Below are 57,671 nucleotides of genomic sequence, written 5' to 3'. Positions count from 1 at the left end.
GTTGGTCGCGACCAATAGGTCGGTTGAACAAGGCTTCCGCCAGTGGCCGATTCACCCGGATTACCAACCGTAGGCTGTCCTCTATTCCGAGGGCGAAAGATTGCGCAAGATCCGGCTCAAGCGAACTGTCACCAAAACTCAAGCGAGCTTCGGCCTTGGTGATTCTGTGCAGGGGTAAGAGCTGGATACTCTCGTCCATATTCGGTGCGCTGGGGTATTCGGCCAGGAGATAGAGTATCTCTTCCTGGAGTAACAGTCGGAGGGGGAGGAGACCTTCGAGCCTGGTTTTCCCGTCCAGTGTTGCGATGGTCAGGTCGAGCGCATCCGAGCTGGCAAGGGCTTCTTCAATGGTGTTTTGCACATCTCCGTCAATGGGCGGAGATTCCGGCCGCATAGGGTCCGGGAGGTATTGGATGAGCTGCATCCATTGTTGCGCTCTTTTGTCGGTCTCTGCCGTTGTGGTGGCTTGCTGCCAGAGCGAATCCAGCCGTTTTACGACGCTGCTCGGCAGGCGATTGTAGGCCTGCTGTTTTAGCATGGTGAGTGCCAGGGCGGCATCGTTGTCGTTCAGCAGAGTTTCCGGCAGCAGGCCTTTCAGGGAAGTGAGGTGCCAGTAATTGGTTCGGCCGTTGGTACCCTGTTTGCTCTCCTTGTGGACAGACATGGGGAACACTTCCAGCAGGTTTTCCAGGTCGCGCTCTATGGTGCGCTTGGAAGAAGCGTGGCCCCTTTCTTTTAGCTCTTTGTGAATATCCCCGGTTGATTTGGCCAGCCCGGGGCGGGGCAGCAACTTCAGGATTTCGATTTGCCGTCTCAGCTGATCGCTCATGGGAAATTCAGCCTTCCGAGTTGGCGATTGCACCGGGAGTCAAGTCAATCAGACTCCGGGCCAGTTGTTCTATGCGGTCTTTTTCCACCAGCACATTCAGCCAGTCTGCCGGTATGGCGTTGAGCCCGTAATGGCAACCGGCCAACTGCCCGGTGATGGCAGCGACGGTGTCGCAATCATCCCCAAGATTCGCAGCGGCGAGAAGCGCAGCTTCAAGCGAGTCTGTTGTACCGAAACACCATAGCGCTGCCTCCAGAGTATCAACCACATAACTTTTGGCTTTGATCAGCGCATCGGCCATTTGGAGGTAATCCCCCTGGGCCAGCGCTGCGATTTTTTTGCTCTTCCAGACTTCGGTTTTTCCAGCTTCAAGGGCGTGAATCTTTGGTTCTCCAAGCAGCAGATGATGAATAATCACTGCCAGTAACTCACTGGCCTCCAGACACTCTTCGGCACCGTGGGTGGTCCTGGTGGATTCTCTTGCCCAAAGGCGGATAAGTTCCAGGTCCGGATGCGCGGCGAGCACTGCTGGAAGCAGACGCATCAAGCCACCATTTCCCGCAGCTAACGGATGCGTGGATCCCGCGAAGGGTTCATCGGTGTATTTGAATTTTTTTAGGGCCGCACCGAGTGTGTTACCGGGCGCCAGCGCCAGTTCACAGGGCCAGCCTTGCTGGCGGTCGTAAAAGCCCTCGTAGCGGCGCATTTGATCGGCCGCATTAAAACCTTTCTTGGCAACCAGGCTTTCTCCCAGACATAACGCCAACCCCGTGTCGTCCGACCACTGGCCCACTGGCAAGTATCTCCGGGTGCTGTTCATGTCTTTAACGTCGGCGCTGCCACGGGGGCTGAATTCCACACCGTTGGCCAGTGCATCACCGCAAGCCAGTGCCAGAAAGCCGCCGATAGCGCGTTCGTTGAGAGTCATGGAATATCCGGTTGCCTGTGAGATTGTAAACGTTGTTAAGTTCGCCAGTTTACGGATATCTGCCCATATCGGCTAGCAACGCCAGGTCGTGAGCTTCGTTACGCCGCATGTTCATTCAGATGAATGACGTCGCCCCATTGTGTCGGGCTTCGGCCATCACTGGGCAAGACCCAGAGTGTCGGGTAGGCGGGCGGCGTTTCCGGGGCTAGCGCGCACCCGTCGGTCAGAACGATCAGTGCTTGCGGCGACTGTTCACTGCACGCCTCAAAGACGGGCCGAAAATCTGTTCCGCCACCACCGGTGATTTCCATTTTGTTCAGTCGATACAAATCCTGTTCCGTGAGGACCTCGTCGCTTTGTACTCTTGTGTCAAAGACGATCAAACGGAGGCTCACCCGGTTGAAGGACGACAGAATGCCTTTGAGCTCGGCCAGAAAGTCCGGAATGTCATTGATGCAGCTGCCGGAGTTGTCCAAGGCCACCGTGAGTTCCAGGAAGCTTCCTTTTCGACTGGGGAGGTATAGCCCCCGATGAATGTGTCGGCGAGAGGGCGGTAACCATTGCCTGTCGCCGCCTTGCTGTTTTTGCAGGAAGCGGGCGAGTAGTTGTTGCCAGGGAACCTGTGGTTCGCGGATCCGATCAACGATCCGTCGCAGGTGTCCCGGAAAGTTCCCGGGCAAGCGGTCCCGCTGCTGCGCCACGGCGATCAGACGTTGACGCCAAGCCTCACCCAATGACTGTTGGTCTTGCGCAGTGGCTGGCGTTTCAGGATGGAAGTCCGGATCCATAACCAACTCTCCGGAATGTTCATTCAGGGCAGCATCGAGGTCATGGGTATCCAGAACCGTCTGACCCCGCCTTGGTTGCTCTGTCCCGTGGTTGAGGCGGGCGTAGATTTCTTCTGCAGACAGATCCCGAAAGCGCTTGTCCCAGAGTGCGTCGGTCGGGCAGTGGCCGAATTCGGCGCTGAGGATGTGATTAACCTCATAATCGCAGGCCTGGTTCCAAAGCTTTGAATCCCGGCCCAGTTGGCGCCGGAAGTGGCCCATGGCGCAATGCCAGACTTCGTGGGCGATAATAAAGCGACGGTCCGCCTCGCTGCGTCTGGCCATAAACCGGGCGTTGAAGAAGATGTTCTTACCATCGGTTCCCGCCGTGGGCAGGCGGCTGTCGACCAAGGGAATCAGGTTCAGCTGCATGGCCAACATGGCGGTAAAGGGCTGGGCCGTCATCATCAGCGCACGATCCTGTTCGCACGCTTTGCGCATGGCCTTTTTGAGAGCCTGGTCCTCCTCTGACGGCAGCAGGGTGGCGTTCTCTTTCAGCGCACTCATGCCACTTTCTCCATGTGCTGGTTGAAGACCTTGCCATGGGTCTTGCTCCAGCTCTCGAAAGCTGGATGGCAAAACACATCCACTGCCCGCTGCTCCTGTTTTGAATCGCCTTCAGCGGCGGTGGCATCCAACAGCGCCAGAGTGGCGAAATCGGATGTTAGTTCACCGCTGATTGCGAAGAAGCGCTCCAGGCGCTCCTGCAACCGATTTTCGGGGCCTTTCCATAGGTGATGGGCGAGGCTGCTGCAGAAAGCAAAACGCTGATCAGCGCGCTCTGGAATGCTTACAGGGCACTCCCCCCGTAACATGGCGGGTACGTCTGGCAATTCCTTGCTCCAGCGGCGGAATGCCAGGAACTCGGTCGCTGCTGCGCTGCCAACCAATCCCTGAATCATCAGGCTCAGCGTATCCTCATTCAAGCTGTCGCCCGCGTGTTCGAGAATGCTGGCGACACGGGTCCAGCTGCGTGGGCTCGGCCACCCCTGTTCGATGTTTCCGTTCATGTTAAAGAAGCATTCGGGCCGGAAGCGGACAAAACCGATGACGTCCGGATGCAGCTGTCTGGCCGCTGCCCATTGGCACCAGCTGTCCAGATCCGCCTCGACATCCAGATGGCAGAAACGGTTGGCCAGGGCGCTGGAAAACGTCTGCGCTACAGCGCGGTCCTCGGCGCGGTTGCCGGCCGCGACCACGAGCCATCCATCGGGCAGGCTGTAAAGGTTGCCCAGGCGGCGATCGAGAATCAGCTCGTAGGCAGCAACCTGCAAAGACCGGTCTGCGGCGGTGATTTCGTCGAACAGGATAATGCCGCGGCTCTCCGGATCCCGAGGCCATTCGCCGGAGATCAGCCAGTTCACGGAATCCCCATCCGGAACTGGCAGGCCGCGAAGGTCGACCGGTTCCCGCTGTGACAGCCGGATATCAATGAATCCGACGCCAGCTTTTTCGCATACGTCCCGGATGACAGAGCTTTTGCCAACGCCAGGCGGGCCCCAGAGCATTACGGGCGGCAGTTGTTGGGCCATGTCCGGCTGTTCACCCAGCAGCTGCAGTTGATGCTGGAGAATGCCGTAGATCTGGCTGGGAGTGGCGTAGCGGGTTGTTGGGTTACGTTCGCTCATATCAGTCTTCTCCTTGGAATAGTGGGTAGTTGGTGTCGGTCTCGATCGATTCCTCCTCTTCATCTTCGCGGGTGCAGGGCGCGAGGGCGATTTGCATCAGCTGTTGCCGGTATTCGCTGACCTTGTCGTCCTGTCTGAAGAACGGAAGACGTCCCATTCGGGCTGCGAACCAGCCATCCGGCTTTCGGGCGAGGCTCATCAATTGGCTCCGAAACAGGCCCGGGCTCAGATGGACAATCGGTGGAACCGATTTCACCAGCGTTTCGAGCGGCAGAATGTCACACAGGAATCCGATCACGGTGCGTTTGTCCTCCTGAGAGGCTCGCGATCCGATCATCAGTCGGACGATCCGCAGGGTTGGGTCCCGTTGCTGGCTTCGGTTGCGGCTGAGAAGAAAGTCATCATCGCGGCTGACGTATTCCTTCATGCAGCGAATGGCCAGGCGGAATAATGCGTTGTCCCGGTGGTCATCAGCCGCCATGCGAAGAAGCGTTTCGAGCGCGACGTCGTCACTGCAGGTAAGGGCGATGTTGTCACCATAGTCCGCTGCGGCGCGTACGGTCGACTGACAGTGGTGCCATATTGCAAGATCGGCTTCCCAGCCCTGGGGCGCCAGGTCTTCCGGGAATTTCCAGTGCCAGTACAGGTCTGCCTTGGCGACGGCAGCTTCATTGAACGGACGCTTCGCTCCCTTGTTTTTGCCTCTGTTGTTACGGTGCCTCGCGGCCAGTTCCCGACGGGTCTGCCAGACAAGTTCCGGGGCAACGCCCAAGTCACATAGCTCCCGGATTTTTTGGAGACTCAGCACTACCTGCTCTCGTTCATGGGCGTTCGCCAGAATAGTGAGTATTCCGGCAAGCTGGGCACCCTCGCCATTCTTGAAGCGATCCATACATGTGTTCAGTGAGGATTCGTCAAAGAAGAACCGCGCTTTAGCCATCAACGGCGTTGGGAGAGCGCCAAAACACTCCACATCCATACCCAGCGCGAGGTTAACCTTTGCTAAGGCATTACAGTGGTGCAGGGCTAGGGTGGTTCCGTTCTGAAAGTTCAGGGTTTCCAGCGTTTTGCTGTGAATGCGCGCATGTTGCCAGTCGTCTGCAATGGTTAGCTCCCCGGCGGACTGCTTTTGGTAGAGCACGAACCGATTACCGGCACCGGCGAGACGCTTCAGAGAGGGCGCATCGTAAACATCCAACGTCAGTCCGTGGCCCGAACTATTGGCTGTGCGCAGGTTCGGTACCTGCTGCAGCATCACCTTTCCGGAGGTGTTGATTTGAACGTGTCGCAGCCCGGCGGTGTTGGCTATAAGCCAGTCGTTATGCGCTCCCAGAGTTAGTTGATCGCTGGTAGCAGGCATGTTCCCGGTAATAATCACCAGCCCCTGGCCCGCTGGCTCTGTAATTTCGTTGTCAGGCGTACAGATAACAAGCCGACTCCAATGTTGCCGTTGCGGAGTTGCCTCAAACCGTGTCTGAACGTTTTCCCATGCGCCATCGAATTCACTGATAGCACCGGAGATGACAAAAGGCTCTGGTTGCTTTTCACAATGGAAGTGGACGATTGCGCCGGGATGGCCGGAGGGAAGCGCCATTTGGGTAAGCTTTGGAAGATTGCTCAACACCAAGTGTGGGCGCTTGAGAGATTTCAATCGTTTTAGGTGAATGCTTTCCAGGTTTGGCGCATCCAGAATGTCCAGCGCAAATACATCGGGTTCATCGATTTCCAGGACGGTGCCCGGGAAGTTGGCGATGCTGGCACCGCCTGCGGTATCTCTGGTGATGTAGTTTTGATAGCTGGTCATTCAATCCCCCTTGGTTACCAACGTGAAACCAGTATGGGGGATTGATGCGACAATCTATGACGCTGCGGAATTGCCTCGTTTAGCTTTCCGTTTTAGCAAAGGTCTGAAGCCCAACAGTTGCGCGTGTTGCGCCTACGTACCAGAGATCCTCGCGGGAAGCGAAATCGCCACTGTCCATATCGACCAAGAAAACGAACGGCGATTGAAGGCCCTTGTAACTGCTGATCGTGCTGAATACGAAATCTTCGTCCGGGAACTGTTGTTGTATTGCCCGGATACCTCCGCTCTTTTCAGGGCGATAGGGACTTAGGATGGCCAGTTGTTCAGCTTTTACGCCGCGCTCTTTGAGCTCCAGCCAGGCAGTCTGAAGGTGCTCGGTTTGTTCCTCGATTTTCTTCCAGGTGTGTTCGCGAACTCGTTCATTGGCTGCAGGCAGGTGGGGCGCAGGTAAGCTGGCGTAGTCGAACCGGTGGTTGAGCCACTGGGCGATTTCCAGCGAGTTGCGGCAGTTGTGCATAAGCTGAAACGGATAGGGCAGCATACCGGTGAAGACATCGCTGGGTATCTCGAAATCCCGCCCGTAAAGGTTTTGTGACGGATCGGCGAATAAGACGACCTGTGCCTCCGGTTTCAGAACAGAATCCAGAGCCATCCACCAGAGCGGGTGAAAGTCCTGAGCTTCATCGACTAATAGCGCGTCATAACTTTGCTCCAGGGAACCTGCGGCATCAGACAGAAGTGTTGGAACAGTCTCCTCGTAGAAGGCAGGTTTCTCCTCAGCCGCTTCAGGCGGATTCCAGGGCAACCCGGCTTGCTCAATCAGCTCCCTGGCAAAGTCATGAAAGCTGCACGCGGTAATGGCGCCTTCCAGGCTCGCATCGGCGCCTTCGAGGGCATCGTGAATATGAGTCGCCAATGCCCGGTTGAAACATAGTGCCAGCACCTGCTTTCCCTGAGCTGCCAAATCGCGGGCTTTCTGTCGTGCCAGTAGTGTCTTGCCGGTACCCGCGCCGCCGGTAATCGTCAGTCGAGGGACGAAGCGAAGCAGTTCCAATGCCCAGACCTGTTGGTTCGTAAGTTGAACCAGGCTTGATTCGATGTGGTCCAGTTGGGCTTCAATTGCGGGAGCCAGGTGGAACGTCGGATTTAGTACCTTGTCCCGAACGAACGTCGCATCGGCTTTGCTAATCGGCAATTTGTCTTGGTGCGGCCAGCGCTTGAAGAGCTTGATAAGCGCTTCTTTGTCGAGATCTCGCAGATTCTCATGGTCGATGATGTCCTCGCGAACCACACCAAGAGGAAGAATCATATCTCTCGCAATAGTGTCTGGAAAAACGAGGTTGCGACCTATCGGAAGCATCAAGCCGTCCCGCACGGTTCGTTTGATCCGATGCAGAATATCGCCGATAGCGTTGTCCGACTGCTTTACCGGATCCTTAATAGGATGGAGTCCGGATTTATTCTGGGAAAACCATTGGCAATTTCTGTAAGAGATTCCTCCACCTTTGACCTCCCAAACCAATATGCCATGGGCCGGATGAAAAAGGATGAAATCAGCCTCGCTGCGAAAAGTACCCGCCTTTTTTTCTCTAACCAATGGCAGGCTGAAATAGACCTCAAGGCCAGGGAATTCAAGTTCGCTCAGGTGTCGGAGAACCCGGCGTTCGCTGTTTGGAAGGGCGTCTTGTTCTATTGATTCAAATGGAGGGATCAGCTTAGCCAAAACAAAATCCTTTTAAGTTTGCTCTGGCAAAGCAGACTAGCAGAGGCTGGCCCTCGCTCGAATATTCTTTAGGTAACAAAGTGTTTGCGAGCAAGTGGCTGGCCCGTGGTATGGCGATAGGCAATGAGCTTTCCACCATAGGCCGCGGAATAGTCGACACCCGCAACATTAATGCCTAGCGTGTCTGGCTCTCCTATCATTGCGTAGTGGCCAAAGAACACAGGCGCGCTATCTGGTTTGGGTCCTAGAATCTGGACCGGCACTAGGTTGCTTTCTATCGGGTTTATCTCAGCACGATCTTCGGGCCACCACTGGATCCGGAAGCGTTTGCTCCGGAACCCTGGATTATGGGCGAGGCTGGAAGGGAATTGGTGCGCGCAGCCTGCAACGACCCTGTCCAGTGCAAGATGTGAATCCGAATAGGTATCCCGATAGGCCGCCAGACCTTTATGGTCCAGGCGGGTGATGCCGGCTTTTTTCAAACACGCAATCGCCTCCTCATCCCAGCAGGCGTGAACAACCCGCAGCTCGGGCTCGTCGATGTAAATGGGTTGGTCGCGGAGCCACTCAAACAGGTTGATCAGTCGGTTCGGGTCATACTTGAACGCTTCAGTCAGCTGGACACGGCTGTGATGCTTTTCTGTGGCGTCCAGGAACGCAATTACGTCCCCGGTATGGTCGGCCGCATCGTGAATCCAGTTCAACTCGTGGTTGCCTACAACCAACATGGCTGAGCCTGCGTCGACCATTTTTCTTACGGTGGTGAGAACGGCAGCGGCATTCGGACCCTTATCAATCAGATCGCCGACGAACACCACCAGGTGATTGGACTTTTGCCAAACCCCTTCCTGCTTTTCATATCCCAGTTTTTTCAGCAGCGATATGAGTTTGTCGTAATGCCCGTGTACGTCTCCGACTATGTCGTAGGTAGTTGCAGGTGTTTGTGCATTCGTCATAGGTATCTCCTCAGCTGGCAATCAGTATGGCGCAGCGATGCGTCAATTTGAGTCGCATTCATTGAGTTTCTCGATGCGACTTATTCTGACGCGCCGGGGCATTAATCTGGTTTCAGCGAATGAGGAGACGCAGATGGCTAAAAGAAAAGATTTTCATAAAGGAGCATTGCTCGGGCTCGCAGTCGGTGATGCTTTGGGCACAACCGTTGAATTCCGGCGGCGTGACAGCTTTCCGCTACACACTGAAATGACCGGAGGTGGAGCGTTCAGGGTAAGGCCTGGCGAATGGACCGACGACACAGCCATGGCGCTGTGCCTGGCCAAGAGTCTGATCGAGTGTGAGGGATTCGATTCTAGAGATCAGTTGGAACGTTACGTGCGCTGGATGAACGACGGCTACATGGCCTGTCAGGGAAGCTGCTTTGATATCGGGAATACCACCCGCGAAGCCCTGCGCCGGTTCTCCCGCACTAAAATCAGTTACGCCGGAACAGACAACCCGTTCGCTAGCGGCAATGGTGGAATCATGCGATTGACTCCTGCAGTGATCGCTGCTTGCGACCGTGAGACCGCGGTGAGGTATTCGATTGACAGCTCCCGGACCACCCATGCGAGTGCCGATTGCTTGGACGGTGCAGAATTGCTGGGGGCGATTTTATGGGAACTGCGTGAAGGGGCAGATCTGAAGGAGCTATTGGAGAGCCTGCCCGACACCGATGAACGAGGTATGGCCATAGGGCGAATCAAGCGTGGATTCTTCCGTCATTTTACCCGCGATGAAATTTCGTCTAGTGGGTACGTCATCGACACCTTGGAAGCGGCGCTGTGGAGTTGTTATCACTCGGAGTGTTTTGAGGATGCACTGGTCACCGCGGTAAACCTGGGTGATGATGCGGACACTGTTGGTGCGGTGACCGGCCAGATCGCTGGCGCGGCTTGGGGAATGAAATCAGTGCCAGCTCGATGGTTAGATCAGCTCGTTTGGAGGGAGCAGATCTCTGGATTAGCATCCGAGCTTGCAGGAGCAACTCTTCTTTGAGATCGGCATTGATCCTAGTGACCCTGACCCCGTATTCGGCCCATCCCCCGGTCAAGAGTGTTGGGGGATGGGGCAACTCACTTAGTGGACAGCTTTGCCCACACCAACTTGGAGATGTTGGCTGGCAGAGTAGTCAACGGTCGCGTAGAACTTATTCGGCTCCTCGGAATTCTGGAAGAGATCGAGCGTAATCCAGTCATCTCCCCGTCGCATCTGGACGGTGAGATTGATCTCCTCGCAATTGAATTCGTTGGTGAGCGTTGCGGCCAGGTTCTGGGTCTTTTTCATGAAATCCATCTTGACTTCCTCCGATCAGAACCAGACGTTCTTTTTGATAGTGCCCAGCTGATCCGCCGCGCTGGCGGTCGCGGGTGTCAGCTGAAACAAAGAGCTTTCACCGGTAGTGCCATCGCTGTAGTTCTGGAGATTGTCGCCGATCACCAGGCTGGTGCCGTTCGTGCACGATACCTTGACTTCGGCTGTGCTCATCTCGAAGTTGTCGAGAGTCTCGGCCAGTGCATTGGCCTGTTTGAGCAGGTCGGTAATCTGGTCAATCAAGTGTTTCATCATTTTGGAATATCCTCTGCTTGCTCGTTGAATTGGTCACCACATTCGAGACCTATTTCGACGGTACCCCATTTCGTCGTTCTAGCAAGCAGATAGATTTTGGTCGGACCGTGTGCTTGAATACCGGCCAAAACAGAGAGATATCGCTCCTATTAGAAAATAGCGGTCGCAAGTCCTAGAAATTATGTGGTTAGGGAGCGAAAGGTTGTGGCTAAAAATTGATCGTTTTTGGGTTGAGGGGTAGGTTGGTGGGTCAGTCGGATTTTCGATGCTAACTATTTGATTTTAATGCTGGAATGGTACCCCCGGCAGGACTCGAACCTGCTACCTTCCCCTTAGGAGGGGGACGCTCTATCCGGATGAGCTACGGGGGCATTATCGCGAGAAGGGCGGTATGATAGCGGGCTGCGCCCTTAGGCTCAAGGTGCAGCCTTGATTCGGTGAATTTTACGGAGTGCGTTTTGCCTGAACCTTTCTCGTTGAGCGTGATTGTCCCGGTCTGGATGGAGGCTGCGAGCGTTACGGATACGCTCCGGGCTTTGCAGCCAATTCGCGCTCGGGGGCATGAGGTTATTGTGGTGGATGCTGGCAGCAGTGATCGCACCGCCGAACTGGCCAGGCCTCTGTGTGACCGGTTGGTGGTTTCCGGGAAGGGCCGGGCGGTGCAGATGAATGCCGGTGCGGCTGTTGCCAAGGGGGACGTGTTTCTTTTCCTGCATGCGGACACCCGCCTTCCGGACAATGCCCTGGGTCATCTCGTGGAATTTGCCCGCTCGCACCGTGCCTGGGGCCGGTTTAGTGTGCGCCTGAGTGGCCAGCGGCCGACGTTCCGGGTGATTGCCTGGTTTATGAATCAGCGCTCTCGCCTGACCGGTATCTGCACCGGCGATCAGGCGATCTTTGTACGCCGGGATGCATTCGAGGCGCTGGCGGGTTTTCATCCCATGCCTTTGATGGAAGATGTGGAGTTTTCACGCCGTCTTTGCCTGGTGTCCCGTCCCTTCTGTATAAAGGAACCTGTCGTTACCGATAGCCGCCAGTGGGAAGCGCACGGTGCCTGGCGGACGATTTTCCTGATGTGGTGGTTGCGCTGGCGGTATTGGCGCGGTGAATCGCCGGAGTCGCTGGCCCAAGTCTACCGGTCGGATGTCCGTGATGGCTCAAAGTAACCCTCCCTCGGCGGTATTTCTCCAGTTTGCCAGGTGGCCGGAAGCCGGTCGGGTCAAGACCCGGTTGATGCCGGAATTGGGCGCGATAGGTGCGCTCGAAGCCCATATAAGGCTCACACTGGCGGTTCTGGATAACCTTTGCACCACCGGTTACCCGGTGGAATTCTGGTGGGATCGGCCGGTGGATGACCGGCCTGGGGAAGCCGCCACCATTCTTGAAGAAGTGAACGGTGCGGGGCTGGTTCAGGGGGTGCAGCAGGGCAGTACGCTCGGGGAAAGAATGTACGCGGCGCTCAGCCAATCCCTTCGCGACTATGACAGGGCCCTGGTGGTTGGCAGTGACTGCCCCTCAGTAGATCCGGATTACGCCCGCAAGGCGGTGGCCAGTCTGGCGGATTACGATGTTGTGCTGGGGCCGTCTGATGATGGCGGTTATGTCCTGATTGGCGCTTCACGGGTAGCCGAGGGAATGCTGGATAACATTGCCTGGGGTTCGCCGGATGTTCTGACCCAGACCTGTGAACGGCTTGATGCTGCAGGGCTCAGCTATGTCTTGCTGGAGCCCCGCTGGGATGTCGACGAGCCCGGAGACTGGGCCCGTTTTCTCCGTACCTGCTGAGGCTGTCAGCTGGTGGGCACTGGCGGCAGTTCAGCCAACCTGCCCAGGGCCTGGTCCGCTTGCAGGCCGTTGCCACCGGTGACCACACGAAGTGACTGTTCCCGCTTAAGTGCGGCTTTCCGGAAGCTGTCCAGGAGCTCCTGCAGACGGACATTCTTCACCGCCTCGGCCAGTTGTTCCCGGGAGTTGAAGCTTTCCGCACCACGATCAATTTCGCGCCAGTAACGGCTGGAGATCTCGCCCAGTTGCCGGTCCTGTTCCAGCAGTTCGCTGATCACGGCCTGTTTTTCCTGGTTCAGCCGCTCATCGGTCAGCCCGGCCAGCGTGTTTGCGAATTCTTTGGAGAATTCCGTTACCGCCTGGTCAATCTCGGTTTGTGAGGCGGACGGTGACTGCACCACAAAGCCCAGTGCGGGGGTTTCCAGCATTTCATAGGGAGTGGCGTAAACGATGTAGCCGAGCTGGCGGCGGGTTCGGATCTCCTCGTAGAAGGGGCTGCTGATAATCTGCGCCAGCAGGCGGAAGCGGGCCCGCTCCCGGAAACTGGTGTTGTCTCCCTGCATGTAGAGCGTGTAGCCGGTGTCCGGGTGGTCTACGGTCAGTGAAACAGCGGTTTCCCGCTTCGGCAGTTGGCGCACCTGGCTGCGTGTTACCCGCACGTTTTCGGTGTTTCTCAGGACCATGGCGTCGATCTGTCGGGCCAGATTGAGGGCCGAAGCCTCTGTGAGATTACCGTGGGCCAGCATCACCGGGTCTACCTGGGAGAATGCTGCCTCAGAGAACGAGAGCAGTTCATCAAACGTCACTTCCCGGGCCGCTCTGAGTTTGTCGTGCGCACTCCAGGCGCCTTCGATCAGGGAGGTCTGGACAAATTCAGAGGTCTGCTCAACCGGCCGGTCTTTCGCCTTGTTCTGCAGGCTGTCGATCAGGTTCTGCCGGGCAATGTCGAAACGCTGCCTGGTCAGCTCCGGTGCCGCTACCTGAAGCAGGATCCGGTTCATCAGGGTGTGCAGCTTGTCGTTGTAACCGCCCACACGAACCGTGATGCCGCGCAGGTGCGGATAAACGCTGTAATCCAGGCCGGCCAGGCTGGCGGAGTAGGCCCAGGCATTGAGGTTGGTGTTGATGGAGTCCACCAGCAGCTGGGTCAGTACATTGCTGCGGGCAGAGGCCCGTGCGGCCGGTGTTCGCAGGCTGATGAACACGTTGGCCCTGGGCGTATCAAACCGGGTATCCCGGGCGAACCAGATCTCCATACCCCGGAGTGAGCCCAGTGATTTCGGCTTTGCCATGGTGCGGCCCGGCACCATCTCCAGGTCTTCTGGTATAAAGGGATTGGCCGACGGCAATTGCAGTTGGGCGGCAAGCTCCGGCAGTTGCGGAGTTGCCAACGCCTTCGGGTCCAGTGGTTCGCGGCTCCAGGCCACCTCGTACCAATCGGTGCGGTTCGGGTTTTCCAGCCCGGGGTTTGGCGCCAGAACAAATACGAGGACATTATCCGGCGTCAGCCGGTTCAGAATGCTCCGGTACTGCTCCGGCGCATAACGTTCAACCAGCCAGGGCGCACGAAGCAGGTCCTCCGGCGGATAATCCATGAGCTGGCTGGACAGTCGCATGGCCTCATGCAGTGGGCTGCCCTGTTCACGGAACCGGAAGTCAATGCGGGCCAGGTTCTGCATCTCCAGGAAGCGTTGCTCACTGATGCCGTTCTGGCGGATTTTTTCGATGTAATCAAACACCAGTGGCAGGATTTCCTGGTGTCGGCCCAGCCCTTCCGGAGTCAGGGAGATGCTGATTTCCAGAGTGGCGTTTTCGCCCGTGTCCATTCCCACGCCGGCAGACAGGCTTTCGGCAAGGCCTGCCCGTTTGAGGACATCAAACAGGCTGCCAGGCCCCTCATGGCCGAGCAGGTTGGCCACGTAACTGGCGGGCTTGGTTCGGTAGTTGTCCTCTTGCGAGGGGATAGGGAAGGTCAGCGAAAGGCTTCGCACATCCTTGAGTGCTTCTGCTGTTACCTTGGCCGGGAGCGTATCCTGCTCAAAGAGGCTGGCCATGTGGCGTTTGGGTTTCAGATTGCGGTTTTCGATGGTGTCAAAACGCCCACGCACCATGGTTTCCAGCTCGTCCAGGGTTTGCGGCCCGTAAACCGACAGAGACATAAGGTTGGCGGAATAGTGCTGTTTCCAGAATTCGATGAGGTCCGGGCGCAGTGGGTTGTCGTTGGTGTTTTCAAGCGTGCTCAAATTGCCAACGGCAAACTGGCTGAAGGCGTGGTTCGGATTGCTGACCGCCTTTTTAACGGAATAGAACCTGCGGCCATCTTCTTTCTGTTTGGCGCTGAACTCCGAATGGACGGCATTGCGTTCACGGTCCACCAGTTCGGCAGTGAACAGCGGTGCCGCAAACTGCTGGGCGAACCGGTCCAGTGCCGGTTCTAGAAATTCAGCCTGGATATCAAAGAAATAGTTGGTGTCCTGGAATGCGGTAAAGGCGTTGTGCTGGCCGCCATGGCTCTTGATAAACTGCTGGTATTCACCCGGCGCCGGGTATTTTTCGGTGCCAAGAAACAGCATGTGTTCCAGGAAGTGGGAGAGCCCCTCGCGATTTTCCGGATCGTCTCCACTGCCAACGGCCACATTCATTGAGGCCGCTGCCTTGTCTGCCTCCTTGTCCGAAACCAGGATGACCTTCAGGCCATTCTCCAGTTCGATGAACCGGTACTGGTTGTCATCATTGGGGCTTTTTTCCGGAATCTGGGTGGCAAGCGTAAAGGTGCTGAACAGCAGGAGTGTGAGCAGGGCAAACAGGCGTATCATCTGGCTTTGCATTGGGTGTTTCCTGGCGATGCGGGTGCTCATAGGCTCTCTGTTATCCTGTGGCTGTGTTCTGGGTTCAGTGCATCAGCGCTTTGCGGGTACTTTCCGGCTGCTGGTCGAGGGTCTTACGAGCCAGATCAGCGGCCTTCTCACCATCGAGCTGACCGGAGGCAATGCGCTCAAGGACGGTTGCCATAATGACAAGGGACTGGCGGTAACCGGAAAACTCGGCCCGAAAGGCGCTGTCGATGGCTTCGTAAACCGCCTGAATTTTCTGCTCGCGGGCCCCGGCGTTTCCGGCGGTATCGTTAATGGCCTTCAGGCAGGCTCGGGCAATGGAAATGTAGCGTTCCGCGTTGGGGTTGTCTTTTTGCATGATCGGGATTCCGGCGGTCGGTTTTTCTGTGAAATGGGAAGATGCCAAAAGGCGCGATAAGTTCCCGATTATGTCATTGCTGGCGGGGTGTTTCATTGCTTTGTGGTAATCCCGCAATTGGGCAGGCAGGCGGCCATTCCTGTGCTAGTCTCAAAAGCATTGTGTCGGTGAACCGTACACGCCTTTTAAAGGCTCTGGTAAAGGCTCTGGCGCGAAAAGTTAGAGTAATGGCTCTATTAAAAACAAAGGCTTGCAGAGTAAAAGCTCTAAAAAAGTTCGGTACATGAAGGTTGCAATTAAGTACAATGCCGGCGTTTCCGGATTAACCTAAGACTTTAGTCGTATGGGGGCCGGCATGGATAGACAACAACTGAGCAACAAGCAGGGTGGACGATTGATGAATTATTTCCTGACCGGTGGCACCGGATTTATTGGCCGATTTCTCGTAGAGAAGCTGCTGGCACGCGGGGGCACTGTGCATGTGCTGGTGCGTGAGCAGTCCCGGGGTAAACTCGAGCAGCTGCGTGAGCGCTGGGGCGCTGACGAAACCCAGGTAAAGGCTGTTATTGGCGACCTGACCCGTAAAAATCTGGGTATCGATGCCAAGGCGCTCAATGCCCTTAAAGGGCAGGTTGATCATTTCTTCCACCTGGCGGCGGTGTACGACATGGGTGCCGGTGAAGAGGCCCAGCGGGCAACCAACATTGAGGGCACCCGGGCTGCGGTCAATGCTGCTGAAGCCATGGGTGCGAAGCATTTCCATCATGTATCCTCCATCGCGGCGGCCGGTCTGTTCAAGGGCATTTTCCGTGAGGACATGTTCGAGGAAGCGGAGAAACTGGACCATCCGTACCTGCGCACCAAGCACGAGTCTGAGAAGGTCGTGCGCGAAGAGTGCAGGGTGCCGTTCCGCATCTACCGTCCGGGCATGGTCATCGGTCATTCCGCCACCGGCGAAATGGACAAAGTGGACGGCCCCTATTACTTTTTCAAGATGATCCAGAAAATCCGCCACGCACTGCCCCAGTGGGTTCCCACCATTGGCATTGAAGGCGGCCGGCTGAACATCGTGCCGGTGGATTTCGTGGTCAAGGCCATGGACCATATCGCCCACCTTGAGGGTGAAGACGGCAAGTGCTTCCACCTGGTGGATTCAGACCCGTACAAGGTGGGTGAGATTCTCAATATCTTCAGCGAGGCGGGTCACGCCCCCAAAATGGGCATGCGTATCGATTCCCGTATGTTCGGCTTTATTCCGCCATTCATCCGTCAGAGTCTGAAGAACCTGCCGCCGGTGAAAAGGCTGACAGCAGCGGTTCTGGACGATATGGGCATTCCGCCTTCAGTGATGTCCTTTATCAACTACCCGACCCGTTTTGATGCCCGCGAAACCGAGCGTGCTCTGAAAGACACCGGCATTGCAGTGCCCCGCCTGCCGGATTACGCACCGGTTATCTGGGATTACTGGGAGCGCAACCTGGATCCGGACCTGTTCAAGGACCGCACACTGCGGGGCACAGTTGAAGGCCGCGTTTGTGTGGTTACCGGTGCAACCTCCGGTATCGGTCTGGCCACGGCCCAGAAACTGGCTGACGCAGGTGCCATCCTCGTTATCGGCGCCCGCAAACTGGAGCGCCTGAATGAAGTAACGGCGGAACTGGAGTCCCGTGGTGCCAGTGTGCATGCGTATCCGTGCGATTTCTCGGATATGGAAGCCTGCGATGAGTTCGTGAAAACCGTTCTGGATAACCACGGTCATGTCGATGTGCTAATAAACAACGCCGGCCGCTCCATCCGCCGCTCACTGGACCTGTCCTTCGACCGTTTCCATGACTTTGAGCGCACCATGCAACTGAACTATTTCGGCTCTGTGCGCCTGATCATGGGCTTTGCACCCAAGATGCTGGAGCGTCGCCGCGGCCACGTGGTGAACATTTCTTCCATCGGTGTGCTGACTAACGCACCCAGGTTCTCCGCCTACGTCGCCTCAAAGTCCGCGCTGGATGCGTTCAGTCGTTGTGCCGCCTCTGAGTGGTCTGACCGCAACGTAACCTTCACCACCATTAACATGCCGCTGGTAAAAACGCCGATGATCGCACCAACAAAGATCTATGATTCGGTGCCAACGCTGTCGCCGGATGAAGCAGCGGCTATGGTGACCGATGCCATTGTTTATCGGCCGAAGCGCATTGCGACCCGTCTGGGCATCTTTGCCCAGGTGCTGCATGCTCTGGCGCCGAAGATGGGCGAGATCGTCATGAACACGGGTTACCGGATGTTCCCGGATTCACCGTCTGCCGCGGGCAGCAAATCCGGCGAGCGACCCAGGGTGTCTTCCGAGCAGGTAGCCTTTGCTGCCATCATGCGAGGCATTTACTGGTAATCGGATATGCCACGAAACAAAAAACCCGCCTCGGCGGGTTTTTTGTGGCTGTTACCCGGTCTCTTCCGGAATCAGGGGAGGCGGGAAGCCGCCCAGTTCCTTCCAGCGATTCACGATAGCGCAGAACAGGTCCGCCGTTTTTTCGGCATCGTAGGCGGCTGAGTGGGCCTCCTTGTTACTGAACGGAATACCGGCCAGCTTGCAGGCCTGGGCCAGTACGGTATGGCCGTAGGCGAGGCCCGCGAGGGTCGCTGTGTCGAAGGTTGAAAAGGGATGGAACGGATTGCGCCGGATATCGGAACGCAGTGCGGCTGCGAAGATGAAGTTGTGGTCAAAGGTGGCGTTGTGGCCAACCAGAACTGCCCGTTTGCAGTCGTGGTTTTTGACGGCCTTACGGATCGGGTTGAAGATTTCGCTCAGGCCTTCCCGCTCGGGCACCGCTTCCCGTTCCGGATTCCAGGGGTCAATACCGGTAAAGTCCAGGGCGGACTGCTCCAGGTTGGCGCCTTCAAAGGGGTCAATCTGCTGCACGTGGGTCTCGGTACGGCGCAACCAGCCGTCGTCGTCCATGGTCAGGATAACGGCCGCCACTTCCAGTAACGCGTCTCGCTCGGCGTTGAAACCGGCGGTTTCCACATCGACAACAACGGGCAGAAAGCCGCGGAAACGGCGGGACATAGGGTGCGGTGGTTTGTTTTCGTCAGTCACTCAAGCTCCGGTCTTGGCCGTGTGTGAGAAGGAATCAGCTATGTTTACGCCAGCCGCCAGTGAACAGTTTCACCCGCGTTCAGCGGCACAATGGTGCCCCCAGCCAGGGGCAGTTCACTGGGCATGGTCCAGGGTTTACGAACCAGGGTGATGGTGTCTGTGTTGCGTGGCAGGCCATAGAAATCGGCGCCGTTGAAGCTCGCGAAGGCCTCGAGTTTGTCGAGAATGCCCAATTCTTCGAAGATGCCGGCGTACAGGCCGATGGCGCCGTGAGCGGAGTAACATCCGGCACAGCCGCAGGCCGTTTCCTTGCGATCTTTGGCGTGGGGCGCGGAATCTGTTCCCAGGAAGAAGCGTTGGTCGCCGCTGGCTACGGCGTCCCGCAGGGCCTGCTGATGGCGGTTGCGCTTGAGGATTGGCAGGCAGTAAAGGTGTGGGCGAATGCCACCTACAAGCATGTGGTTACGGTTGTACATCAGATGCTGGGGCGTCAGGGTGGCGCCCAGGTTATCACCGCTGTGCTGTCTTACAAACTCTGCCGAATCGGCTGTGGTGATGTGTTCAAGTACCATTCTGAGGTTCTGGAATGCTTCCAGAGTCGGGGCCAGCACCCGCTCCAGAAAAACCTTCTCCCGGTCGAAAATGTCGATATCGGCATCGGTCACCTCGCCATGCACCAGAAGCAGCATGCCGCAGTCGGTCATGGCTTCCAGTACCGGGTAGATGTTCCGGATGTCCTTCACGCCGGAGGCCGAATTGGTGGTAGCGCCGGCCGGGTAGAGCTTTGCGGCCACGATGCCAGCGGCTTTGGCCTCCCGGATGGTTTCCGGGGTAGTGCTTTCGGTCAGGTACAGGGTCATCAGTGGTTCAAAGCCGGTGCCGCTGGCGGCCACGAGAATCCGGTCCCGGTAGGCGGTGGCATCCGCGGCGGTTGTTACCGGTGGTACCAGGTTGGGCATAATGATGGCCCGTCCGAAGCAGGCTGCGGTGGCGGGCACTACGTCCCTCAGGATATCACCGTCCCGGACATGGAGATGCCAGTCGTCGGGGCGGGTAATTGTAAGCTGGTCGGTCATGGTAGTTGTCCGCAATACCTTTGGCGAAGTCGGGGCTGAGACATTGGCAAGGCCGGGGTTGAAAAAGTTGAATAAGTTGAACAAAAGGGCCCTGAAAAAATTTGCCGCATTATATCAGAAGGTGCCGGCGATTGTTTTCGTCTGGACGCTAAAGAAACTCGGACAAGGGCCGTTAAATACTCAAAGCCTCTTAACTCCCTGAAACCGACGGCAACCGATATGGGATTCCGCCCCCGCCACAATCCGATGACTGTACTGGCCGCCTGCCTTTTCAGTGTGTTTTTGCCCACGAGTGGCCAGGCTGCGAGCTACGGTGCGGGTATTGAAAATAGCCAGTGGTACCTGGCCGAGTCGGTTTTCGAATGTCGCCTGGTGCACGAGGTGCCCGGTTATGGGCGGGCGGTTTTCTATCATCGCGCCGGCGAAAACCTGTCGTTCTTTCTGGAATCCGAAGCGCCGCTGATGCGCCCGGGGCGGGGTAGCCTGGTAGCAGAAGCGCCATCCTGGCGCCCGGGCGCAGCGCCGCGGCCCTTGGGAACCGTCGATGTCTCGGATGATCGCCGCCAGGTCACTCTGGATACCCGCCTGGCCTTTGTTCTGGCCCGCGGCCTGCTTGATGGCATGCGCCCTACGGTTACCCGGGAGTCCTGGTTTGACGGCCGGCCGGTGCGGGTGCATGTCTCCAACATCAATTTTTCCGGCGAGTATCAGCGATATCAGCGTTGTACTACCAACCTCCTGCCAGTGAATTTTGACCAGATCCGCCGCTCACGCATTCCGTTTGCCAGCGGCAGCACCCAGTTATCGGATCGGGACAGGAAATTGTTGGACAATATCGTGACCTATGTGATTGCGGATTCGACAGTGGAACGGATTTTCGTGGATGGCCATAGTGACAGTATTGGCAGCCGGATCAACAACCGGGCCCTCTCGGAAGATCGTGCCAATGTGGTGGCGGATTACCTCAAGGCCCGGGGGCTTGATGAAAACATGATTACTGTCAGGGCCCATGGTGATCAGTACCCGGTATCAAACCGCCCGGCGGACAATCGCCGAACCAACATTCGCCTGCAGCGGGCCGGTGACCAGCCGGAACTGCAACAAGCCAACGGCTACGGCGGGGATCCCCGGGGATAGCCGGGATCAGTAAACTGAATTGAGCACTTCGAGATGGGCGTTTACACTCTCTGCCAGAGCACGCAGGTGGTACCCGCCTTCCAACGTTGAAATGATCCGGTCGTTGCTGTGTTCATGGGCAACGCCCACAATTATTTCCGTCAGCCAGCGGTAGTCTTCGGTATCCAGATTCAGTTCTGCCATCGGGTCCAGCCGGTGGGCGTCAAAGCCTGCCGAAATAAGGATCAACTGGGGTTTGAAGTCGTTCAGCCGCTTCAGCCAGCCGGCTTCAACCCGCTTCCGGTACTCCTCTGGGGGACAGTTTGCCTCAATCGGAATGTTCACGATATTTTCCGCTTGCCGGTGCACGTGGGAGTGTGGGTAGAAGGGGTGCTGGAAGCTGGAGCACATCAGGATCCGTTCATCACCACTGACAACGTCCACCGTGCCGTTGCCCTGGTGCACATCAAAATCGATGATTGCGACCCGTTCGAGATGGTGGAAGGTGAGGGCGCGCATAGCCGCCAGGGCGATGTTGTTATAGAAGCAGAATCCCATGGACTTGGCTCGCTCGGCATGATGACCAGGCGGGCGGGCGCAGACAAAGGCATTGGTCACCTGGCTGCTCATCACCATATCCACGGCCTGGACATTGGCACCGGCTGCCAGGCGGGCGGCTCGAAGAGTGTCAGGCATCATGGCGGTGTCCGGGTCGGTAAACACCCGGCCCCGGGTAGGTTGCATCAGGTCAAGCTGGTGCAGGTAGTTCTCCGGGTGCACAGTCAGTAACTGGTCACGGGTAATCTCTTCAGGACGAACCCAGTCGAGCTTCTGGTCCAGGCCGGTATCGGCGAGGTAGCTGATGATAGCCGCAAGCCGCTCCGGGCTTTCCGGATGCTCGGGCCCCATGTTGTGCCTCATGAAGTCATCGTGGGAAAAGAATGCCGTGGTCATAGGTCTCGGGCTGCCTTCAATATGCTTATATTTTTTCCAAGCTTATCAGGGAAAACCGCAGGGTGCCGTGTTTCTTTGGTCTTATAGGGGAGATAGTCATTTCACATCGGCGGATCACGGCCTAAGATAAGGGCTACGCTCATAAGTAACCTGTTTTATTACATTTATTACCCGACTGGCCGCGGCCGGACAAGAAGGAGAGTCAGCTTGAGCACCCGGTATCTGGAAAACCTGTTCAACCCCGCATCCATTGCGGTGATCGGTGCGTCGGAGCGGGCGGACAACCTTGGCGGCATGGTATTAAGGAACCTGATGGGGGGCGGTTATCCCGGGCGTTTGCTGGTGGTTAACCAGAACGATTACGAGAACGTCCATGGGGTGCCGTGCGTCAAAAAAGTCTCGAGAATGGGGTTTTCGCCGGACCTGGCGATCATTTGTACTCCGCCGGACACCGTCGCCAAGACCATAAAGCGGCTGGGTGAGGCCGGGGTACGCACCGCCATCGTGATGACCGGTGGCATGTCCCGCACCCACAGCAAAACCGGTCAGCCCCTGATGTATTCCGTGCGGGAAGCAGCCCGCGAGACCGGCATCCGGGTTCTTGGCCCCAACACCATCGGCCTGATGGTTCCGGCCCGCAGTCTAAACGCTACCTATGCCCACATGGGGGTGATCCCGGGCCGGGTGGCCTTCGTCGGCCAGTCCGGCACCATTGCCAGTTCGGTCATCGACTGGGCGTTCGCCCGGGGGGTCGGGTTTTCCTATTTTCTCACCCTCGGCGACGGCATGGACATTGATCACGACGATCTGATCGATTACCTCGCACAGGACACCCTGACCCGAGCTATTCTCCTGCATATCGAAAATATTCCCAACGCCCGACGTTTCATGTCAGCCGTCCGGGTGGCTTCGCGTACCAAACCGGTGATTGCGGTGAAGTCCGGCCGGGTGCCGGAATCCGAGTGGTTCCCCCATGAATTACCGGCCGGGCTCAAACGCAGTGACCCGATCTATGATGCCATGCTGCAGCGCGCCGGTGTGCTTCGGGTGGACGGCCTCGGGCAGATGTTTGATGCGCTGGAGACGCTGACCCGTATGCGTCCTTTGCGTCGGGAAAGTCTGGCCATTATGGCCAACGGTGTTGGTCCGGGTGTATTGGCCGTGGACCGGCTGGCGGATCTGGGCGGTGAACTGGCGGAATTATCGGATTCCAGTATTGAAGCCCTGGCCAAGCTGCTACCACCTTACTGGACTCGCAAGAATCCTATCGACCTCAACTACGATGCCTCCCCGGAGTTGTACGGCAAGGCCATCAAGATCCTGGCCAAGGATCCGGAAGTGGCTAATGTGCTGGTGATGTATGCTCCCAGTCTAACCGAGGACAGTCTTCAGATCGCCGATGCGGTGGTTCAGGCGTGCAAGGGTACCCGCCTGAATGTGTTCACCTGCTGGCTGGGCCAGAGTACGGTGATGGACGCCCGGGAAGAGTTCTACCGGGCCGGGCTGCCGTCGTTCTTCAACCCGGAAAAAGCCGTAGTGGCGTTCATGCAACATGTTCGTCACCAGCGGGTTCAGCGGCTGCTGACAGAAACCCCCGAATCGTTCACCGACCATTTTGCCGACAGGACACATACCCGCAAGGTAGTCATGAATGCATTGCGTTCGGGGCGCTACCACTTGTCCAACCGCGAAGCCCGTGATCTTGTTCGGGACTATGGGATCAGCACCATTGACACCATGTACTGCGATGACATGGAGGAAGTACTGGAGGTGTTTGCGGTTGAGCGGCGCCCTATCGACATTACCATCGTTCATGAGCAGGCCTGCCACCCGTTTCTGAACCTGAGCCCTACCCAGCGTCGATACAAAGGCACGGTGCAAAAGCTTAACAGCGAAGCGGCCATCATGGATTCCTGCCGCTACCTGATGGAGGAATATCAGCGTCACTTCCCGGACAGTGGCTTTCTTGGGTTTGCGGTGCAGCGTTCCTACCAGCATGTGGGTGGTATCGAGTTCAGTGTTGGCATCACCCGGGACGCCCTTTTCGGTCCACTGGTGGTCTGTGGTGCCGCCGGTGCCCAGATCAACGTGATGACCGACCGCCAGATCGCTTTGCCGCCCCTGAACATGGTGCTGGCAAGGGAGCTCCTGCGCCGCACCTATATGTACAAACTGCTCAAGGAGCACAGCCTGAAGCCGGAGGAGGATATCCGGGCGGTCTCTGAAACCCTGGTGACACTGTCCCAGATTGTGATCGACATTCCGGAGATTCAGGGCCTGGAGATCGCGCCCTTGCTGTTTAACGAACAGGGGGCGGTAGCCGTGAATATCGCCGTCGACCTGGCGGACAAGCCCGGCCGGCCCATTATCCAGCCTTACCCCAGAGAGCTTGAAGAGTGGATTGTGCTGCCGAAATCCGGCCGGCGGGTGATTATCCGGCCGGTACTGGCCGAGGATGAGCCTGCTCACCGGGCCTTCCATGAGTTGCAGTCGCCTGAATCCATCCGCTACCGGTTCTTCCAGTACCGCAAGCACTTCTCCCGGGAAGACGTGGCCCAGATGGTGCAGATCGATTACGACCGGGAAATGGTGTTCATCGCCAACGCGCCAAAGGAAGACGGCGAGGGTGAGGAAACCCTTGGAACCGTGCGAACATGGACCGACGCCGACAACCTGCAATGCGAGTTTGCGGTGATGGTGCACGACAAAATGAAGGGTGAAGGCCTGGGCATTGCTCTGATGCAGAAAATGATCGACTACTGCCGAGCCCGGGGCACCATGGAAATGGTGGGGAACGTGCTGCCGGACAACCGCCCGATGCTGCAACTGGCGGAGCATCTGGGTTTCGAGATCAAGTTCAACACGGAAGAGGAAGTGATGGATCTGCGGCTGGTTCTGAATGAACCGGAAAAGGACTGGCAGCGGGAGCGGTTGGGAAAGAGCGCCCACTAAGAGCGCCAGAAGGTGGGGTCAGATGAAAACGGGGTCAGATGAACTTTTCATCTGACCCCGTTTTCATCTGACCCCGTTTTCAGGCTTCTACTCTTCGACAATCGCGGAGCGGTCTTCGCCGCCCAGGGCTTCCAGCAGTCCCGGAATCAGTCTGGACAGCTCCAGGGTCATCAGGGTGAAGGCTGCGTCGAACTTGGCAGCCGAGTCGTCCGCATCGACGTCTTCGAGCTGATCCTGGAGGGTTTCGCCGAATTTCAGGCGGCGGATGCCCAGTTCCTCATCCAGTACGAACGAGACGTTGTCATCCCAGGTGAGGGACAGTTTGGTAACCTGCATGCCGGCGTCCAGATGATTGCGGATTTCGTCCGCTTTCAGGTCCAGGCCTTTGCAGCGCACCACGCCGCCGTCCTCGGACGGATCTTTCAGTTCGCATTCACTGCCCAGAACCACTGTGCCGGGTAAATCAATGGATTCGTTCAGCCAGCCGGTAAAGGTGAAGGCGGGTGCCTGCTCCACGGCCGGTGGGCGCACCGGCAGCGAACCCAGGCATTTGCGCAGGGCCGAGGCCAGGTCTTCGGCCTGTTTCGCGGAGCCGGCGTCAACGACCAGCACACCGTCCTGTGGTGCGAGATAGGCAAAACAGCGGCGATTCCTGGAGAAGGCCTGCGGTAGCATCTCCAGCATCACCTGTTCCTTGATCTCGTCCTTTTCCTTGCGGCGAACTTTGCGGCCCTGCTCGAATTCAATGGCTTCTGCTTTTTCTTCAACCGCTTCCTTGACCACCGGGCCGGGCAGAATCTTCTCTTCCTTGCGCAGGGCAATCAGATGGTAGCCGTTGGCGCTGTGAACCAGCAGCTCACCATGCTTGCCCAGCGGCGGCACCCAACCCTGGCGGCTGGTTTCCTGGGGACCGCAGGGCTTGAAGGCGTCCTCCCGGAGCTTTTCTTCCAGCTCTTCGGCGGAGATATCAAACGGTTTGGTAAAACGGAATACGCGAGCGTTGCGAAACCACATCAGGGCTGGTCCTTGTCTTTCATATTTGTACGATCTCTACGAGTACGGTTTTAACGATAAAGCCCACAACACCGGCGCCCAGTACGGTAAACAGGGCAATGGTGCCGAATTTTCCGGCCTGTGATTTCTTGGCCAGATCCCAGACGATGAAACCCATCCAGACAATCAGGCCGGTCAGAAACACCAGCATGGCGATCTGGGAAAACACTGCTTCGTTCATTGTTTACTCCGATATTAACGTGGATCAGGAAGTCTCAGATTGACTCCCTATTGTTCATCCCGCAGGAAAACCCAGTTGTTCTTATCGGATTGGTCTTCGCTGAAGTGGTAGCCTTCGAGGTTGAACCCCTTGAGGTCGTCGGCGTGTGTGATTCGGTTCTGGATGGCAAACCGACACATCTGGCCGCGGGCTTTCTTGGCGTAGAAGCTGATCATCTTGTACTGACCATTCTTCCAGTCCTTGAATTGGGGGGTGATCAGCCGGCCTTCAAGATCTTTTTTCCTTATGCTTTTGAAATACTCGTTGGAGGCAAGGTTCACCAGTACGCTGTCGTCGTCTGCCAGCAGGCGGTTGAGTTCATCTGTGATCCTGCTACCCCAGAACGTATAGAGATCCTTGCCACGGCTGTTCTCGAACCGGGTACCCATTTCCAGGCGATAGGGCTGCATCAGGTCCAGAGGTTTCAGTACCCCGTACAGGCCTGAGAGTATGCGCAGGTGTTGCTGGGCGAACTCGAAATCCTGCTCACTGAAGCTTTCGGCGTTCAGGCCGGTGTACACGTCGCCCTTGAAAGCCAGTAGGGCCTGGCGGGCGTTCTCGGGCGTAAACGGCGTGTGCCAGTTCCGGTAGCGCCCGGCGTTCAGTTGGCCCAGCTTGTCGCTGATGTTCATCAGGTTGCTGATCTGGTGCGGCTCCAGTTCCTTGAGCTGGTCCACCAGCTCACAGGCGTGGTCAAGAAAATCCGGCTGGCTGACCTTGTCTGTCGCCAGTGGGCTTTCGTAATCCAATGTCTTGGCAGGGGAAATAACCATCAACATGTCAGGCAGTCCTCATTGCAGGAATGTCAGTAATTCATCCCTGGTAAACGGCCAGTTCAGTTCCTCGCCGGTGTCGTTACGGCGCAGTACCGGGATCCGGGTACCGTAGCGTTCCACCAGCTCCTCGGACTGGGCAATGTCCACCACGTCTACCGGTATGGGTTCCGGCATGGGCGTATTTACAAGCAGGGCTTCGGCCAGTTCGCACAGATGGCATTGAGATGTCGTGTAAAAAAGCAGTTCCATTATTTCGGCTGTGCGTCCAGTTTCTGGCCGTTAACGCCCTGGCTGTCCCTGCCCATGAGGTACAGGTAAGCCGGCATCAGGTCTTCCGGTGCAGGGTTCTTCCGTGGATTCTCCGCCGGATAGGCACGGGCTCTCATGCTGGTACGGGTGGCGCCCGGGTTAAGACTGTTTACCCGTACATTGTGGCGTTCGTCATCCAGTTCGTCGGACAACAACTGGCTGAGGCCCTCTACCGCAAACTTGGAGACCGCGTAAGCGCCCCAGTAGGCCCTTGCTTTCCGGCCGACGCTGGAGGAGGTGAAGATCACCGAGGCATCGCCGGATTTGCGCAACAGGGGAATCATCGCCCGGCTCAGGAGAAAGGGCGCCGTGGTATTTACGTGCATCACCTTGTTCCAGGTTTCCGGGTCGTACAGCTCCACCGGGCACAGGTCACCCAGGATGGCGGCATTGTGCAGCAGGCCGTCCAACTGGCCGAAATTATCTTCCAGGGTCATCGCAAGTTCTTCGTAATCCTTGACTGCCGCCCCTTCGAAGTTCATCGGCACAATGGCAGGTTTCGGGTGGCCCGCGGCCTCGATTTCGTCGTAAACCGTTTCCAGCTTGCTGACAGTGCGGCCCACGAGTACGACCGTCGCACCATGGGCGGCATAGGCTTTGGCGGCGGCCCTGCCAATGCCGCTTCCGGCGCCGGTAACCATGACGATACGGTCTTTCAGAAGATCCGCGGGTGCTTGGTAATCATGCATAATCTGTCTCCGTTTCAGGCTGTTCCCGGCCTGGAAGCCGGATCGTCAAATTGGCTGGCTATTGTAACAGCTTTGCCAGATCGGTGACGGTGTCGGCGATCAGGTCGGCTTGCCACAGGTCAATGTTCTCCGGTTGCTCGATGTAACCGTAGCGCACCGCAATGGTTTTCATGCCGGCATTACGCCCGGCTTCGATATCACGTTCGTGGTCGCCCACATAAATGCCTGTGCCGGGCTCCGTGCCCATCTGCTGGCAGGCCAGGATCAGGGCTTCGGGGTGGGGTTTGCGTTGGGTAACGTGATCCGGGCAGACCAGCGCCGCACAGCGGTCTGCCAGATCCAGCGCCTGGATCAGCGGTACGGCGAACCGGGCCGGCTTGTTGGTAACAATGCCCCAGGGCACGCCCCGGTCTTCCAGGGTTCCGAGGAGCTCATCCATGCCCTCGAACAGTGCGGTTTCAACTGCCACGCCGGTTTCGTAGAGATCGAGAAATGCCGTGTGCTTTTCCAGATAGTCCGGATGTTCCGGTCCCAGCCCGAATCCCACCCGGATCATCGCCCGGGCCCCGTTTGAGACAAAGCGGCGAATGTGTTCCGGGGGCAGGGCAGCCAGCCCATGCTGTTCCCGCAACTGGTTCAGACAGCGAATAAAATCCGGTGCCGTGTCGATCAGGGTTCCGTCCAGATCAAACAGGACAGCAGAGGGTTCAGTCGTCACGTGTGTCCCTGGCATGCATAAGGTAGTTCACATCCACGTCCCGGCCCAGTTTGTAGACCTTGGTGACCGGGTTATAGGTCATGCCGGTAAGTTCACGGACATCCAGTCCGGCGTGACGCAGGTGATCGGACATCTCCGAAGGCCGGATGAATTTTTTCCACTCGTGGGTTCCCTTGGGCAGCAGCCTGAGCACGTATTCGGCACCGACAATGGCGAACAGGAACGACTTCGGATTGCGATTGATGGTTGAGACGAACAGGTGGCCACCGGGCCTGAGCATGGCTGCACAGGCCCTGATCACCGATGCGGGGTCTGGCACGTGTTCCAGCATTTCCAGGCAGGTGACCACGTCGTACTGGCCGGCGTGGTCGCTTTCCTTAGCCAGTTCTTCCACGGTTATCTGGCGATAATCGACATCAACCCCGCTTTCCAGGCCGTGCAGCCGCGCCACGGAGAGTGGCGCCTCGCCCATGTCGATGCCGGTTACGTGGGCGCCGCGCTGGGCCATACCCTCGGACAGCAGGCCGCCGCCGCAGCCGACATCCAGTGCTCGCTTGCCAGCCAGGGAGACCCTCTCGTCAATGTAGTTCAGGCGCAGGGGGTTGATGTCGTGCAGCGGCTTGAATTCGCTGGTGGGGTCCCACCAGCGGCTGGCCAGGGCTTCAAACTTGGCGATTTCATTCCGGTCTACGTTCTGGTTTGTCATGATTGGTTCTGCCTGGTGAATCAATGGAAAATCGGTTGGCCAGTGTGTTTGCGGATTCGTCCGGCCCAGTCATCGACACGAAGCATGAGATCGGCGACATCAATTCGGGTAAGCCGGCCATGCTGTAGTTGTGGTACGCCGTTTATCCAGCTGTGGCTTACGGACCGTCCGTGGTTGCTGTACACGAGGTGGGAGGCGGGGTCATAAACCGGCTGCAGGAACGGGTCGCTCAGGTCAATGGCTATGATGTCGGCCAGCTTGCCCGAAACCAGGGAGCCCAGCTCGTGATCCCGGCCAAGGGCCCGGGCGCCGTTGATGGTGGCCATTTCCAGGGCCTGGTGCGCTGGCAGTGCAGCAGCGTCGCCGGCCACAACCTTGGCCACCATGGCAGCAGTGCGCATTTCACCGAACAGGTCCAGATCGTTGTTGCTGGCGGCACCGTCCGTACCGATGGCGACGTTTATTCCGCTATCAAGGAGTTTCTGGACCGGACACAGGCCGCTGGCCAGTTTCAGGTTGGATTCCGGGCAATGGATGACCTGTGCTCCAGACTGCTGAAGCAGGCGGATATCAGTGTCGTCGATCTGGGTCATGTGCACGCACTGGGTTTCCGGGCGCAATACGCCAAGCTCCGCCAGCCGCGCTGCTGGACGCTTGCCGAGTTTTTCACTGGCCTCGGCCACTTCAAACGCTGTTTCGTGAAGGTGTATCTGGATTTGTGCGCCGGTGTCTTCAGACAGCCGGGCGGCCTTGGCCATGGGGCCGTCTGACACAGTATAGGGCGCATGGGGGCCAATGGCCGGCATGATGCAGTCATCGGCCTTCCAGGTGTCGATAAGCGCGCGCCCCTTGCTCAGATACTCCTCCGGTCCTGAGCCCCAGGGGGTGGGGAAATCCAGTAACGGGAAGCAGATCTGGGCGCGGATACCGGCGTCGCGGGCGACCTGGGCCGCAATCTCGGGGAAGAAGTACATGTCCGAGAAAGTGGTGGTGCCTGTGCGCAGCATTTCAGCCATGGCCAGTTGGGTGCCATCGGCAATGAACTGCTCGCTGATAAAGCGACCTTCGGCCGGCCAGATATGATCGTTTAGCCAGGTCATCAGCGGGAGGTCATCCGCCATGCCCCTGAAGAGCGTCATCGCCGCGTGGCCGTGCATATTGATCAGGCCCGGCATGACCACATGATGCGGCAGGTCAACCGTTTCGCGGGTTCTGAATTCCCGGTCTGCCTGCTGCCGGGGAATAACCGCGGCAATCCGGGCTCCCTGAATGATCACTGCCTGGTTCTCAAGCACCATGCCCCCTGGCTCAACCGGGATCAGCCAGCGTGCGTTGATGCGGATATCGGCTGCGGTGATGGTGTCTGCCGTCATTAACCCTGCCTTACAGCGGTTGGCGCGGTGCGGCCGCGCTTTGGAAATGTAGCTCGGAAGTATAACCGTTATACTGGCACTTTTCAGCGCTGCAAACCGGAGCATTTTTATGGCACAAACCCCGAAACCGCCTTCTGAACGTGGCATTGGCGCCGTTGCCATAAGATGGCACGGCAGCAGTCTTGAACTGCTGGACCAGCGCCTGCTGCCCGGGGAAGAGCACTGGATTACGCTCGAAGGCGCAGTTGGTGTGGCGCAGGGCATTCGGGATATGGTGGTTCGCGGTGCCCCGGCCATTGGTATCAGCGCCGCTTACGGGGTCGCTCTGGCGGCACGGCATGCAGGTGGCGGCGACTGGAAGGCGGAAATAAAACAGTCTATCCGCGAGCTTGCAGCGTCCCGACCCACGGCGGTCAACCTGTTCTGGGCGTTGCAGCGCATGGAACAGGTGTTTCACCAATGCCATTCCCTGGACGAGGCGGCAAAGCGGCTGGCCAAAGAGGCGGTGGCGATTCACGAGGAAGATCTCGCCGCCAATGTTGCCATGGCGGACCATGCCCTGGAATTCATGGCGCCAGACAAACCCATGTCTGTGCTTACCCACTGCAATACCGGTGCGCTGGCCACTGGCGGTTATGGGACTGCGCTGGGTGTTATCCGCCGGCTGAACGAGGAAAAGCTGCTGAGGGAAGTCTTTGCCGATGAAACCCGGCCCTGGCTCCAGGGCAGTCGCCTGACCGCCTGGGAGCTGTCCCGCGACGGCATTCCAGTTACCCTCAATGCCGATGGCGCGGCGGCGGCGATCCTGGCCCGGGGTGAGGTTCGATGGGTCATTGTGGGTGCGGATCGCATTACCGCCAATGGCGATGTCGCGAACAAGATCGGCACCTACGGCCTGGCGGTTCTGGCACGCCATCATAAGGTTGGATTTATGGTGGTGGCCCCTTCCAGCACTGTGGATATGTCCCTGGCCTCGGGCTCGGACATCCCCATTGAAGAGCGTGAAGGCATGGAAGTGCGGGAGATTCGGGGAATTCCGCTGGCGCCGGAAGGCGTAAAGGTGTTTAACCCGGTGTTTGATGTAACGCCGGCCAGCCTGATTGATGCCATTGTTACGGAAAAGGGGGTGGTGCATAACCCGAATATTACCGGTATGCGGGCGCTATTTGACTGAGGGGTTTTTGCCCACTGGTCGCTTCCTGGCAGCCGGCGGCTTTTCGGGCTTGCCTGGCTCAGCGGGCTGCTTTCCCTCATAAGCCGCACGCAGTTCCTCTACCTGCCTTTCCTGTTCTTCGACAAAGTGCAGGGACATTTCGAAACTGTGGCGGGTGAACTCCAGTACCTTCTGGAAACCTTCGTCTGAAAGCGTGCGGGCATCGTCATGCCGGCGGAAGATGTTGATGAACTCGCGCTCTCGCTCGAACTGCAGCGGCAGTCTTGCCACACCCCAGTCATTCAGGAGCTGCCACACCTCGGGGTTGTAGTTGCGCGTGGTGCGCATGATGAATGGAATGGGGTCGTTCCGGGCGATAAGGGCAGCAAGCCGGAGAATCAGTTCGAAGGAGAGGGTGGCGGTACCGTTTTCAATGGCCTCCAGGACCGATTTATCCCGGAGATTCAGGGCCTCGCTCATTTCCGACAGGGTCAGCCCGGCCACTTCCCGGATATCTTTCAGGGACTGGCCAGCGGTTAGCATGGCCCGCAGTTGATCCTGGGAGTTGATCAGGGCCCGGCCAACCCGGAGAGAGGTGTCGGTGGCCTTGACCCCAAAACGAAGCGCTGAGCCGGTCAGGCTGGCCAGGCGGTCAATCAGGCCCTCTTGCGTTCGTTCCCGGGCCGTCGGTTTTTCAAGACCGTCAACCTCTTCCAGAGAGCGCATGGCATGGAGGGCGTCCAGGAGCATGTCCCGAAGCACTCGCGCCTTTTGCCGGCTATCCTGTCCGCCGTCGCCGTTTTCAGTCATGGGGGCTGGTGGCTTCGGGGCCACTTACCTGACCGGAGCCTGGGCCGCAAACTGCTGTGGGGTCAGAATAGAAGCCATGCGGCTATCCAGACCCAGCATGTCCGCCATGATGTGCCCACCTTCCCGAATGACGAAATCGAGTTCGTCGTCGGTTGAGTTCAGGTCCGCGGCTTGTTGGTCCTGCCAGTCTTCAAGATCGTCCAGCGAATCGAACGGCTGCTCTCCCTTGAGCTCCCGGCGGGCATTGGCAATCGCCAGGCGGGTACGCTCAACCCGTTCGTGTTGCTCGCGGCGTTCCTCCTGGTTAAGGCTGACGCTGTCTGTCGCCCGCTGTTGGGCCAGAAAGTCGATTTCCTGTTGCAGGAGACGGAACTCGGGGCTTGTTGAGAAACGCTCCTCATGACGCTTGCGAAGCTCATCGATAATTCCGCTGAAATCGTAATAGCGGGTGTGGGGCACGGCCTCGATCTGGTCCCAGGGAAGGGCTTGATCGAGGGCATCTTCACCGATCCGGGTCTTGTCAATACGCGACGGAATCTCGATATCCGGGATAACTCCCTTGTGCTGGGTCGAACCGCCGGATACCCGGTAGAATTTCGACTGGGTAATCTTGAGCTGGCCATGGTTCAGTGGGCGAACGGCCTGCACGGTGCCTTTACCGAACGTCTGCGAGCCGACGACCAGCCCGCGGCCATAGTCCTGAATGGCCCCTGCGAAGATCTCTGAGGCGGACGCACTCATGCGGTTGGTCAGAACCACCAGGGGGCCGTCATAAGCTACGGACGGGTCCTCATCTTTGAGCACCTGCACGTCGTTGTTGGCGTTGCGGATCTGCACCGTTGGGCCTTGGTCGATAAACAGGCCGACCAGCTCATTGGCCTCGTGCAGGGCGCCACCACCATTATTGCGCAAGTCAATCACCAGCCCGTCGACGCCTTCCGCCTGAAGCTCGGCAATCAGCTTGCGAACATCCCGGGTTGTGCTCTTGTAATTGGGGTCACCTGCCTGCATGGCCTGGAAGTCAGCGTAGAAGGTGGGGATCGTGACAACGCCAATGGTGTATTCCTTGCCGCCCTGCTCCAGTTGGAGGGTGTCTTTGCTGGCGCTTTGCTCTTCCAGTTTCACCTCATCCCGTTTGATGGCGATGGTTTTGGTCATGGTTTCATCAGAGGCGGTGGCCGGAATAACTTCCAGGGCCACCGTTGAGTTCCTTGGGCCGCGGATCAGGTCCACGACTTCATCAAGGCGCCAGCCAATGACATTCACGGGTTTTCCGTCTTCCTGGGACACCGCGACGATCCGGTCTGCCGGTTGCAACTGGCCCTGCTTGGACGCCGGCCCGCCGGGAACCAGCCGGACCACCTTGGTGTATTCGTTGTCTGACTGCAGAACCGCACCGATCCCTTCGAGAGAGAGGCTCATGTTAATGTTGAAGTTTTCGGATGTGCGCGGCGAAAAATATGAGGTGTGTGGGTCCCACATACCGGTAAACGCGTTCATATAGGCCTGGAAGGCATCTTCGCTGCGGGCCTGGTAGGCGCGTTTCAACTGACCTTTGTAGCGACGCAGCAGCGTTTCTTTAATAGCATCGTCCTCACTGCCACTGAGTCGTTGTGCCAGGACGGCGTTCTTGATTCGCTTGCGCCAGAGTTCGTCCAGGGCCTGGGTATCAGGCACCCAGTCCGCTTCGGAACGATCAACGAGAATGCGCTCGTTTTTCGAGAAATCCAGAGTGTCGATGCCACTTTCGATTAGGCCAATGGCAAACTGCAGTCGCTCAATGATGCGCTGCTGGACCCGGTTGTAGATATCGAAGCCGGGCTGCAACTGGCCGGTTTTCAGGGCTGAACCCAATTGACCTTTAATCCGGTCGAACTTCTGGATGTCCCCTTTGGTAAGGTAGATTCGCTGGCCGTCCAGGTAAGCCAGATAGGCATCAAACACATCGCCGGACAGCTCATCGCTGATGCCCAGATCGCGGAAATGGGTAAACTGCAGCTGGCGGGCAATCAGGATGTTTGCCCGCGCCTGCTCAATAGTGGGCGCGACCGGCTCGTAGATCGACGGAGTGTCGACTTTCGCCTGCAGTCCCAGTGGCGTCGAGAGCAGCAGTGTAACCGTGACTGCCCTGCATACTCTTGTCCGGATGTTCTGTGCCGGAGAGCGACGGGCCGGAATTCTTTCCGCAATGGTCATAAATGTATACCTGACGGTGTTGGCCAGAAAAGCGCAGTAAAGACGCTTGCCTGACCGTGAGCGAATAAATTTATTGTAGGCAAGCACTACACCCGTTGCCATAGGTAGCACGTATCGGTTCGTGACAATCTGTCCATGAAACCGGCAGGTTAGTAACCGGAAAGCCTTTGGCGGTGCGCAGATAAGGAGAGAAATCTTGCCGTGAGACTGCCGGGAGGGGGCTGCCATCCTCCCCCGGCGCGGTGGCCTCAGGCGAGGGGTGAGTTGCTCTCGGCTCTCTCCAGCAGCAGTCTGGGAGGAGCAAAGCGTTCGCCATAAGCGCGGGCAAGTTCTGTCGCCCGCTCTGTGAACGCTCTCACGCCATACTGATTAATGAATTGTAGGGTGCCGCCAGTCCAGGGCGCATAGCCAATACCGAAAATGCTGCCGATGTTGGCGTCTTCCACCGTGCGCAGAACACCTTCTTCCAGGCAACGGACGGTTTCGATGGCCTGGATGAACAGGATCCGGTCCTTCAGTTCCTGCAGCCTGATATTTCGGGCCTTCTGTGCATCCACGAACAGGGCCTCCAGCTCTGGCCACAAGTGTTTCTTGCCGTTGGCGGGGTAGTCGTAGAATCCGGCGCCTGCTGCTTTGCCTTTGCGGCCATGCTCGTAAATCATCGTATCAATCACCGCTTCCGCCGGGTGGGCGTTCCAGGTGCCGCCTGCGGCTTCGGTGTCTTTTTTGCTCTGGTTCCGGATGTGCTGAATCAGGGTCATGCTGACTTCATCGGATATCGCCAGCGGCCCCACAGGCATGCCCGCCAGCAGCGCGGCGTTTTCAATGCTGGAGGGGTGGATGCCCTCGCCGAGCATGCCGATGCCCTCGTTGACGAAGGTTCCAAAGACCCGGGAGGTGAAGAAGCCCCGGCTGTCGTTCACCACTACCGGGATCTTGCCAATCTGCTGAACGTAATCGAAGGCGCGTGCAAGGGTTTCGTTGGCGGTTTGCTCTCCAACGATGATTTCCACCAGCTGCATCCTGTCCACTGGTGAGAAGAAGTGCAGGCCGATAAAGTTTTCCGGCTTTCGGGAGGCTCCGGCAAGCTGGGTAATGGGAATAGTGGAGGTGTTGGAGGCGAAAATCCCGTTCGCCACGAGCTTGGGTTCCGCTTCCCGGGTTACCCTGGCCTTCAGCTCGCTGTCCTCGAACACCGCCTCAATCACCAGGTCGCAGCCTTCCAGGTCGTCCGCCGACTCCGTGGCCTTGATTCGACCGAGGATCTTAGCCTTCTGTTCTTCGGTCATCCGTCCACGGCTGACTTTCCTGGCCAGCAGCTTTTCTGAGTAGCTTTTGCCTTTTTCGGCATTCTCCAGGGAGACGTCTTTCAACACCACGTCAATCCCCCGCGTGGCGGTGGAATAGGCAATGCCTGCGCCCATCATGCCAGCACCAAGCACGCCTACCTTGCGGAATGTTTCCTTCCCAACACCGTCGGGACGGCTGCCGCCAGCCTTGATCGCGTTCAGTTGGAACCAGAGGGCCCCGGTCATGTTCTTGGCGACCTGGCCAGTCACCAGTTCGGCAAAATACCGGGTCTCGATCAGGCTGCCGTTATCGAAATCCACCTGGGCGCCTTCCACCGCAGCGCAGAGGATGCGCTCGGGGGCCGGGTAGCAGCCTTTGGTTTTCTGTTTCAGCATGGCCGGGGCGATGGCCAGTTTCTGGGCCATGGCCGGATGGTGCGGGGCGCCGCCGGGGAACTTGAAGCCTTTCTGGTCCCAGGGTTGCTGGCATTTGGGATTGGCGTCGATGAAGGCCCGGGCCTTGGCGATCATGTCGTCGGCGGAATTTGCCAGCTCGTCGACAATGCCGGCCTTCAGGGCGGCTTTCGGGTTCACCTTCTTACCTTCCATCAGGAACGGGAAAGCGGCCTCCAGGCCAATCATCCGCGGAAGCCGCTGGGTACCGCCACCGCCGGGCAGCAGCCCCAGGGTTACTTCCGGCAGGCCCAGTTGGATGCTGTCATCGTCAATGGCAACACGGTGATGGCAGGCCAGGGCGATCTCCAGCCCACCGCCCAGGGCGGTGCCGTTGATGGCCGCAACCACGGGTTTGCCGCTGGTCTCCAGGAAACGCATGTCGGCTTTCAGGCCGTTGACCGTATCCTCAAAGGTCTTGGCGTCTTCCCGGGTGACCTTATGGAGCTCTTTCAGGTCGCCGCCGGCGAAAAAGGTTTTCTTGGCCGAGGCAATGATCACGCCCCGGATGTTGTCCAGATCACTTTTGACCTTTACAGCGGTTTCCGAGAGGCCTTCCCGGAAGGCTGCATTCAGGGTGTTGGCGGACTGGCCGGGCATATCGATGGTGAGGGTCAGGATCTGGTCTGAATCCAGTTCATAACGGATGGCACTCATAATCGGTTCTCCTTTAAAAAGTGGACGGGTTCAGACGCGCTCGATGATGGTGGCAATGCCCATGCCACCACCGACGCACAGGGTGGCCAGGCCGTAGCGTAATTCTCGCCGCTCCAGCTCATCCAGCAGGGTGCCGAGAATCATGGCACCGGTGGCACCCAGCGGGTGGCCCATGGCGATGGCGCCGCCGTTCACGTTCACTTTTTCATCGGGAACTGAGAGTTCCCGCTGGAAGCGCATCACCACCGAGGCGAAGGCTTCATTCACTTCAAACAGGTCGATCTGGCCGGCCGTCATGCCCGCCTTTTCCAGCGCCTTGCGGGCGGCCGGTGCCGGCCCGGTCAGCATGATGGTCGGATCGGTGCTGGTGACCGCTGTTGCAACAATACGGGCGCGGGGTGTCATGCCCATGGCCTTGCCCTTGGCCTCGCTGCCGATCAGCATGGCGGTGGCACCATCGACAATACCGGAGGAGTTGCCGGCGTGATGTACGTGATTAATCCTTTCCACGTAGTGGTATTTTTCCCGGGCCACGCCGTCGAAGCCCATTTCACCCATCATCTGGAACGAGGGTTTCAGGCCCGCCAGGGATTCGACTGTGGTATTGCCGCGGACATGTTCGTCACGATCCAGGATCACCACACCGTTCTGGTCAGTGACTGGAATGATGGATTTGCCGAAGTAGCCTTGCTGCCAGGCATTGGCTGCTTTCTGCTGGGACCTTACGGCGAAACCATCGACGTCCTCCCGGCTGAAGCCCTCCAGGGTGGCAATCAGATCAGCGCCGATGCCCTGAGGCATAAAGCCGGTATGCAGGTTGGTTTCCGGGTCCGTGGCCCAGGCCCCGCCATCGGAACCCATGGGCACCCGTGACATGGCTTCCACGCCACCGGCCACCACCATGTCTTCCCAGCCGGAACGTACTTTCATGGCGGCCAGATTGACGGCTTCGAGCCCGGAAGCGCAGAAGCGGTTCAGAGTAACGCCCGCCACCTTTTCGTCCCAGTTTGCCGCGAGGGCTGCGGTCTTGGCGATATCCGCACCCTGATCGCCAACCGCAGTGACGCAACCCATGACAATGTCATCCACCTGAGCGGTATCCAGGCTGTTTCTCTCCTGCAGCGCGTGGAGCACCGTGGTCAGCAGCGTGATGGGTTTGACGCTGTGGAGTGATCCGTCTTTTTTTCCACGCCCTCTCGGGGTGCGGACTGCATCGAAGATATACGCCTCAGTGGTCATTGCATGTCCTCTGGTGATGTTCGTTTCGGGATTGTTTTACCGTTGATACAACCATAGCCGGTTGCAGCACCGGGGGGTAATGACGCCGGCTGCCAATCGCATTGGCGAAATTGCTCATGCACCATGACAAGCCATGGTGTGGCTTCTATGGTGTTAGGAACCGCAGACGAAATCAGGAGGCGTTTGCCATGTCTCTGCGAGATGCAATCGACAATTTCTACGAACGGCTGGTGGTGGATGCGATTGATGCGACCCGGGAAGAGTCCGACACTGAAGACTATCTGGCCGACGTCATGTGTGTGGCCCTCAACCGTCTGCCCACGCGCTATTACCGCCACTCCATCGATATGATGTTCTACCTGGCAGACGAGGAACTGAAGGAAATGAAACAAAAATCCCTGGCTGTCGTGCAAGACGCCAGGGAATTTGTCCGGGAGCACCAGCGGCAGTGATCCGCTTATCGGCTTAGGCGTTGATCAGGTTGGAAAGTGCACCATTCAGGCGCTCTGCCAGTTCGCGATTTGCGGCTTCGCCGGTCGCGCCCAGGCACCAGTTCGCTACCAGCTTTTCCACGTCCCTGAGTTGATCGCCACTGGTATGCGGGGACCCCATTCCATCGGCCAGGCGCTGCACCTGGATTTCCATCCGGCGTTGCTGATCCGAATCCGGTGAGGACACGCCGCACAGGATTTCGGCGCGGATCACCAGCTCAGCCGGGTCCTGGCCGTCTGAAGCGCCTGCCAGTTCAGGCCAGTGCTCCGGGGCCGCATCGGTCACAGTCTCACCGGTCGCGGCTGCGAGCACAAGCGACTGCCAGGACGCCATTTTTGACCGCAATTGCAGGCTGGACAGAAGTTGGGCCAGGCGCTGCTTTTCCTGCTGGACCTGCTCCCTGACACCCTTGGAAAGGACAGCGGCATCAATGTCCCGGAGGGCGGAGAGCGCTGCCGTTATTGCCTCCTCGTCGCTGTCGCCAGTTACCTCGGACGATAGCCGCAGGCTGGCTTTCGCAGACTCGTCAGCGGCACGGTAAGCCTGTTGCTGTTCGCTGCGTTCGGTATCCCGGCGGGCGAATATCTGATCGCAGGCCTTGCGGAAGGCCTGCCAGAGTTTGCGATCTTCCCGGTGACGGGTAATGCCAATGGCTTGCCAGTCAGTTTGCAGTGCCTTGGCTTTATTCATGGCATCCTGCAGAGGTTCGTGATCCACCAGCGCCTGGGCTGTCTGGACGATCTCCTGCTTCAGGCCCTCGTTTTTACGGCGTTCCTCATCCAGCGGCGCTTCCAGTCTTTTAAGCAGATCATCGAACCGCTTCTGAACCTGCCGGTTGTCCCGGAACTCCACTGGCCAGGCTTCCTTCCATTCCTGGCGGGCGGCCTGGTGAATGCGTTCGGCGGCTTTCCAGTCGATGGAAGACCAGTCGGCATTGTCCAGGAAGGTTTCCAGTTGCTCGCAAATGGCGGATCGCTTCTCCAGATTCGCCTGCTTCAACCCGGATTTTGCGGAGAAATACGCTTTGCAGGGTTCGTAGGCTTTGTCCGAAGCGGTCTTGAAACGGGACCAGAGGCTTCGGTCTGAAGATCCGCCCAGATCCCGCCATTCGTTCTGTAATTCCCTGATCCGTTCCGCCTTGGCTTCCGGTTCCATGGGCTGGTCGGCCAGGTATTCCATCTGCTCGCACAGGGCGATCTGCTTTGGCTCTGTGGCAAAGCCCTGCCAGTCGGTAAGCTCTTTCAGTTGTGCGGTTAGTAGCTGCATCCGGGTCTGGAGGGGTTTGCCGTGGCGATGGTCAAGGTCTCTCAGGTGCTGCTGGGCGGTCTTGAACAGTTGTTTCGATTCTTTAAGCTGCTTTGCCTCGAGGGCCTCTTCCAGTCTTTGCAGATCAGTGTGCAGGCGGGCCGCCAGGGCTTTTTGTCGTTCCTGGTCCGCCGGCGCCTCAACGGGGGACTTGCGCTTTCCAGCCAGCTTGCGAAGTGGCTCAAGCAGTGTCGGACTGGGGTAGCCTTCGGGCCAACGGATTTCCTGGATCAGTGTTCTTGCCAGGGCACGCTGATCCTCGGATGTGTCCTGCTTGTTGTCGAGGGCCGCGCTTAGCTCGGCAATCGTTTCCCGCTCCTGGTTGATACGCCTCACCGCACTCAGATAGTTGCGCAAGGCGAGCATGGCGGTCTCGTAAGTTTTCTGCTCCTGCTTTTCGACGGCGGTATCCCGGGTTGCCTCAAGCCATCGGTTTTCCTGGGTCTTCTGCAAGGCATCCAGGGACGCCTGTGAGGGCAGGGTTTCCGGCGGCTGTGCCTTGAGCTCGTCCAGAGTGCTGGTTAGCATGTTCAGGGTTTCCCGGCGCTGCAATGTCTGCTCGCGCTGGCGCTTTTCATCCTCGGCAGCGGACTGGATGGCTGCTATCCTCTCCTTACAACGATGAACCGCCTCCAGGAACGTCTGAGCCTGCTCGGGGGAGGCGTGGTTTTCCACCTCTGACCATTGCTTCAGCAAGGAATCCAGTCGGGCTTTGTAGAGTTTGGTGTCGTTACTCTGCGCCTGGTCCCGGGCGTGGCTGATGAGCATGCCAATGGTCTGGGTGATACCTTGCTGCCGGGCCTGTTCCTCCCGCAGTTTCTGGAGTGTCAGTTTGACGGTCTGATACACCCCTTTGTCTTTGCCCCTGGCCCGCTTCTGAACCTGTTGCAGGCTGCTTTCTTCGGTCAACCGGCTGGCAGCAGTCTGGCGGATATCAGCCGTTGCGCCCTCAATCGCGATTTTCGCCAGGGCATCCTGTGACGGGGAGCCTTCCATCGTTCTGAGCTGCTCCTCTCTCTGGCTGGCCCGTGTGTCTTCCTGCTCGACCTGGGCAGGTTGGGGGGCTTTCCGGCTTTTCGGGGCAGCATTCGCTGTCTTGCGGGATCTGAACAGTTTCTGGATGAACGCGGCCATAAGAGTATCCTTTGGTATTGAAACCAGTTCACGGTGTCGGGCAAAGTTAAGCCGCCACCGGCCATCGGCGCCCGGGTTCGGATGCCGGGTAGTTTCACCGGCCAGTCTGCCTGGCCAGTTGGAGAAATTCGCGGCTAGTCTAGCGTTTTGTATGCGTATGCGAAAAGGGTCTGTATGGCAAAACAGGAAAATCAGGACGATCAGGAGTACAAGGCTCGGGCAACGGCCCTCAGGCTGCTGGCCAGGAGGGAGCAAAGCCGTCTGGAATTGCATCTGAAACTCCGCCAGAGGAAGGTCCCGGGCGACATTATCGAGTCTGTACTCGACGAATACGAGAGTGAAGGCTGGCTCGACGATAACCGCTTTGCCGATGTCTATGCCCGCCAGCGAATGGATCTGGGCTATGGGCCCTTGCGAATTCTTGGGGAACTCCAGCAACGCGGGGTTCACCGCAGCCCGGTATGCCTGGATGAAATGACCGAGGAGGACTGGTGTCAGAAGGCCATCGGTCTCAGGAAGAAACGGTTTGGTCTGGCTGATCTCGGCGAAGACCGGGACGAGAAGCTTCGCCAGGCACGTTTTCTTAACCGCCGCGGGTTTTCGGCCGCTCAAGTGGAGAGAGCCCTGGAGGCCCGTTCACCGTAGCCGTTTGCAGTCGGTGGCTCAGAGGGTGGGTGGGATCATGCCCAGTTCCGGCGGCAGGCCCGCCCTGAGCCTGGCGTCCGGGTATACATCCTGTGCCGGATTGTCGTTCTCTCCTTGTTCTTCCATCTGAACGAATTGCGGTTTTTCCGTGGGAGCTGGCGGCGTGCCCGGTTCGTTGAGGCGGGCCAGCACATCATAGTAACGCCGGATGTTCTGAACGTAGACCACCGGCTCCTGGCCCCGGGCATAACCGAAACGGGTTTTCGTGTACCACTCCTTCTGGGCCAGCAATGGCAGGAATTCTTTTACGTCCATCCACCGGTCGGGGTCCTTTCCAGCGCCTTCCGTTAGCCTTCTGGCATCCTCGAGGTGCCCGAAGCCGACATTATAGGAGGCCAGGGCAAACCAGGTCCGGTCCGGTTCCGGGATTCGCTCCGGGATTTTTTCATGCACGATCTTGAAATACTTGGCGCCGCCCTGAATGCTCTCTTCCGCATCCAGCCGGTTGTTGATGCCGATGTGGCTGGCGGTGTTGCGTGTCAGCATCATTAACCCCCTCACGCCCGTGGGCGATACGGCGTTGGGACGCCAATGGGATTCCTGGTAGCCGATGGCGGCGAGCAGTCGCCAGTCCATGCTGAAATCCCTGGCATAGTCACGGAACAGGGACTCGTATTTGGGCAACCGGTTTTCCACGTGGTGCATGAAGGTGCGCGCCCCGACATAATTCAGGCGGTCGAGATGACCGTAAAAGCGTTCGGAAATCTGGGCCAGAGTGCCGTTGGCCCTGAGCTTTTCCAGGAACTCCCCAGCGGCGGTGGCCAGTGATTTGTCCTGGGCTGCGGGAAAGAACCAGGCAAGCTTGCGGGGTTTCCCGATGGCAAAGGCCTCTTTCACCATGGGATAGAAGACGCGATTCAGGTCCAGTTCGTTGGAGGAGATGATCGCGTACGGAAATTCTCCGCTTTCGACCCGGGTCAGTACCCCTGCGGCATCCAGGCCGGGGTGGACTTGCCACTGCAGGTCAGGGATTTCCGTCAGTGCCTCGGTGAGCGAGTCCTCGTGGTTGCTTTCGGCAACAACGTGGAGTGGTTTTCCGGCAAGATCAGCCTGGGAGTCAGGGCCTTCGACGTCTCGGTTGTAGACCAGAACGGACTGAGCGGTAATGCCGGTTGGTACCGTGTGATACTGGCTGGCATGCGCCGGTTGCCCGGAGAGCCCGGCCATGCCGATATGGGCGTAGTTTTTTTCCAGCACCGAGAGGATTTCTGTATTGTCTTCGGCAACGCGAATGCGGAGTTTTACGCCCAGATCTTCGGCAAAGAGCTTTGCCAATTCATAGTCGTAGCCGGTCGGCCCGTCCTCTCCTTCAACATAGATCGAGGGCGCGAGGCGGGTGATAACGTGCAGAACACCCTCTTCCCGGATTTCCTGGAGGGTGGTGGGTCGTGAGCAACCGGTAATAATAAGAGCCGCACCAAGGAGAAGAAGCGTCCTGGCAGGTGCGCCTGCAATCGCAGTACGAAATCTCGACAAATCCATGGTCTCCGTTATAGCTGGATCATCTGGTTACGGCGAACGCGAGAGCACCGTATCCTTTTCCATCCCGAGAGTGGATTCCCTTTCCACCCCAAGATGATCCTTGGTGTCGGAGGTCTGGTCAATAAATCTGGTTAATAAACATGCAAAACAATGTCAATTGTACGGTTCGGGGTTAACGTTTCCAGCGCTGTATCCTGACCCCGCTTTCGAGTATCATGGCGGCCTTTCAAATTGCACCCAGGCTTCCCCGTTTCGCGCGATACAGGTTGATATCATGCTTGAACTTCGCGGCGCACCCGCGCTCTCGCCATTTCGCTCCCGCAAATTGCATTCCCGGATTCAGGAAATCGTGCCTGAAATCGTGCATGTCTATGCAGAGTTCATGCACTTCGTTGATCTGGAGGCCGACCTTTCCGAATCCGAGCAGGCCATACTCGACCGGCTTCTGACCTACGGGCCCAGTGTGCCAGTGGAAGAGCCGGATGGTGTGCTGTTCCTGGTTGTGCCACGCCCCGGTACCCTCTCGCCCTGGTCCAGCAAGGCGACAGACATTGCCCGGAACTGCGGGCTTCGGCAGATTCGCCGGATCGAGCGAGGTACCGCCTACTATGTGAGGTCTGGCCGCAAGCTGGGTCTGGCACAGCGTGAGAAAATTGCCACCCTGCTGCACGACCGCATGACCCAGAAGGTGTTTCACGAAACGGGCGGCGCGGAATTGCTGTTCAGCCATGAAGAGCCACGGCTCCTTGAGCGGGTTCCGGTCCTGGCTGGGGGGCGGGATGCGCTGGTGGAGGCAAACTCACGTCTCGGGCTGGCGCTTGCAGAAGATGAGGTTGACTACCTGGTCAAATCCTTTACGGAGCTTGAGCGGGATCCGACGGATGTTGAACTGATGATGTTCGCCCAGGCCAACTCGGAGCATTGCCGGCACAAGATTTTCAATGCCTCCTGGGACATCGACGGCGAGGGCCAGGAAAAATCCCTGTTTGCCATGATCCGCAACACCTATGAAATGAACAGCGAAGGTGTTCTCTCAGCCTACAAGGACAACGCTTCTGTTATTCGGGGTAGTCGTGGTGGCCGTTTCTACCCGGACCCTGAGACCGGTGTATACGGCTATCATGAGGAAGACATCCACATTCTGATGAAAGTGGAGACCCATAACCACCCGACGGCCATTGCGCCGGCGGCCGGTGCGGCGACCGGTTCCGGCGGCGAAATCCGGGACGAGGGTGCGACCGGCCGTGGTTCCAAGCCCAAGGCAGGTTTGGCAGGCTTTTCGGTCTCTAACCTGCACCTCCTGGATGATCCCCAGCCCTGGGAAATCAATTATGGCAAGCCGGAGCGGATTGCCTCGGCCCTCGACATCATGATCGAAGGCCCGATTGGTGGCGCCGCGTTCAATAACGAATTTGGCCGCCCCAATCTGGCCGGCTATTTCCGAACGTTTGAACAGAAGGTGCCCGGGGCTGCCGGTGAGGAAGTGCGCGGTTACCATAAGCCCATCATGATTGCCGGCGGCCTCGGTAATATTCGTGAAGAGCATGTGGAGAAGGGCAATATTCCGGTGGGGGCCAGGCTTATTGTCCTCGGCGGGCCGTCCATGCTGATCGGCCTCGGGGGTGGTGCCGCCTCCTCCATGGATTCTGGCTCCAGTAATGAAAATCTCGATTTTGCGTCGGTACAGCGTGATAACCCTGAAATGGAGCGCCGCTGTCAGGAAGTGATCGACCGTTGCTGGCAGATGGGTGACAGAAACCCCATCGCGTTTATTCATGATGTTGGCGCCGGCGGTCTCTCCAACGCCATGCCGGAGTTGGTAAAAGATGGCGGCCGGGGTGGCAGGTTCGAGCTGCGGGATATTCCGAGCGACGAGCCGGGCATGTCTCCACTGGAGATCTGGTGTAACGAATCCCAGGAACGTTATGTCATGGCCGTGGCGGCTGAAAATCTGGAGCTGTTCGATGCCCTCTGCCGCCGCGAGCGCTGCCCCTATGCGGTGATTGGTGAGGCGACCGAAGCGCACCATCTTGAGCTCGGCGATTCCTATTTTGATGACAAGCCCGTTGATCTGCCCATGGAAGTGCTGTTTGGCAAGCCGCCCCGCATGCACCGCAGCATCAGCCGCGTTTCGTTCACCAAACCGGTTTTTGATTCCACCAAGGTTGATCTGCACGATGCCATCCGCCGGGTTCTTCGCCTGCCGTCCGTGGGCTCCAAGAGCTTCCTGATTACCATCGGTGACCGGACAATTACCGGCCTGGTTGCCCGTGACCAGATGGTGGGGCCCTGGCAGGTTCCGGTCGCCGACGTGGCAGTCACTGCCAGCTCATTTGATGTCCGCACCGGTGAAGCCATGGCCATGGGCGAGCGTACGCCGGTTGCCACGATTGATGCGCCGGCATCCGGCCGTATGGCCGTGGGTGAGGTGATTACCAATCTGGCTGCGGCGCCAATCGGCAAGCTGTCCGACATCCGATTGTCCGCCAACTGGATGGCCGCAGCAGGCCACCCGGGCGAAGACGAAAACCTTTATGAGACGGTTCGCGCGGTGGGCATGGAACTTTGCCCGCAGCTCGGAATTACGATCCCGGTCGGCAAGGACTCCATGTCCATGAAGACCATGTGGGAAGAGGATAACGGTGAGCAGAAGAGTGTAACTGCGCCGCTTTCGCTGATTGTCAGCGGCTTTGCACCGGTCACTGATGTTGCAAAAACCCTGACACCGCAACTGGTGAAAGAGGCCGGCGAAACCGATCTGATCCTGGTGGATCTCGCCGCTGGCCAGAACCGCCTGGGCGGCTCTGCGCTGACTCAGGTTTATCGTGCGGTCGGGGCGGTAGCGCCGGATCTGGACGACCCAGAGGATATCAAGGCGTTCTTCGCGGTGATCCAGGGCCTGAACGCGGACGACAAGCTTCTGGCCTACCACGACCGGTCGGATGGCGGCCTGTTCGTGACTCTGGCGGAAATGTGCTTTGCCGGCCACTCCGGGGTCGACATCAAGCTGGATGGTCTGGCGGAAGACCGCGCCCAGTTTGCACGGGAGCTGTTCAACGAAGAGCTGGGCGCCGTTATCCAGGTGCGCCGGGACGACACCGGTTTTGTGCTGCAGCAGTTCTCTGCGGCCGGACTTGGAGATTGCATCAGCGTCATTGGCAGCCCGAACGACACTGACCGGCTGCGCCTGACTTTTGAAGGCTTGACGGTTGTTGATGAGGCGCGTGTTGAGTTGCAGCGCCTATGGGCTGAAACGAGCTACCGTATCCAGTCCCTGCGCGACAATGCCGATTGCGCCCGGGAAGAGTTTGATAACCTGCTGGATGCCGGAGATCCGGGCCTTCACGCCGAACTTTCCTATGATATCAATGACGATGTGGCGGCACCTTACATCAACAAGGGTGCGCGTCCGAAGGTGGCTGTTCTGCGCGAACAGGGTGTGAACGGGCAAGTGGAGATGGCGGCCGCATTTGATCACGCTGGCTTCGAGTCTGTCGATGTGCACATGAGTGATCTGCTCTCTGGCCGCGTGACTCTGGATGGGTTTAACAGCCTGGTGGCCTGTGGCGGCTTCTCCTACGGTGACGTTCTGGGTGCCGGCGAAGGCTGGGCCAAGTCGATCCTGTTCAGCGACCGTGTCCGGGATCAGTTCGCGGCTTTCTTTAACCGGCAGGACACCCTGGCACTTGGCGTCTGTAACGGGTGCCAGATGCTCTCCAATCTGCATGAGCTGATTCCCGGTAGTGAAGGCTGGCCGCGTTTTGTGCGCAATCAGTCCGAGCAGTTTGAGGCTCGCCTGGCGATGGTTGAAGTGATGCCGTCGCCGTCTGCCTTCATGGATGGTATGGCCGGTTCACGTATGCCTATCGCGGTCGCTCATGGTGAGGGCAGGGTTGAGTTTGCAGGCGGGAGATCTGCGGCGGGCTTGTCTGAGAATGAACTGGTGGTCCTGCGTTATGTGGATAACCGGGGTGAAGCAACTGTGCGCTACCCCTACAACCCGAACGGCTCAGAGGCCGGCATTACCGGGGTTACTACCCGTGACGGTCGTGTGACCATCATGATGCCTCACCCTGAGCGTGTGTTCCGCGCTGTACAGCATTCCTGGCACCCCACCGGGTGGCAGGAAGACGGTTCCTGGATCCGGATGTTCAGGAATGCGAGGCGCTGGTTCGGCTGATTAATCGGCTGGGAAACAAGCCGGTTTTGGAGGCGTTTGCAAGAAGCGTTTACTCCAAAGCCGGCTTTTTATTTGCCGCTGTGTTTTTCCGCGTTTTTCAAGATAAAAATCCGAAAAATTGGTAAAAAATCCCTTGACTGAGTATTTTTATGCACACTCGTGGTGCCTTCCTGTTTGTTCTGTGAGCAAAAACGTGGATTCCGGTTCAGCTTTTTCTGAAAACCTATAAGTCATTGAAAAATATGACACAAAACAATCAGGCGATTTTGTCGCCAATTTAACGGGAGTTCAGTGGTTGCGGGGTTTGAGGGCTTGTTCCCCAAAACTTTCCCCAGAGTTATCCACAGATTCTGTGGGTAAGTGTCTAAGCTATTAATCTGTACAAAAAATATCCGATCACAAGGGGGCTTTCGATGTACAAGATGTGTTATTTCGTCCCGGAAACTCATGTCGAACAGACAAAGCAGGCGCTGTTTGATGCCGGAGCGGGCCGGATTGGCGATTACGACCATTGCGCCTGGCAATGTCTCGGCAGGGGGCAGTTTCGCCCGCTGGAAGGGAGTAACCCTTTCCTGGGGAAGGCCGGTGAGGTTGAAGCGGTGGATGAATACAAGGTGGAGCTGGTTTGCGAGGATGCTTTGATCAAAGATGCCCTTGCTGCGCTGAAGCGGGCTCATCCTTATGAAGAGCCCGCTTATGAGATTTATCGCCTTGAGAATTTGTAGCCGGCTGCTTTACTGGCGATCTCTTGCCATCGGGTGACGGATATCACTGACATGAACACCGAACGACTCACTCCTGTAATCGGTGAGGAACAGCTCCAGGGTTCGCTTCACGGTTGGGAAGGAGATCTCGTCCCAGGGAATGTCATTCAGTTCGAACAACCTGGATTCCAGGGACTCCTCACCGGCACCGAATTGTCCGTCCTTCAGGGTAGCACGATAGAACATGTGCACCTGGTTGATGTGGGGAACATCGATGATGGAGTAGAGACCCTCGATGTTGACCTCTGCCAGTGCTTCCTCAAGGGTTTCCCGTTCCGCGGCTTCAATGGTGGTTTCGGCGTTCTCCATGAAGCCGGCCGGTAGTGTCCAGTAGCCGTAACGCGGTTCGATGGCCCGCCGGCACAGGAGTATCTTTCCTTCCCAGACAGGAACCGTGCCGGCGACAATGCGCGGGTTCTGGTAATGTATGGTATTGCAACTGACACAGACATAGCGGTGCCGGTTATCGCCTTCGGGGATGCGTTGTTCAACCGGGTGGCCGCATGTGCTGCAGTACTTCATGATTTTCCCCGTATACTTTATTGGTTTGGTAGTCAGTTTAACGATCCCGGCTGCCGCTGTCTCATTCAACCTCAGGGTGTACTTTGGAGACAAAACTTGCGTGATCTACTTGCCGAGCGCCTGGCCGGCTATGCGCCCAGACAGCTTGCCCTGGATTATCCCGAAGCCGGTATTCTGGTACCTGTAACCGATGATCATCGAAACCCCGAAATGATCTTTACGCTCAGGTCTGAAAATCTGAGCACGCACCGGGGGCAGGTGGCCTACCCGGGCGGAAAACGTGATCCCGGCGACTCCTCCCTTGCGGCGACGGCGTTGCGGGAAACCCACGAAGAGATTGGTTTGCCGCCGGATCAGGTGCAGATTATCGCTCCGCTCAGCCAGGTGATGTCCCGTTACGGAATTCTGGTTACTCCGTATGTTGGCGTGATTCCCGGTGACCATCCCCTGAAGCCTAACCCTCATGAGATTGAAAGCGTATTCCGGGTGCCGCTGTCCTTTTTTCTGGAAGACAGGCGGGAAAGAACCGACGCTTTGAATTTTCTGAACCATACGTTTTACGTGCCCTGCTACCGTTGGGAGCGTTATCAGATATGGGGGCTGTCCGCAGTGGTTCTGGTGGATTTTCTCAACGCTGTGTACGATGCCGGAATTGATCTTCTTGAACCGCCCGAAGACGGCTGACCGAATCTTTCGGTCTTCTATTCGTTCACTGATTTCCCCCTCCCTCTCTTTCTATCTCAGGTGTTCTCTCTGGTTCCCGCCGTTTGAAAAATAACGGCGGGGGCCTGGTTGCGCTCAAAAAAATATCCAAAGATAAGACTAATGTCTAATATGGTTGAACAATGAACGGGTATTACATGGTGAATACTGTATGCAAACGATATCGAAGGAGCTGTGTCGTGGAGTTTGTTCAATGAAGAAAATCCAAACCGAGAAGAACCTTCCTGAGCTCATTTACGATTCGGTGGTTGATGCCATCGTTGAAGGTTTGCTCAGGCCGGGTGAGCGGGTTACCCAGGAAAGCCTGGCCGAAAGGCTGGATGTCTCACGGTTGCCGGTGAGCCAGGCAATGCAGCGACTACGCGATGACGGTTTCCTCTCCGCCGTGGGGCGTCGGGGCCTGATGGTTTCCGTACTTGATGAGAACTTTGTCGCGCAGTTGTACGAATTTCGGTGCGGCATTGACCTGGTCAGCGCAGGGCTCGCCGCCCTGCGGGCGGATGCCGGGTGGCAAAAGCGTGGTGAGACCATTATCGAGGATGGCTATGCAGCAGGAAAGGCAAACGACCTTCCCGCTCTTATCGACGCGGATATGCGCTTTCACGGCTTCATCTATGAGCTGGCGGGAAACACCTTCATTCTGGATTCAATGGAGGCCCATTGGAACCATGTAAGGCGTGTTATGAGTGACATCCTGATCGTGGAAAAAAACCAGAAACAGATCTGGGAAGAGCATGCGGCAATACTCGATGCAGTATTGGCCGGTGATGCCCGGATGGCTGAAACCCTTGCGAGGCAGCATGTTGAAACCGCATCAAAGTGGCTTCAGCAAGAAATTCATGACTCCCGTGAACCTCTGAAAAGAAGCGGTGGCGCGACTGGTTAATCCAAGGAGAATGCGATGCAAAACAATGACAATAATGCAGGTGTGATTCGGGTAATGCTGGCAAAGATCGGTCTTGATGGCCATGACCGAGGCATAAAGGTGGTCGCGCGCGCTCTAAGAGATGCCGGCATGGATGTGGTGTATACCGGGCTGCATCGAACGCCCGAGGAAGTAGTCGATGCCGCTATCCAGGAGGATGTCGATATTCTGGGTATCAGCTTGCTCTCGGGTGCGCACATGCATATTTTCCCCAAGGTACTGGAGCTTCTGAAAGACAGGGAGGCGGAAGACATGATCGTTGCGGGTGGTGGTGTCATCCCGGACGATGACGTTGAAGAGCTGTACCGGATGGGCGTTCACAAGATTCTTCTGCAGGACACTCCTCCCCAGGAAATCATTGATTCGTTCCGGCAATTGGTCGCAGACCGTGGTGCCCGATAAATCCGGCACTATGGCGGTCGGGTAAAGCCGGGCGCTCAAAACAGATTTCCTCAGATGACAACCTATAACAACACCAGGAGTCTCCGATGGAAGAGTGGAATTTCCCCCCCAGTTACAGCGACGACTATTTTCCTGACCCGAGCAGTCGTTACTGGTTTCGGGATCGCGAAACGATGGATCCTGAAAAACGAGATGAGTTAATTGTTGCGCGCATCCGTGAAGTGATGACCTATGCTTACGATCACTCGCCATTTTACCAAGGCAAATGGGACGAGGCCGGTATAAAGGCCAACGACATCCGTACCCTTGCAGACTTCGAACAGGTTCCCGCCGTTACCAAGCAGGAACTGCGTGACTCCCAGGCCAAAAAACCGCCATTCGGGGACTATCTTTGCTGCCCTGAAAGCGAGATCCACCATATCCACGGCACCTCTGGCACAACCGGCCGGCCTACCGCTTTTGGTATTTCCCGGCGTGACTGGGAGACCATTGCCAACAACCATGCCCGGATCATGTGGGGCATGGGTCTGCGGCCGGGAGATACAGTGTTTGTCGCCGCCATTCTGAGTCTCTATATGGGATCCTGGGGCGCGTTGATCGGTGCGGAGCGTTTAGGCTGCAAAGCCTTCCCGTTTGGCGCCGGTGCTCCCGGAATGACGGCGCGAGCGATTACCTGGTTAGGGATGATGAAACCCGCTGGACTCTACTCCACACCTTCCTATGCGCTGAGGCTGGCGGAAGTAGCCCGTGAAGAAGGAATTGATCCCAGGGAGTTCGGTATCAGGGTGCTGTTCTTTTCCGGTGAGCCGGGTGGTTCCATTCCCTCCATCCGGGACAAGATTCAGGATATCTACGGAGCGAAGGTGGTTGACTGCGGAACCATGGCCGAGTTGACGCCCTGGATGCATGCGTCCGGCAGTGCCGACACTAAGGGCATGCTGCTGTGGCAGGACATTGTCTACACCGAAGTGGCGGACCCGGACACCAATCGTCGTGTTCCTTTCGGTGAGCAAGGCACCCCTATTTACACCCACCTTGAGCGAACCTCCCAGCCGATGATCCGGATGGTCTCTGGTGACCTGACTCACTGGGTGATGGAAGACAATCCCTGTGGCCGAACCTATCCGAGACTGCCGAAAGGAATTTACGGGCGTATCGATGACATGTTCCAGATTCGGGGTGAAAACGTGTACCCCAGCGCCATTGCTGAAATTCTGGAAGGCCTTGCGGGTTATGGTGGTGAGCACCGGATCATCATTTCCCGCGGTGGCTCAATGGACGAGTTGGCGGTGCAGGCAGAATTTGACCAAGAGACCGCGAGCAAGGGCCCGGATGCAGTCAGAGCGTTGTCAGAACGGGTAGAGGTCGAATTCAGTCGCGTGCTGGGTGTCCGGGCAAGGGTTGTGATGGTCGAGCCGGACACCTTTCCACGCACCGACTTCAAGGCCCAGCGGGTGGTTGACGACCGGGACCTTTACCACAGCCTTAACCAGAAACGTGGGGGTTAGATGATTAACCGCATATCCTCGATGGCGCTGGCGGAACGGGTGGGAGAGGGGCATCCCCGTGCCATCGCCAGGCTGATTACCCGCGTTGAAAGTGGCGGCGACCCCGACGTGCGCCAGGCCCTGGCGAAGCTCTACAAGAGCACCGGCCGCGCTCAAGTGGTGGGCATTACCGGTGTGCCCGGGGCAGGGAAGTCGACCCTCGTTACACAACTGGTCCATGAATACCGGGCCAGTGGCCGTACCGTCGGTGTCGTTGCCATTGACCCCTCAAGCCCGTTTTCCGGTGGTGCGATCCTCGGTGATCGTATCCGCATGGGAGATCTGGTTTCCGACCCCGGGGTATTTATTCGCAGCATGGCCACCCGGGGAACCCTCGGTGGCCTGGCCAGACCGGCCCTGGACGCCGTCGACCTCCTGGATGCAGGTGGGTTTGACGTGGTCCTGATCGAGACGGTCGGAGTGGGCCAGGATGAAGTTGATATTGTGCGTGCGGCTCATACCACGGTGGTTGTCAATGCGCCTGGCCTGGGCGATGACATTCAGGCCATCAAGGCAGGGGTGCTTGAGATAGCCGATGTTCATGTGGTGAGTAAGGCCGACCGGCCGGACTCCAACAAAACCATCCAGGAACTCAAGGCCATGCTGATGATGAGCTTGGAGCCGGGTGAGGGCATCTGGCGGGTGCCGGTGGTGCCGACCAGTTCTGAAAAGCACACCGGTTTTGGCGAACTGATGGCCGCGATTGATCGTCATGCGGAGCACCTGGAGCGAAGTGGCGAAATCACCGAACGGCGTCGCCAGATTGCTCTAACCCGGGTAGTAAAGGTCGCCGAAGGGATCGTCCGGGACAATTTTGTACGTGACAGCAGGTCACAAACCGAAGAGCTGCTCCAAAAGGTTACCCAGCGCGAACTGGACCCCCACGGCGCGGCGGTGATCCTGCTAAAAGCCATGAAGGAGACGATTCATGAATCACACTGACCAGTATGACCCCGCCGCACTCAGGCATATTGAAGAAGAGTTCAACCAGTGGGAAAAGAATGAAGTGTCGTCCTTTATAAAGCGGGCGCCGGAGCGTAAGTCAGAGTACGCCACCGCGTCGGGGATGCCGACGAAGCGCACGTATACGCCGCTGGATGTCAAAGACACCCCGTTCGAGGATGTCGGTTTTCCCGGTCAATATCCCTTCACCCGGGGACCCTACCCCACCATGTACCGTGGCAAGAACTGGACAATGCGCCAGATTGCCGGTTTCGGCACGGCCAGGGAAACCAACGGGCGCTTCAAATACCTCATTGCCCAGGGCCAGACCGGGCTGTCGATCGACTTCGACATGCCCACCCTGATGGGGTATGACTCAAGTCATTCCATGAGCCAGGGTGAAGTGGGCCGCGAGGGTGTCGCCATTGACACTTTGGCGGATATGGAGGAGTTGTTCGACGACATTGACCTGACAAAAATCTCCGTTTCCATGACGATCAACCCGTCAGCCTGGATACTCTACGCCATGTACATTGCGCTGGCGCAGAAGCGCGGCTATGACCTCAATGACCTCTCGGGCACCATCCAGAACGACATTCTTAAGGAGTATATCGCCCAGAAGGAATGGATATTCCCGGTGCGGCCGTCGGTTCGCCTGGTCCGTGACTGCATTCAGTACGGATCCGAGAACATGAAGCGGTACAACGCCATCAACATCTCCGGCTACCACATATCGGAAGCCGGTTCAACCGCTGTCCAGGAAGTGGCGTACACAATGGCGACCACCATGGAGTACGTTCAGACTGCAATTGACGCCGGGGTGGATGTCAATGAGTTTGGCCCTCGTCTCTCGTTCTTCTTCGTGAGCCAGGCAGACTTCTTTGAAGAGATTGCCAAGTTCCGGGCGGCCAGGCGGGTATACGCCAAGATCATGCGGGGAAAATTCGGCGCCACGAAACCCGAGGCCAGCCGGTTACGTTTCCACGCACAAACCGCGGCAGCGACCCTGACCAAGCCCCAGTACACGATCAACCCGATCCGCACCGCGCTTCAGGCGCTGTCTGCTGTGCTGGGTGGCGCTCAGTCGCTGCACACCAATGGCATGGATGAGGCCTTTGCCATACCCACCGAGGAAGCGATGCGGATCGCCCTTCGGACCCAGCAGATCATTGCCTACGAAACCAACATCACCCAGGTGGTGGATCCATTGGGTGGTTCCTACTATGTCGAAAGCCTTACCGACGAGATTGAGCGGGAAGTCTGGAAAATCCTTGATGAGGTTGAAGAACTTGGTGGCACCCTCCAGTGTATTGACGATGGCTACTTCCAGAGAGGCATATCCGATTCGGCCTATGATTTCGCGCTACGCAAGGCCAGCGGGGAGCGACCGGTCATCGGCGTCAATATGTTCGTCCAGGAGGAAGAGGATGTTGAGATTGAAACCCATCCACATGATCCGGAAACCGAGCGCCGGCAGATTGAGCGCCTGAACAAGGTCAGGAACAATCGCGATGAAGAAAAAGTCCAGAGTCTGCTCACGCAGTTGAAAGAGCAGGCCGAGGACGAAACGGTAAACCTTATGCCCATAACCATTGAATTGGTCAAAGAAGGGGCTTCGATGGGCGATATTGTTGAAACCCTGAAAGGCATTTGGGGAACCTACCGGGAAAAACCTGTAATCTGACCGGCTTCGTTGATGGACGGAACCGGGTCACGGGAGAAATGAATGGTCAGGCTCACCAAGATATATACGAAAACCGGAGATAAGGGCGATACCGGCCTGGGTGATGGTAGCCGGGTCGCCAAGTACGATCCGCGTGTGGAAGCCTACGGCACGGTGGACGAAGCAAACGCCGTTATTGGCCTGGCGCGGCTGCATGTCGACGAGACGCTGGACAGGATCCTGGCACGCATCCAGAACGATCTGTTTGATGTCGGTGCCGATCTTTGCACGCCTGTTGTGGAAAATCCGAAATATCCGCCACTCAGGCTTGCAGACTCCAAGACCCTTGAGCTTGAGCAGGAAATAGACCGGTTCAACGCGGATATTCCGTCCCTGCGATCTTTCATTCTCCCGGCGGGCAATCCCGCAGCAACGTATCTTCACCATGCCCGGACAGTGACTCGCCGGGCTGAGAGGATCATTGTTCAGTTGAAGGAAGAGCAGGAGATTAGCCCCTCGGTGCTGGAGTATATGAACCGCCTGTCTGATTTGCTGTTCGTGATGGCCCGCTATTCGAATGCCAAGGGAAAAGGCGATGTGCTCTGGGTACCCGGTGAATGACATCCGCTAACGATGAAGGTCCTGGGGTTTGATATTCTCGTCTCCCGAGCACGGTGGCCGGCGCCGTGCCGCAGTGTCCCGTCTGGCTAATTCGCAGTAGATTAGCGAATTAGCCAGACGGGACACTAGTGTACCCACTGTCGGATCTGGGGTATGGCAACATCTGGAGGAGCCCCTGACCGAACAGGTATTAGAAGCAGAGGCCAGGAAAGGTTAAAGTGAGCGCCTTTGGGCCACATAGTTTTCCACTTGGTCACGGTTAAGCAGTCAGGTGAGGTAGGCAGGATGAAAGTCGCCGATAAGGTACGCTCGCCCTGTGTGAGCATTTGCGCGCTGGACGAGAATGACATTTGTGTTGGTTGTCATCGCAGCGGAGAGGAAATTACGCGGTGGTCTCGGATGAGCAACGAAGAACGCCGTGACGTGCTGCGAAAAGTTGCCGAGCGTGAAAGCAAGGTTTTGGTCTAGATTGTTATGTTCATTAGGGCAATCGCGTTTATGGCGTCGCCGGGCAATATTGGGCATTCGTAGGTACCACACAGGACAGGCAATATCATGACTGACACAGTTCGAATTGGTACTCCTCTGAAAGAAAACGCCTTCAGGGTTCTCTTTTGTGGTTCCGGAGAGCTGGGCAAGGAAGTTGTCATCGAGCTTCAGCGCTTTGGCGTGGAGGTCATCGCGGTTGACCGTTATGCCAATGCTCCGGCCATGCAGGTTGCCCATCGCAGCCACGTTGTCGATATGCTGGATGGAGAGGCCCTTCGCCGCATTATTGAGGCGGAAAAGCCGAACCTGATTGTGCCTGAGATAGAAGCTATCGCCACTCCCGAACTGGTGAGGCTGGAGCGCGAAGGCTATCACGTGATTCCCACCGCACGGGCCGTTAACCTGACAATGAACCGGGAAGGTATCCGTCGCCTGGCCGCCGAGGAGCTCGGGCTTGCTACATCGCCGTACCGATTCGCGGAATCGAAAGAGGAATATCTCGCGGCGGTCGAGGCCGTCGGTTTGCCCCTGGTGGTGAAGCCGGTCATGAGTTCGTCCGGCAAGGGGCAAAGCCTGGTCAGGTCTAGCGATGATATTGAGGCTGCCTGGGATTATGCCCAGACCGGTGGTCGCGCCGGCAAGGGGAGGGTGATCGTTGAGGGGTTCGTGGACTTCGAATACGAAATCACCTTGCTTACCGTAAAGCATCGCGACGGCATTTCGTTCTGTGATCCGATCGGGCACCGTCAGCAAGACGGGGATTACCGTGAGTCCTGGCAGCCGCAGCCAATGAGTGAAAAAGCCCTGGCCCGTTCCCGGGAAATCGCCGAAGCTGTTGCCGGCAACCTTGGTGGCTATGGGGTCTATGGGGTGGAGCTGTTTGTTCGGGGCGACCAGGTATGGTTCTCCGAAGTGTCGCCGCGCCCCCACGACACCGGGCTGGTTACCCTGGTTTCCCAGGATTTGTCAGAATTTGCGTTGCATGCCCGCGCGATCCTGGGGCTGCCGATACCGGCGATACGCCAGTGGGGGCCATCTGCTTCCGCAGTGATATTGCCTGAGGGAGATTCCGATGCCGTTTCCTACTCCGGGCTTGAAAAAGCGCTGGCTGAGCCTGATATCTTTCTCAGGCTGTTTGGTAAACCTGAACTGAGAGGGCGCCGGCGTATGGGTGTGGCTCTTGCGACCGGTGGTTCAATTGCCGAAGCGAGGGAAAAAGCGACCCGGGCGGCGACCGCGGTAAAAACCGAGTTTTGACGGTAAGCCGTCGATTTACCGAAAAGTGATAACGAGCCGTTGACACCTCTGGGCAGGTCTGTAGAATGCGCCTTTCTTCTGAGGGGCAAGCCACTGATGCAGCGGCTTCTTGAAGGAGTAACGGATTGAAATAACTGGAGAAATTGAGTTTCAAGATTCTTCAGAAAGCGATTGACAGGAAAGCGATTCGCTGTAGAATGCGCGCCTCCAAACAGGTAGTAAGCCGGTAAGTTTTTCGGCGATTTCCGGAGACGGAAGCAGCGAAAAATAAACGGTTGACAGGGTGGCGGAACGATGTAGAATACGCGGCCTTGATTGAGCAACGGCTCAACCGCTCTTTAAAAAGTTAACCAAGTAATTCGTGTGGGCGCTGGCCGGGGTATTTCGGAGATGAAATATCAGGACAG

The 57,671-nt window shown here is 57.6% G+C and carries 49 protein-coding genes and 1 tRNA gene (1 of these 50 running past the window's edge); 20 read left to right on the top strand and 30 right to left on the bottom strand.

Annotated features, from left to right (window positions below; genetic code table 11):
• The 7 genes from QPL96_RS16005 to QPL96_RS15975 form a co-directional block, all read right to left on the bottom strand.
• A protein-coding gene (locus QPL96_RS16005) for a WYL domain-containing protein (RefSeq protein ID WP_303288310.1) crosses the window boundary here: on the bottom strand, nt 1-829 show its 5' portion. The gene continues 137 nt to the left of window position 1, outside the view; 829 of the gene's 966 nt are visible here — the first part of the coding sequence; it begins with the start codon at nt 827-829; its stop codon lies off the left edge, out of view.
• Nucleotides 830-836: 7 nt separating this feature from the next.
• Nucleotides 837-1,757 (bottom strand): ADP-ribosylglycohydrolase family protein, encoded by a 921-nt coding sequence (locus tag QPL96_RS16000; protein ID WP_303288309.1) that lies wholly within the window; start codon nt 1,755-1,757, stop codon nt 837-839.
• A 98-nt stretch (nt 1,758-1,855) separates the two neighbouring features.
• Entirely contained in the window at nt 1,856-3,091 is a 1,236-nt protein-coding gene (locus QPL96_RS15995; protein ID WP_303288308.1) for a VWA-like domain-containing protein, read from the bottom strand.
• Entirely contained in the window at nt 3,088-4,212 is a 1,125-nt protein-coding gene (locus QPL96_RS15990; RefSeq protein ID WP_303288307.1) for a MoxR family ATPase, read from the bottom strand. Before QPL96_RS15990 ends, QPL96_RS15995 begins: the two co-directional genes overlap by 4 nt.
• Before the next feature lies 1 nt (nt 4,213).
• A complete protein-coding gene (locus QPL96_RS15985) occupies nt 4,214-6,016 on the bottom strand; it encodes a hypothetical protein (RefSeq protein WP_303288306.1) in 1,803 nt (600 codons plus the stop codon).
• A gap of 79 nt (nt 6,017-6,095) precedes the next feature.
• Entirely contained in the window at nt 6,096-7,739 is a 1,644-nt protein-coding gene (locus QPL96_RS15980; RefSeq protein ID WP_303288305.1) for an AAA family ATPase, read from the bottom strand.
• A gap of 68 nt (nt 7,740-7,807) precedes the next feature.
• Nucleotides 7,808-8,695 (bottom strand): metallophosphoesterase, encoded by an 888-nt coding sequence (locus QPL96_RS15975; RefSeq protein ID WP_303288304.1) that lies wholly within the window; start codon nt 8,693-8,695, stop codon nt 7,808-7,810.
• 133 nt (nt 8,696-8,828) lie between these two features.
• Between QPL96_RS15975 and QPL96_RS15970 the strand changes: the two genes are divergently transcribed.
• Nucleotides 8,829-9,734, top strand: a complete 906-nt coding sequence (locus QPL96_RS15970; protein WP_303288303.1) for an ADP-ribosylglycohydrolase family protein — start codon at nt 8,829-8,831, stop codon at nt 9,732-9,734.
• An 81-nt stretch (nt 9,735-9,815) separates the two neighbouring features.
• Here the strand turns inward: QPL96_RS15970 and QPL96_RS15965 are convergent, their stop codons facing one another.
• From QPL96_RS15965 to QPL96_RS15955, 3 genes are all read right to left on the bottom strand, one after another.
• Nucleotides 9,816-10,031, bottom strand: coding sequence for a hypothetical protein (locus QPL96_RS15965; RefSeq protein ID WP_303288302.1), 216 nt, complete (start codon nt 10,029-10,031; stop codon nt 9,816-9,818).
• A 15-nt stretch (nt 10,032-10,046) separates the two neighbouring features.
• Nucleotides 10,047-10,304: a hypothetical protein gene (locus QPL96_RS15960; protein ID WP_303288301.1), complete on the bottom strand. Its 258-nt coding sequence runs from the start codon at nt 10,302-10,304 to the stop codon at nt 10,047-10,049.
• Nucleotides 10,305-10,598: 294 nt separating this feature from the next.
• Nucleotides 10,599-10,675: transfer RNA gene (locus QPL96_RS15955), tRNA-Arg, on the bottom strand.
• A gap of 87 nt (nt 10,676-10,762) precedes the next feature.
• Here QPL96_RS15955 and QPL96_RS15950 point away from each other — a divergent pair.
• Together QPL96_RS15950 and QPL96_RS15945 are read left to right on the top strand one after the other, a co-directional pair.
• The gene (locus QPL96_RS15950) at nt 10,763-11,470 is read left to right on the top strand and encodes a TIGR04283 family arsenosugar biosynthesis glycosyltransferase (protein ID WP_303288300.1); all 708 of its coding nucleotides are present in this window, start codon (nt 10,763-10,765) and stop codon (nt 11,468-11,470) included.
• Nucleotides 11,457-12,089: a TIGR04282 family arsenosugar biosynthesis glycosyltransferase gene (locus tag QPL96_RS15945; RefSeq protein ID WP_303288299.1), complete on the top strand. Its 633-nt coding sequence runs from the start codon at nt 11,457-11,459 to the stop codon at nt 12,087-12,089. The genes QPL96_RS15950 and QPL96_RS15945 overlap by 14 nt, the downstream gene beginning before the upstream one ends.
• Nucleotides 12,090-12,094: 5 nt before the next feature.
• Here QPL96_RS15945 and QPL96_RS15940 read toward each other — a convergent pair whose 3' ends face one another.
• Both QPL96_RS15940 and QPL96_RS15935 read right to left on the bottom strand, forming a co-directional pair.
• Nucleotides 12,095-14,917, bottom strand: a complete 2,823-nt coding sequence (locus tag QPL96_RS15940) for an insulinase family protein (protein WP_303288322.1) — start codon at nt 14,915-14,917, stop codon at nt 12,095-12,097.
• Nucleotides 14,918-14,981: 64 nt separating this feature from the next.
• Complete coding sequence (locus QPL96_RS15935; RefSeq protein WP_303288298.1) at nt 14,982-15,281, bottom strand: hypothetical protein; 300 nt, start codon at nt 15,279-15,281, stop codon at nt 14,982-14,984.
• A gap of 397 nt (nt 15,282-15,678) precedes the next feature.
• On the opposite strand from QPL96_RS15935, the gene QPL96_RS15930 reads away from it, so the two are divergent.
• Nucleotides 15,679-17,664, top strand: a complete 1,986-nt coding sequence (locus QPL96_RS15930) for an SDR family oxidoreductase (protein WP_368388921.1) — start codon at nt 15,679-15,681, stop codon at nt 17,662-17,664.
• 51 nt (nt 17,665-17,715) lie between these two features.
• On the opposite strand, the gene rnt is transcribed toward QPL96_RS15930, so the two are convergent.
• Nucleotides 17,716-18,372 carry a ribonuclease T gene (rnt, locus tag QPL96_RS15925; protein WP_303288296.1) on the bottom strand — a complete coding sequence of 219 codons (657 nt, stop codon included), beginning with the start codon at nt 18,370-18,372 and terminating at the stop codon, nt 17,716-17,718.
• Between the two features lie 44 nt (nt 18,373-18,416).
• Nucleotides 18,417-19,448 carry a dihydroorotase gene (gene pyrC, locus QPL96_RS15920; protein WP_303288295.1) on the bottom strand — a complete coding sequence of 344 codons (1,032 nt, stop codon included), beginning with the start codon at nt 19,446-19,448 and terminating at the stop codon, nt 18,417-18,419.
• A gap of 219 nt (nt 19,449-19,667) precedes the next feature.
• Here pyrC and QPL96_RS15915 point away from each other — a divergent pair, with 219 nt between their 5' ends.
• Complete coding sequence (locus QPL96_RS15915) at nt 19,668-20,585, top strand: OmpA family protein (RefSeq protein WP_303288294.1); 918 nt, start codon at nt 19,668-19,670, stop codon at nt 20,583-20,585.
• Nucleotides 20,586-20,591: 6 nt separating this feature from the next.
• Here QPL96_RS15915 and QPL96_RS15910 read toward each other — a convergent pair whose 3' ends face one another.
• Nucleotides 20,592-21,518, bottom strand: coding sequence for a histone deacetylase family protein (locus tag QPL96_RS15910; protein WP_303288293.1), 927 nt, complete (start codon nt 21,516-21,518; stop codon nt 20,592-20,594).
• A gap of 207 nt (nt 21,519-21,725) precedes the next feature.
• Here QPL96_RS15910 and QPL96_RS15905 point away from each other — a divergent pair, with 207 nt between their 5' ends.
• The gene (locus QPL96_RS15905) at nt 21,726-24,470 is read left to right on the top strand and encodes a GNAT family N-acetyltransferase (RefSeq protein WP_303288292.1); all 2,745 of its coding nucleotides are present in this window, start codon (nt 21,726-21,728) and stop codon (nt 24,468-24,470) included.
• An 87-nt stretch (nt 24,471-24,557) separates the two neighbouring features.
• On the opposite strand, the gene rdgC is transcribed toward QPL96_RS15905, so the two are convergent.
• From rdgC to QPL96_RS15865, 8 genes are read right to left on the bottom strand one after another with little or no spacing between them, the layout of a single operon-like run.
• A complete protein-coding gene (rdgC, locus tag QPL96_RS15900; RefSeq protein WP_303288291.1) occupies nt 24,558-25,484 on the bottom strand; it encodes a recombination-associated protein RdgC in 927 nt (308 codons plus the stop codon).
• Between the two features lie 19 nt (nt 25,485-25,503).
• The gene (locus tag QPL96_RS15895; protein WP_303288290.1) at nt 25,504-25,704 is read right to left on the bottom strand and encodes a DUF2788 domain-containing protein; all 201 of its coding nucleotides are present in this window, start codon (nt 25,702-25,704) and stop codon (nt 25,504-25,506) included.
• Nucleotides 25,705-25,751: 47 nt separating this feature from the next.
• A complete protein-coding gene (yaaA, locus tag QPL96_RS15890; protein WP_303288289.1) occupies nt 25,752-26,522 on the bottom strand; it encodes a peroxide stress protein YaaA in 771 nt (256 codons plus the stop codon).
• A 12-nt stretch (nt 26,523-26,534) separates the two neighbouring features.
• Nucleotides 26,535-26,768: a glutaredoxin family protein gene (locus tag QPL96_RS15885; RefSeq protein ID WP_303288288.1), complete on the bottom strand. Its 234-nt coding sequence runs from the start codon at nt 26,766-26,768 to the stop codon at nt 26,535-26,537.
• Nucleotides 26,768-27,517: a YciK family oxidoreductase gene (locus tag QPL96_RS15880; RefSeq protein ID WP_303288287.1), complete on the bottom strand. Its 750-nt coding sequence runs from the start codon at nt 27,515-27,517 to the stop codon at nt 26,768-26,770. Before QPL96_RS15880 ends, QPL96_RS15885 begins: the two co-directional genes overlap by 1 nt.
• 58 nt (nt 27,518-27,575) lie before the next feature.
• Nucleotides 27,576-28,250: an HAD family hydrolase gene (locus QPL96_RS15875; RefSeq protein WP_303288286.1), complete on the bottom strand. Its 675-nt coding sequence runs from the start codon at nt 28,248-28,250 to the stop codon at nt 27,576-27,578.
• A complete protein-coding gene (gene ubiG / locus QPL96_RS15870; protein WP_303288285.1) occupies nt 28,225-28,941 on the bottom strand; it encodes a bifunctional 2-polyprenyl-6-hydroxyphenol methylase/3-demethylubiquinol 3-O-methyltransferase UbiG in 717 nt (238 codons plus the stop codon). The genes QPL96_RS15875 and ubiG overlap by 26 nt, the downstream gene beginning before the upstream one ends.
• A 20-nt stretch (nt 28,942-28,961) precedes the next feature.
• Nucleotides 28,962-30,314: a TRZ/ATZ family hydrolase gene (locus QPL96_RS15865; RefSeq protein ID WP_303288284.1), complete on the bottom strand. Its 1,353-nt coding sequence runs from the start codon at nt 30,312-30,314 to the stop codon at nt 28,962-28,964.
• Between the two features lie 109 nt (nt 30,315-30,423).
• Between QPL96_RS15865 and mtnA the strand changes: the two genes are divergently transcribed.
• Nucleotides 30,424-31,488, top strand: coding sequence for an S-methyl-5-thioribose-1-phosphate isomerase (mtnA, locus tag QPL96_RS15860; RefSeq protein ID WP_303288283.1), 1,065 nt, complete (start codon nt 30,424-30,426; stop codon nt 31,486-31,488).
• On the opposite strand, the gene QPL96_RS15855 is transcribed toward mtnA, so the two are convergent.
• The 4 genes from QPL96_RS15855 to QPL96_RS15840 all read right to left on the bottom strand — a co-directional run bounded on the left by QPL96_RS15855 (nt 31,477) and on the right by QPL96_RS15840 (nt 38,111).
• Nucleotides 31,477-32,277, bottom strand: a complete 801-nt coding sequence (locus QPL96_RS15855) for a helix-turn-helix transcriptional regulator (RefSeq protein WP_303288282.1) — start codon at nt 32,275-32,277, stop codon at nt 31,477-31,479. The genes mtnA and QPL96_RS15855 overlap by 12 nt on opposite strands.
• A gap of 24 nt (nt 32,278-32,301) precedes the next feature.
• A complete protein-coding gene (locus tag QPL96_RS15850) occupies nt 32,302-34,473 on the bottom strand; it encodes a carboxy terminal-processing peptidase (RefSeq protein WP_303288281.1) in 2,172 nt (723 codons plus the stop codon).
• Nucleotides 34,474-34,721: 248 nt separating this feature from the next.
• Nucleotides 34,722-36,872 carry a 3-hydroxyacyl-CoA dehydrogenase NAD-binding domain-containing protein gene (locus QPL96_RS15845; protein WP_303288280.1) on the bottom strand — a complete coding sequence of 717 codons (2,151 nt, stop codon included), beginning with the start codon at nt 36,870-36,872 and terminating at the stop codon, nt 34,722-34,724.
• Between the two features lie 30 nt (nt 36,873-36,902).
• A complete protein-coding gene (locus QPL96_RS15840) occupies nt 36,903-38,111 on the bottom strand; it encodes an acetyl-CoA C-acetyltransferase (RefSeq protein WP_303288279.1) in 1,209 nt (402 codons plus the stop codon).
• Between the two features lie 188 nt (nt 38,112-38,299).
• Here QPL96_RS15840 and QPL96_RS15835 point away from each other — a divergent pair, with 188 nt between their 5' ends.
• Nucleotides 38,300-38,563 carry a late competence development ComFB family protein gene (locus tag QPL96_RS15835; RefSeq protein ID WP_303288278.1) on the top strand — a complete coding sequence of 88 codons (264 nt, stop codon included), beginning with the start codon at nt 38,300-38,302 and terminating at the stop codon, nt 38,561-38,563.
• Between the two features lie 13 nt (nt 38,564-38,576).
• Here QPL96_RS15835 and QPL96_RS15830 read toward each other — a convergent pair whose 3' ends face one another.
• The gene (locus QPL96_RS15830; protein ID WP_303288277.1) at nt 38,577-41,042 is read right to left on the bottom strand and encodes a DUF349 domain-containing protein; all 2,466 of its coding nucleotides are present in this window, start codon (nt 41,040-41,042) and stop codon (nt 38,577-38,579) included.
• 174 nt (nt 41,043-41,216) lie between these two features.
• Here QPL96_RS15830 and QPL96_RS15825 point away from each other — a divergent pair, with 174 nt between their 5' ends.
• Nucleotides 41,217-41,687, top strand: a complete 471-nt coding sequence (locus QPL96_RS15825) for a regulatory protein RecX (RefSeq protein ID WP_303288276.1) — start codon at nt 41,217-41,219, stop codon at nt 41,685-41,687.
• An 18-nt stretch (nt 41,688-41,705) separates the two neighbouring features.
• Here the strand turns inward: QPL96_RS15825 and mltF are convergent, their stop codons facing one another.
• The gene (gene mltF, locus QPL96_RS15820; protein WP_303288275.1) at nt 41,706-43,229 is read right to left on the bottom strand and encodes a membrane-bound lytic murein transglycosylase MltF; all 1,524 of its coding nucleotides are present in this window, start codon (nt 43,227-43,229) and stop codon (nt 41,706-41,708) included.
• A 274-nt stretch (nt 43,230-43,503) separates the two neighbouring features.
• Here mltF and purL point away from each other — a divergent pair, with 274 nt between their 5' ends.
• On the top strand, nt 43,504-47,409 hold the full coding sequence (gene purL / locus QPL96_RS15815) for a phosphoribosylformylglycinamidine synthase (protein WP_303288274.1): 3,906 nt from the start codon (nt 43,504-43,506) through the stop codon (nt 47,407-47,409).
• 413 nt (nt 47,410-47,822) lie between these two features.
• Nucleotides 47,823-48,134 (top strand): YqfO family protein, encoded by a 312-nt coding sequence (locus QPL96_RS15810; protein ID WP_303288273.1) that lies wholly within the window; start codon nt 47,823-47,825, stop codon nt 48,132-48,134.
• Between the two features lie 9 nt (nt 48,135-48,143).
• On the opposite strand, the gene QPL96_RS15805 is transcribed toward QPL96_RS15810, so the two are convergent.
• Complete coding sequence (locus QPL96_RS15805) at nt 48,144-48,695, bottom strand: NUDIX hydrolase (RefSeq protein ID WP_303288272.1); 552 nt, start codon at nt 48,693-48,695, stop codon at nt 48,144-48,146.
• A 96-nt stretch (nt 48,696-48,791) separates the two neighbouring features.
• Here QPL96_RS15805 and QPL96_RS15800 point away from each other — a divergent pair, with 96 nt between their 5' ends.
• The 9 genes from QPL96_RS15800 to purT all read left to right on the top strand — a co-directional run bounded on the left by QPL96_RS15800 (nt 48,792) and on the right by purT (nt 57,264).
• Entirely contained in the window at nt 48,792-49,379 is a 588-nt protein-coding gene (locus QPL96_RS15800; RefSeq protein WP_303288271.1) for a CoA pyrophosphatase, read from the top strand.
• Nucleotides 49,380-49,611: 232 nt separating this feature from the next.
• Nucleotides 49,612-50,304, top strand: coding sequence for a GntR family transcriptional regulator (locus tag QPL96_RS15795; RefSeq protein ID WP_303288270.1), 693 nt, complete (start codon nt 49,612-49,614; stop codon nt 50,302-50,304).
• Nucleotides 50,305-50,319: 15 nt separating this feature from the next.
• Nucleotides 50,320-50,745, top strand: coding sequence for a cobalamin B12-binding domain-containing protein (locus tag QPL96_RS15790; protein ID WP_303288269.1), 426 nt, complete (start codon nt 50,320-50,322; stop codon nt 50,743-50,745).
• 86 nt (nt 50,746-50,831) lie between these two features.
• Nucleotides 50,832-52,253: a phenylacetate--CoA ligase family protein gene (locus tag QPL96_RS15785; protein WP_303288268.1), complete on the top strand. Its 1,422-nt coding sequence runs from the start codon at nt 50,832-50,834 to the stop codon at nt 52,251-52,253.
• Nucleotides 52,254-53,234, top strand: coding sequence for a methylmalonyl Co-A mutase-associated GTPase MeaB (meaB, locus tag QPL96_RS15780; protein WP_303288267.1), 981 nt, complete (start codon nt 52,254-52,256; stop codon nt 53,232-53,234).
• Nucleotides 53,221-54,918, top strand: coding sequence for a methylmalonyl-CoA mutase family protein (locus QPL96_RS15775; protein WP_303288266.1), 1,698 nt, complete (start codon nt 53,221-53,223; stop codon nt 54,916-54,918). Before meaB ends, QPL96_RS15775 begins: the two co-directional genes overlap by 14 nt.
• A 42-nt stretch (nt 54,919-54,960) precedes the next feature.
• A complete protein-coding gene (locus QPL96_RS15770; protein WP_117620134.1) occupies nt 54,961-55,518 on the top strand; it encodes a cob(I)yrinic acid a,c-diamide adenosyltransferase in 558 nt (185 codons plus the stop codon).
• A gap of 285 nt (nt 55,519-55,803) precedes the next feature.
• Nucleotides 55,804-55,986, top strand: coding sequence for a DUF1289 domain-containing protein (locus tag QPL96_RS15765; protein WP_117620485.1), 183 nt, complete (start codon nt 55,804-55,806; stop codon nt 55,984-55,986).
• A gap of 87 nt (nt 55,987-56,073) precedes the next feature.
• The gene (gene purT / locus QPL96_RS15760; protein WP_303288265.1) at nt 56,074-57,264 is read left to right on the top strand and encodes a formate-dependent phosphoribosylglycinamide formyltransferase; all 1,191 of its coding nucleotides are present in this window, start codon (nt 56,074-56,076) and stop codon (nt 57,262-57,264) included.
• Nucleotides 57,265-57,671: the final 407 nt, after the last annotated feature.

It is taken from the genome of Marinobacter sp. SS8-8 (genome assembly GCF_030540945.1).
GTDB lineage: Bacteria > Pseudomonadota > Gammaproteobacteria > Pseudomonadales > Oleiphilaceae > Marinobacter.
Note: the sequence above shows the minus strand (reverse complement) of the source record. Positions and strands in the feature narration are given on the sequence as shown.

Bases quoted from the DNA above. Each gene is read 5' to 3' on its own strand.
- QPL96_RS15940 (WP_303288322.1), bottom strand. From the start codon at position 14,917: ATGCAAAGCCAGATGATACGCCTGTTTGCCCTGCTCACACTCCTGCTG.
- QPL96_RS15825 (WP_303288276.1), top strand. From the start codon at position 41,217: ATGGCAAAACAGGAAAATCAGGACGATCAGGAGTACAAGGCTCGGGCA.
- QPL96_RS15770 (WP_117620134.1), top strand. From the start codon at position 54,961: ATGGTCAGGCTCACCAAGATATATACGAAAACCGGAGATAAGGGCGAT.
- mtnA (WP_303288283.1), top strand. From the start codon at position 30,424: ATGGCACAAACCCCGAAACCGCCTTCTGAACGTGGCATTGGCGCCGTT.
- QPL96_RS15985 (WP_303288306.1), bottom strand. From the start codon at position 6,016: ATGACCAGCTATCAAAACTACATCACCAGAGATACCGCAGGCGGTGCC.
- QPL96_RS15990 (WP_303288307.1), bottom strand. From the start codon at position 4,212: ATGAGCGAACGTAACCCAACAACCCGCTACGCCACTCCCAGCCAGATC.
- QPL96_RS15970 (WP_303288303.1), top strand. From the start codon at position 8,829: ATGGCTAAAAGAAAAGATTTTCATAAAGGAGCATTGCTCGGGCTCGCA.
- QPL96_RS15945 (WP_303288299.1), top strand. From the start codon at position 11,457: ATGGCTCAAAGTAACCCTCCCTCGGCGGTATTTCTCCAGTTTGCCAGG.
- QPL96_RS15895 (WP_303288290.1), bottom strand. From the start codon at position 25,704: ATGAACGAAGCAGTGTTTTCCCAGATCGCCATGCTGGTGTTTCTGACC.
- QPL96_RS15960 (WP_303288301.1), bottom strand. From the start codon at position 10,304: ATGATGAAACACTTGATTGACCAGATTACCGACCTGCTCAAACAGGCC.
- QPL96_RS15830 (WP_303288277.1), bottom strand. From the start codon at position 41,042: ATGGCCGCGTTCATCCAGAAACTGTTCAGATCCCGCAAGACAGCGAAT.
- QPL96_RS15915 (WP_303288294.1), top strand. From the start codon at position 19,668: ATGGGATTCCGCCCCCGCCACAATCCGATGACTGTACTGGCCGCCTGC.
- pyrC (WP_303288295.1), bottom strand. From the start codon at position 19,448: ATGACCGACCAGCTTACAATTACCCGCCCCGACGACTGGCATCTCCAT.
- QPL96_RS15885 (WP_303288288.1), bottom strand. From the start codon at position 26,768: ATGGAACTGCTTTTTTACACGACATCTCAATGCCATCTGTGCGAACTG.
- QPL96_RS15880 (WP_303288287.1), bottom strand. From the start codon at position 27,517: ATGCATGATTACCAAGCACCCGCGGATCTTCTGAAAGACCGTATCGTC.
- purT (WP_303288265.1), top strand. From the start codon at position 56,074: ATGACTGACACAGTTCGAATTGGTACTCCTCTGAAAGAAAACGCCTTC.
- purL (WP_303288274.1), top strand. From the start codon at position 43,504: ATGCTTGAACTTCGCGGCGCACCCGCGCTCTCGCCATTTCGCTCCCGC.
- QPL96_RS15865 (WP_303288284.1), bottom strand. From the start codon at position 30,314: ATGACGGCAGACACCATCACCGCAGCCGATATCCGCATCAACGCACGC.
- QPL96_RS15875 (WP_303288286.1), bottom strand. From the start codon at position 28,250: ATGCCAGGGACACACGTGACGACTGAACCCTCTGCTGTCCTGTTTGAT.
- yaaA (WP_303288289.1), bottom strand. From the start codon at position 26,522: ATGTTGATGGTTATTTCCCCTGCCAAGACATTGGATTACGAAAGCCCA.
- QPL96_RS15840 (WP_303288279.1), bottom strand. From the start codon at position 38,111: ATGACCACTGAGGCGTATATCTTCGATGCAGTCCGCACCCCGAGAGGG.
- QPL96_RS15930 (WP_368388921.1), top strand. From the start codon at position 15,679: ATGAATTATTTCCTGACCGGTGGCACCGGATTTATTGGCCGATTTCTC.
- QPL96_RS15910 (WP_303288293.1), bottom strand. From the start codon at position 21,518: ATGACCACGGCATTCTTTTCCCACGATGACTTCATGAGGCACAACATG.
- QPL96_RS15995 (WP_303288308.1), bottom strand. From the start codon at position 3,091: ATGAGTGCGCTGAAAGAGAACGCCACCCTGCTGCCGTCAGAGGAGGAC.
- QPL96_RS15975 (WP_303288304.1), bottom strand. From the start codon at position 8,695: ATGACGAATGCACAAACACCTGCAACTACCTACGACATAGTCGGAGAC.
- QPL96_RS15965 (WP_303288302.1), bottom strand. From the start codon at position 10,031: ATGGATTTCATGAAAAAGACCCAGAACCTGGCCGCAACGCTCACCAAC.
- meaB (WP_303288267.1), top strand. From the start codon at position 52,254: ATGATTAACCGCATATCCTCGATGGCGCTGGCGGAACGGGTGGGAGAG.
- ubiG (WP_303288285.1), bottom strand. From the start codon at position 28,941: ATGACAAACCAGAACGTAGACCGGAATGAAATCGCCAAGTTTGAAGCC.
- QPL96_RS15785 (WP_303288268.1), top strand. From the start codon at position 50,832: ATGGAAGAGTGGAATTTCCCCCCCAGTTACAGCGACGACTATTTTCCT.
- QPL96_RS15845 (WP_303288280.1), bottom strand. From the start codon at position 36,872: ATGAGTGCCATCCGTTATGAACTGGATTCAGACCAGATCCTGACCCTC.
- QPL96_RS15775 (WP_303288266.1), top strand. From the start codon at position 53,221: ATGAATCACACTGACCAGTATGACCCCGCCGCACTCAGGCATATTGAA.
- rdgC (WP_303288291.1), bottom strand. From the start codon at position 25,484: ATGTGGTTTCGCAACGCTCGCGTATTCCGTTTTACCAAACCGTTTGAT.
- QPL96_RS15765 (WP_117620485.1), top strand. From the start codon at position 55,804: ATGAAAGTCGCCGATAAGGTACGCTCGCCCTGTGTGAGCATTTGCGCG.
- QPL96_RS15850 (WP_303288281.1), bottom strand. From the start codon at position 34,473: ATGACCATTGCGGAAAGAATTCCGGCCCGTCGCTCTCCGGCACAGAAC.
- QPL96_RS16000 (WP_303288309.1), bottom strand. From the start codon at position 1,757: ATGACTCTCAACGAACGCGCTATCGGCGGCTTTCTGGCACTGGCTTGC.
- QPL96_RS15790 (WP_303288269.1), top strand. From the start codon at position 50,320: ATGCAAAACAATGACAATAATGCAGGTGTGATTCGGGTAATGCTGGCA.
- QPL96_RS15835 (WP_303288278.1), top strand. From the start codon at position 38,300: ATGTCTCTGCGAGATGCAATCGACAATTTCTACGAACGGCTGGTGGTG.
- QPL96_RS15935 (WP_303288298.1), bottom strand. From the start codon at position 15,281: ATGCAAAAAGACAACCCCAACGCGGAACGCTACATTTCCATTGCCCGA.
- QPL96_RS15810 (WP_303288273.1), top strand. From the start codon at position 47,823: ATGTACAAGATGTGTTATTTCGTCCCGGAAACTCATGTCGAACAGACA.
- QPL96_RS15795 (WP_303288270.1), top strand. From the start codon at position 49,612: ATGAAGAAAATCCAAACCGAGAAGAACCTTCCTGAGCTCATTTACGAT.
- QPL96_RS15855 (WP_303288282.1), bottom strand. From the start codon at position 32,277: ATGACTGAAAACGGCGACGGCGGACAGGATAGCCGGCAAAAGGCGCGA.
- mltF (WP_303288275.1), bottom strand. From the start codon at position 43,229: ATGGATTTGTCGAGATTTCGTACTGCGATTGCAGGCGCACCTGCCAGG.
- QPL96_RS15805 (WP_303288272.1), bottom strand. From the start codon at position 48,695: ATGAAGTACTGCAGCACATGCGGCCACCCGGTTGAACAACGCATCCCC.